Consider the following 57,671-nt stretch of genomic DNA (forward strand, 5'->3'; position numbering starts at 1 on the left):
AGACAAAATCCGCAAACTTTTCCGTAATTTAACGCATGCGTTATATCACCTTCTATATACTCATGCTCCTCTCACCCGTTTCCGTAATGGCGCAAACAGTTACCCCCGTGGAACTCGGCGCCCTCTCTACCGATAAAATCAAAGAAGCCTCCGGTATCGCCTCCAGCTCCACCCTCAAAGGTTGCTTCTGGACGCATAACGACAGTGGCAACAAACCCGAAGTATACCTGCTCAACAATAAAGCGGAACTGATCAGTACCGTGAAACTCGCTGATGCAGGCAACCGCGACTGGGAAGATATTGCAGAAGGAATTGGCCCCGTAAAAGGCAAACACTATGTGTATGTAGGCGATATTGGCGATAACTCCGGCATCCGCAACCATATCCGTATTTACCGGTTCCAGGAACCGGATAAACTGCCCGCCGCTCACCTGGAAATCACACCGGATGTGCTTACGCTGCAATATCCCAACAGTCCCCGCGACGCGGAATCACTCATGATAGATCCTATCAGCAAACAGATCTACATCCTCAGCAAAAGAGAAAAAGAAATAAGCCTGTATAAAACCAGCCAGCTGTTCTTTAAAGACGGCGATAAAGCCACACTCGAAAAACTGATAAAACTTCCCTACACCTGGGTTACCTCCGGCGATATTTCGAAAGACGGGCACCACATTGTTATTAAAACCCTTACCACCGTTTATTACTGGCATCGCAACACCAACGAAAGCGTGGAACAAGCCATGTCAAAACCCGCCAAAGAACTGCCTTACGTGACCGAAAAACAGGGAGAAGGCATCACCATCCTCCCCGATAACAGCGGCTATGTTACCATCAGCGAAGGAAAACATGCCCCTGTAAATTTCTACAAATGGAATTTCTGAGCCGCTAACATTTATTGCTGCCGTCGCATTTCAGTAACATCGCCTATACTTGTATAGTGCGTGCAGCCCTCACTATCTGCTGCTAACCCGTATTTTATATACCCTCAAAAACAGGTGATTCCCCGTCGGGAAATACCTGGAGTAAAACCATTTTTTACTATGCCACTGACAAACAGCTTCCACCATTTTTTTGCCCGGGGAATGCCATCCCGGTAAACCGTTACAGACAAGTATTACACACAACTCTCCTCAGAACCATTCATTCAATAACCTCATTCGCTCATGCAAAAGAAAGCTATCATCATTGGCGCCGGCCCCGCAGGGCTCACCGCTGCCTATGAACTACTACAGCGCACCGGTATCATCCCTATCGTACTGGAGAAAAGCACAGATATCGGCGGTATTTCCAAAACGGTCAACTATAAAGGTAACCGCATCGATATAGGAGGCCACCGCTTCTTCTCCAAATCAGACCGTGTTATGGACTGGTGGATGAACATGATGCCCCTGGATAAAGAAGCCGCAGAAATATTTTCCATCAGCTACCAGCAAAAAACAAAAGAAGTAAAGGTGAACCGCAACAACAACAATAATAATACCGATACCCTGGTAGCCACTGATCCGGATCTCGTCATGCTGGTAAGGAAACGCCTGTCGCGTATCTATTTTCTCCATAAATTCTTTACCTATCCTATCCAGCTATCGGTAGATACGCTCCGTAAACTCGGCTTCACCACCACCATCAGCATCATGATGTCGTACCTGTGGGCGCAGCTCTTTCCTCGGAAAAATGAAAAATCGCTGGAAGACTTTATGGTGAACCGTTTTGGTCTTACCCTTTATCATCTCTTCTTCAAAGATTATACAGAAAAAGTATGGGGCGTTTCCTGCAAAGCTATTTCTGCGGAATGGGGCGCGCAAAGGATCAAAGGCATCTCTATCGGCAAAGCGATTGCCCATGCGGTAAAATCCGCTGTGGAAGCCGGTAAGCCGAAAGACCTCAAACAAAAAAATGTGGAGACGAGCCTGATCGAACAATTCCTGTATCCCAAACATGGCCCTGGCCAGCTCTGGGAAGAAGTAGCTCACCAGGTGATCAACAAAGGCGGTACTGTATTGATGCAACACGATGTAAAAAAGATCCACACCTCCGGGAATCAAATCACTGCCATAGAAGCGCTTGACCGTACTACCGGGGAAACAGTGATGCTGGAAGGCGATTACTTTTTCTCTACCATGCCCATCAAGGAACTGGTAGCCGGACTGGAAACGAATGTGCCGGGAAATGTTCGTGAAATCGCCGCCGGACTACATTATCGCGACTTTATCACCATCGGCATCTTACTAAAAAACCTCAGCTTCGAAGATAAAAAAACCGACGGGCACAAACCGCTGGAGCTGAAAGACACCTGGATCTACATACAGGAAAAAGACGTAAAAGTAGGGCGACTGCAATTATTCAATAACTGGAGCCCTTACATGGTGAAAGACCCGGATACTACCTGGGTGGGAATGGAATATTTTTGTAATAAGGGAGATGATTTCTGGGACCTGAGTGATGAAGAGATCCGGGGAACAGCTATCCGGGAGCTCTGTAAAATAGGACTGGCGCAACAATCCGATGTACTGGATGCCACTGTGCTCAGGATGGAAAAAACATATCCCGCCTATTGGGGCACCTACGCCCGCTTCGAAGAACTGAAAAGTTATATAGACACCTTCGAAAACCTGTTCCTGGTGGGCCGAAACGGCATGCACAAATACAACAATTCCGATCACTCCATGCTCACCGCCATGGTGGCTGTAGACAATATTGCCAACGGTATTGTTACCAAATCAAATATCTGGTCTATCAACACAGAACAGGAATATCATGAAGAGAAAAAATAAAAAATCCGTAGTCTTTGTGCCGGGAAAATATTCCCCGGCACAAAGACTACGGACAAATTCACCCGTTACCGTTTCTCGTTATACACGCCAAACTCTGCAATCGCTGGCGTTTCGGAATAACCGTCTATCAGTATCCTTACTTTATTACCCCATACACGCGGAAAACGGTGAATACTCACACGACCCGCATGTTCGCCATCCGATGGCAATGGCTTCCACTCCCCGTTCTCATTATATTCCAGCCGGTATTGCTTAATACGCGCTTTATCTTCAGTAATCACTATCATGTTAAACCCTTGCTGCCGGTCAAATTCCACTTCAAACCAGGGCTGCTTCACTGCGCGGTTCGACTGCCACGTACTTCTGAAACTATCATCGTTTGCAAAATCCATGATGTTCATATCATTGCTCCAGCTGGAATTAGCCGGTTGGTGCTTGGCAATATTAGGTGAAATAATGGGAGATGCATACGTTGGTAATGCCGCTACAGGTCCTTCATTTTTCCATTGTTTCCCGATCTGCTTTAAGGTTTCCAAAGCGTTGTTGTCGATCAGCCCATCGCGGTTAGGCGCTACGTTCAGAATGAAATTGCACCATGCCTTGTTAAACGGAACAATGTTTTCATTCACCAGTCTATCCACACTCTTCACCGGCGTAGTGGGAAAATCCGCTTTCCAGAACCATGCCGTATTAATTGGCAAACAGGACAATGCCGGCAAGTGATTATTCTCCGTGGAAATATGCTGACCCGCACCCTGCTCATACGATTTTATATCTGTATAGAACAATGCTTCCGCCGGGTACTTCGCCGCATTCAGGTCCATCACCAGGCAGTTAGGTTGCAATCTTTTGATCAGGCCATAAATTTCCTCAAAAGGTACATCATCATATGAAATCCTTGACCAGGGGGCATCCCATCCATCAATGATCAGCGCGGTGATTTCGCCGTAGTTGGTAAGCAATTCGGTGAGCTGCGCCTTGATCATCTTTATGTCCTCTTTCGTAATCTGCCCGGGCCTGATCTTATGATGCGTATCCAGGATGGAGTAATACAACATCACCTTCAGTCCTTTCGCACGGAAAGCATTGGCATACTCTTTCACCACGTCTCTTTTCAACGGGCTGTTCATCACATTGTAAGGAGTGGTTTTGGTATCCCAGATGGCAAAACCGCTATGATGTTTTGTAGTTAAGCAACCATAAGACATGTTCGCCGATTTGGCCGCTGCCGCCCACTGGTTGCAATCCAGTTTCTTCGGGTTGAAGATAGCCGGCGATGCTTCCGGATCGGCCCAGTCGTCGTCCATAAAAGTGGGAATATTGAAATGGATGAACATACCGAAACGCAGATCCACAAACTGCTGCTGCAATGTATGCAGCGATGGGTTTTGCTGCGCGCCGGCACTTCCCGTTATTAATAACAGTACTGCCGCCAGCATGCTGATAACCTGATTCTTTTTCACAAGCTGATGAGTTAAAATATAAAGAATAAAAAATTTACTACTTCCATTCAGGCTGCTGCACCAATTTGCGGCCCTGGTCCAGTATGCCCTGTGGTATAGGCCATACATAAAATTTATCGGTACTGAAGTGACGGTCTTCCAGTTTTGTTTTAGGATACTTATTGGTTTTGCCGCCGGTAGCAGGAATGTCTGTTAACCCGGCAGAAGCATCCAGGGTGTAAATAGGCCCGTTCAGCACTTGCTGCCCGATCCTCCACCGCAGGATGTCGAAATAACGGTGCCCTTCACCTGCCAGCTCTATCCGGCGCTCATGACGGATAAAGGTGCGCAGCGTTTCCTTGTTCATACTCCAGCCGTTAAGCGCAAACGTAGCCGCTACACCGGGCATACCTGCACGGGCCCTGATTTCGTTCAGTGCATTTGTAATTTCTGCAGATGGACCGGTAGCCTCGTTGGCCGCTTCTGCATACGTAAGCAATACTTCCGCATAACGGAGGATCTTCCAGTCGTTGCCACCATTATCGCGGGCTTCCAGTTCTGTTTTATCAAACATCTTCTTAAAAGCATAACCGGTATACGTGGCTTTATCACCACCAATTTTATCCAGCGTGCTGTTAATAGGATCATACATCTTATCATTGGCTAATGTGCTGCCGGGGTAGTAAATAGTAGCATTTAAGCGCGGGTCGCGGTTTTTCCATGGTGCATGCACATCATACGCCGGATCCTTGGTATAAGGATAGTAACCGCTGGCGCTTTCATAATCATCTACCAGTGAAGGCAAAGGATTCAGGTACAATGTACCTCCTGAAACGGAGTTCACACCGGTAATATCACGCAACCCGTTGGCCCGCAATTCCTTTACATGAATGTAGCTGATAATGCTTTCAGAGGAGTAATCCCCTTCCTGCTGGAACAGGTTATAATAATTTGCGTAAAGAGAATACACTTTACTGTCTATCACTTTCTTTGCCTCCGCAGCGGCGCCTGTGTAATCGCCGGTATACAGCAGCACCCTGGCTTTCAGGCCCCAGGCGGCGCCCTGGGTGAAGCGTCCTTTATCATCGCCGGTGTAAGACGATGGCAGATCAGGAGCAGCTTCATCCAGCCATTTGATCACCTGGGTAATAACTGTTGCTTTCTTATCCTGCGGCACATCTGATTCTGCTGGTGTGGCAAATACTTTCATTACCAAAGGCACATCCCTGAAAAGCGTAGCCATCATAAAATAACGATAAGCCAGCATCACTTTTACTTCTGCCTTTAATCTTTTCTTTAACCCTTCATTCATATCGGGCACTTTATCCACATGATCCAGGAATTCGAGGCAATGCCTTACCTGGCCGTATTGCCATTCATCGCCTAAATTACCGGTAGTAGCTACAAAGGTGCTGTTACCTATCAGCTGGGCATTGCGGAGCGTGTTGCCCCAGGATGCTGTTTTGGAAAAAGCATTATCGCTCATGCCCTCATAGCAAACAAAAAAATCGGCGGAAGGAAGGAACTCGTAGATCCTGGAAGCAAACTTCACGGCATCCGATTCCGTGGTCCAGTAGGTAGCATCAGAATACTGATCCAGCGGCGCACGGTCCAGGAAGTTTTTTGAGCAGGCAGTTAAAATACTGCAGGCGCATAATATAGCGATGATATGTAGTCGTTTCATGTTGTTGTTTTTTGCGGTGAGCGTCATCAGAATTTCAGGTTCAGGCCAAAGGTGTAAGTCTTCATTTGAGGGAAGTTCACACCCGACTGCCAGTTGTCGATTTCCGGATCGAAGCTTTTCGGGAAACGTTTTGATTTCAGTGTCAGCGCATTCTCCATCATGAAATAAAAACGGAGCTGACCAATCTTTGTACGTTGCAAAATATGGTTGGGCACACTATATCCCAGCTGCAGGTTCTTCAAACGCACATATTTTGAGTCATACAGCCACCAGTCGGAAAAATCGTAGTTCACGCTCAGGTCCTGCCGCATCAGGGGATAGCGGGCGCCCCTGTTTTCCGGCGTCCAGGAATCCATCAGGTCGGTGGTAAAGGAACCGCCGTAGTTGAACGGGCTTACGGCATAACCGGTGAGATACGTTTTATTTTTCAGCACGCCCTGGAATAACATACTCAGATCAAACTGTTTCCAGGAGAAATTAGCGTTCACGCCAAACATCATATGCGGATCTGCATCACCCAGTATTACACGGTCTTCCGGGGTAATCTGTCCATCGCCGTTGGTATCCTGGTATTTAATGTCTCCTGCTTTGTTTTGCGGTTTATAAGTGGGTGATGATTTTACTTCTTCATCAGACTGGAACAGCCCAAGCGCTTTATAGCCATACCAGGTCCAGCGCGATTGCCCTACCATCACAGGGTTTTCCTGTAATACATCCGGTGTACCGCCCAGGTCGAGGATCTTGTTGCGTGAATCGAAGATATTCACCATTACGCCGTACTTCAGTTTATTATCGCGGTTCTGGTAGCCGGCAGATACTTCCCACCCCCAGTTGCTCATGCGGCCCAGGTTCATGACCGGCGCATCGCGGCCAAAGGTAGAGGGCACGCTGGGCGTTAGCAATATACCGGTGGTTTTCTCTTTAAACACATCTACGGTGAGTGTTAATTTCTCCTGGAAAAAACCGGCGTCCACACCAATATTCCCGGTCACTTTTTCTTCCCAGGTAAGATCAGGATTAGCGGTATTGTTGTAATAGGTAGTGGTTTGCGCTTTATCGTTGAAGTAAGAAGCGCCGGTACCAATCAAACTGGCCCAGGAATAAATACCGCGTGTATCCGTTCCCGTTGCATTCTGGTTACCCACTTTTCCGTAAGAAGCACGCAGCTTCAGGTTACTGATAGTACCGGAGCCTTTCAGGAAGTCTTCTTCCGAAATCCTCCATCCTGCGGAAACGGATGGGAAGAATCCCCAGCGGTTGTTTTTGAAACGGGAAGATCCGTCGTACCGCCCGTTCACTTCCAGCAGGTAGCGGTCTTTAAAGCTGTAGGATAACCTTCCGAACAGCGACTGGATGGCCCATTCATAAGCGCTGCCGCCGGTGCTCCACTGATCTTTTTTCACGCTGCCCCCGTTGATCACATGGATATCATTATTCAGGAAATCCTGCCGGCCCAGGGAATAGGCGTCATACTTCATGCTTTCCTGGCTGTATCCCAGCAATGCTTTAAAATCATGCTGCTTCACCTGCAAGCCATAATTCACCGTACCGATGAACGTTTGGTTAATAGCAGTATTATAATCATCGTTCAAAGAGTTGGGCGATTGTTGTGTAGTAACGAGGTTCTCCTCATCATCGTACAATTTGTAGGTAGCCCTGAAAATTTTGTGTTTAATATCACGGCTGTTATAGGAATACTGCCCTTTTACCGACAGGTTTTTTGTGATCCCGTAATCCAGTGTGAGGTTGGTGTTAAGATAATTATCCTTATAATTTTCAAACCCTCCGTGATTGATAATAGCTACCGGTTGAGAACCGCCACGGTAGCTTCTGTCGCGCCCCTGCGGGGTATAAGCCCATTCGGTAGGGTTCAGGATATACGCCCAATGCATAGCGGTGGTATAAATACCGGCGCCGGCAAAACTTTTAGGCGCATTCATATACACCGTATTGATCCCGAACTTCAGGTTATCCAGGATCTGGGTGTTCACATTCACCCGCGAGGTAAAGCGCTCATTCATCACGCCTTGTACCAGTCCTTCCTGTTTGAGGTAACCGAGAGATACAAAGTAATCCGTATTTTTTGTTCCCCCGGAGATGCCCACGTTGTGTTGCATCTGGAGGGCGTTCTTTTTGAAGATGGCACTGATCCAGTCGGTGCTGGGCAATTCCCCGCTGGCGTATTTCTGGATATCGGCGTCGGAAAAGCGTACGGTGGCATCGGGATTATCGTTCAGCTGGGACTCATTCCATTTGCGCATAAAGGATACTGCGTCTACCAGTTTTGGGAGATAGGTGGGCTGTTGTGTGCCGGCGTAGGCATCGTACGCCAGCGAGGGCTTGCTGTTCAGTTTGCCTTTACGGGTGGTTACGAGTATGACCCCGCCGGAGGCACGGGCGCCATAAATGGCAGTAGCGGAGGCATCTTTCAGGATACTGATGTTATCGATGTCCTGCGGGTTCACCGTTTCCAGCTGACCGGCCACGCCGTCTATCAGTACCAGCACCGGGTTGCTCGACAGGGTGCTGATACCGCGGATATTCAGTTTGTTGTTGTTGGTTCCGGGCATGCCGTCTGTTTGCTGTATAAAGAGGCCGGGTACCTGTCCTTGAAGGGCATTCACCACGTTGGGCACGGGCCTTTCCGCTACCGCAGCGCCTTTTACGGAGGCTACGGCGCTGGTAAGACTGGCCTTTTTCTGGGAGCCATACCCTACCACTATAATTTCACCGAGCTTTTTGGTGTCTTCCGTGAGTACGATACGCAGCTGGGTGTCTTTACCGCTGGCTATCTCCTGGGTATTATATCCCATAAAGGATACAATGAGCACCGCATTTTCAGGAATGCCTTTCAGCAGGTACTCCCCTTTTTCATCGGTAACAGTGGCCATAGAAGCATCTTTCACCCGTATGGACACGCCGGGTAAAGGCTCATCTTTTTCATTCACCACTTTTCCGCGGATATCTTTGTACATGAGGCCGGCATCTGCATCCAGCAGCATATTTGCCAGCATTTCATTGCTGCGGCGGATGATCACTTTATCATCTGCTATAAAATATTCCAGGGAAAATGGCGCCAGCAGCTCTTTCAGCACATTGCCCACTTTCTGGTGCTTTGCCCGGATAGTGACGATGCTGTTAAAGATTTCCCGGTTAACGGCATAACTGAAAGAAAGATTGGCGCTGGCGCCTATCTCATCCAGCGCATCATGCAATGCGCCGCCTTCCACTTTCAGCGTAATCCTTTTTTCAAGCAGCTGGGCTTCGGTATGCTTGGCCAGCAGTGTTAGTGTGGTACTACATACAACGACTACAATACACAATGACATTTTCATTAGCATGCCTATTACAGGTACACATTTTTTCATACTTTTACGTAGATTAAGGTTGAGTAAAAACTAGCTGCCATCGGTTACCAGGCCAGTGTGGCAAACTAGCGTTAGAACTTAACTTTCAGCCTCCCGCAAGGGAGGTTCTTTTTATGTAGGCGCCGCTTCCTTATGCATAGGCGGGTGGTTTATTTCATAACGTTTAGCATTCCTTATCCATCCTGATGATGTAGGTAGTACCGTTGCTTTCCAGAGTAGCGTTGAGCGACAGGCACAACTGCCGCAATGCTTTATCTAAAGTGCCGTTAGTATTGAATTCTCCAAAATAAAAGCAGTTGGAAATCTTTCCTTTGATCTCAATTTTTACATTGTAATAATATCCCAGTTCTGCCGCCACTTCCGGCAAAGCGGCCCTGTCGTATTTCAGGATGCCCTCACGCCTGCTGAGCAGGCTACCTGTAGCCACCTGGTCTTCTTTCGTGATAATACCCGTGGCCTTGCTGAATACCGCCCGCTCACTGGGCGATACATGCACCGCGCTATCGGCATTGCCTACCGCCACTTTACCGGTTAACACGGTAACCGATACATCCGGCTGTGCATCAAACGCCTGGATATTAAAAGAAGTGCCCAATACGCGGGTATCTACACGCCCGCTGTGAATAATGAAAGGCTGCGTGGCATTAGTGGTTACCTCAAAAAAGGCTTCCCCGCTCAGCGTAAGCTCGCGGTTTTCTATCCCGAAAGCATCTGTATATGCCAAGGTGGAAGCAGGACTGAGCCAAACGGTGGTGCCGTCAGGCAGCTCTATCTTTTTATGTTCCCCCGCTTTAGTAGCCACCAGCTGTTGCCGGGAATGAACGGGCGTTGGCGCAGCCGGGCGCTGGAAATACCACCAGCCGCTTACCGCCAGTACCAGCAACACCGCTGCCGCTGCGGCTATCTTTGGCCACCACGTGTGCTTTACCGGTACTGTTCCCGGTGCGGCAGTGCGGATACGGGACAGTAACTGCTGCTCCATTTCCGCCTCCAGCAGGGATTTGGCGCCCAGCTCCATTTCATCCCACTCCTGGGTGGTTTTAAAGCTGTGATAATAGTTCATGAGCTGCTTCACTTCTTCCTCACTGGCCAATCCGTCCATCCATTTATCTATTAATGAATAAAACTCCTGTCTGTTCATACCGGGTATTTTATCACTAGTGACAAAAAAGAAGGGTTCCCCCCAAGGCAGGAGCAAAAAAATTTTACTTATCCATCAGCAGGAGCAGCAGTAAGGCATAGCCGAGGGCGGAGCGCAGCTTCCGGAGGGCAATATTGATCTGGTTTTCAACGGTTTTCACCGAAACGTTCAATTGGGCAGCAATTTCTTTATAAGAGAGGTGTTGGTCCCGGCTCATCCGGAATATCACCCGGCATTTTTCCGGGAGGGTGTCTATCAGGGTATTCAGCAGGGATTGCAGTTCTTTTACGGCCAGCTCACTCTCCGGGGAGGCGGTTTCCATCCGTTCCAGCATATGGTCAAACAGTTCTTCCCGCACAGGGTTTTGCCTGATATAACGAAACACCTTGTAACGGATACTGGCAGCAAGATACGCCTTCAGGGAGCTATTCAGCCGGATACGATGGGATCTTTGCCACAGTTCTGTAAACAGTTCCTGCACCAGGTCTTTGCAGGCTTCCTTGTCTTTCAGCACCTGGTAGGCCGACAGGAACAGGGGTTCCCAATGCCGCTTGTACAACAGGCTTAAGGCCTGTTCATCACCCGACTGCAACAACAACAACAATGCTTCATCTGTTTGCCCCTCAATGGCCGGCATGGTTGATTATAATTTTTTTATAGTGAAGATGGAATACCAGGGGATAAATATAGGCGTTAAATTATTATAGTAGGGGTAAAAAAGATGAGTGGTATCTATCACAAAAGACGCCTGTTGCATTTTCGGGATTAAAGCATCCTAAAGCAACAAGGCCGGCCTACCGGCCAGCCATGCTGTATAAATGGGGTTTTAATATTAATTTACGCCTGCTTTTCGAGCAACAACCGGATCATATCCTCCAGCATCAGCTCCGCATCATGATTCTGGATCATAAAATTTTTGAAGATGATCTTTCCATCCTGGTCAATCAGGTAATTGGTAGGCGCACCTCTCACCGGCAAGTTCTTTCTCTCGGTTTCCACATCTTTCAACGCTGTGAAACTGTATTTGCTGGATTTCACAAATGGCACTACGTATTCATCCTGGTCACGGACAATGTTTATAGCAACATAGGAAACAGCCTGACCTTTGAAATGCTGAAGCACTTTTTCAAAGTGAGGAAACTCTCCCCTGCAGGGACCGCAGCCGGGAAACCAGAAAGTGAGCAACACTACTTTCCCTTTGTAGTCCTGCATGGTGGTTTTACCGTTTGCCAGGTAAGATTCCAGGGAAAAGGACGCCTCTTTGGCATCTGCATTTAACCGTTGTTTCAGATCACTGTAAACAGCGCTTTCTGTTTTACCGGCTTCCTTACCATATGCCAGCAGCGGCGCTTTCAACGATCTGGCCGGTGTGGCTACATAAAACTTCATCAGGGTGTCATATGCCTGTTGCGGATGCCCACCGGAAGCGGCTACTTTAGCTTTGAGCAGCGCCAGTGTTTGTGGCATGCTGCCCCATCTCTTTGGCTTTATTTCATTCAGTACTGCAGCGGCTTCGCCGGCTTTGTTCTCCGCCAGTAATTTTTCAGCAGTTACAAACTGGCCGGCGAGCTTTGCACTTTTTTCAAACCCTTCCTTGCTTTCTGCTTCCAGGCCGGGCGTGGCAGCCAGTTCTGAAGCCAGTTTCAACGCCTCCGAAGGGCTTTCGGATAACAGCAAATCAAAATATTCCTCCATACCGGAACCAGACCAGCTGAATTTTGATACCGGGAAATCCCTGCGCATCTGTTCATACAGCGCTTTCTTTTTCTGCAGGTCCGGTTCACGGAAGGCCATCCAGTACAGTGCCTGTGCGCCCCGCTGGCTTTCAGGGAATTTTTTGATCAGCTCATTGCACATCTGCTGGTATTTCTGCGGGTTATCTTTCTCAAAAGCGCTGGCGTAATAGAAAAAATAATCCGGGTTGCCTGGTTCTGCGGCCGATGCCTTACCCATAAATTCCCGGGCTTTATCAAATTCCCCCCAGCGCTCTGCATCAATAGATAACTCCTGCCAGGCATCCGCCAGTTTAGGATCCAGTTCTACTGCTTTCAACAGGAAAGGCCGGGCTGCAGGGCTTTCTTTGTTGGTATAAAATTTACCGTAGCCATACTGTACGGCTGCTACTTTTGGGAATTTCTTTGTCCATTGCTGGTATTGCTTCACCACCCCGGCGCTGTCTTTCCACATGGTTTGGATATAGGCATCATGTGCAGCAACGTTTTCAGGGTGTTTATTGATCACGTTAACCAGGCTGTCGCCTTTTTGTTTAGCCTGGGCGCCTGCCATTAATGGTTGCCACAGCAATGCCACTGCTGCAATGGTATATGTGCTTAAATGATTGAAAGTGATTTTCATAATGCTGGTGTTTGACGGTATATAATTTTGTGTAGATGATTACCAACCTGGATTTTGTTCAGGTACTTTACCTGCAGGATATTTCTGCAGCTGCTCCTGTGGGATGGGGAAATAATACATCTTGTCTTCAAAGAAGCGTTGTTCCAGTGGCACAGCGGTATACGTTCTGGCGCCGTTTACAATGCCTATCTGCATGGATTTGATGGCCGTTCCTATCATCGTTTTACCGGTGCCCCACCTGCGGATATCATTGAACCGTTGGCCCTCAAATGCCAGTTCCACGGTACGTTCACGCACATAATCATCCCAGGTGAGCTGGCCGGTTATTTCCGGCATATTCACCCGTTTGCGGAGAAGGTTTACATAAGTGCGCGCTTCAGCGGGATTATTCAGTTTCAGCTGACATTCTGCATAGTTAAGATACACTTCCCCCAGCCGCATCATGATGCAGTTCTGGTAGTTGGTATTATTACCGCCGAAGATATAGTTGGGGTTCATGAATTTACGCAGCAGGTAACCGGTGATGGCCGTGCTGGAAGTGCCTGGGTTCATAGCGGAGCCCAGTTTCAGGTCCATGACAGTATTCATCCAGGTAGTGCCGTCGTAAATAATGCTGGCATGCAGGCGCGGATCACGGTTGGCATACGGATGCGCAGGATCGTATAAAGCCGACTGGTTCCAGGGTTTACCATCTGTCATCAGGTACTGGTCCACCATGTTCTGCGTGGGACAATCCCTCACGCTGCCAAAACCGGTGAAGTAGGTAGAGTTGTTGTAATCGTCGAGTGAATGTACCTGCCCGCTCAGATCTCCCGCGTATTCTTTATTAAAAATCACTTCGTTGTTATCATCATTCTCCGGGAAAAACATAGCGCCATAATCCGGGAACAAAGAAAATCCGCCTTTATCTATTACCTCTTTGGCAGCAGCAGCGGCGCCGCTGTAATCCTTATAATTGAGCAGCAGTCTTGCCTTCATAGCCAATGCGGCAAAACGGGTAGCGCGGCCTGTGGAAGCCGCAGGATAGCTTCCCGGCAAAATGGCGGCTGCATCATCCAGGTCTTTCACCATAAAATTTACACAGGCTTCATCGGTACCACGACCTATCGATAACTCATCATCCAGCGAAAGTACTTTATCTACAATAGGGAAACGCCCGAAGGTAAAATAGAGGTCCATATAGTGTAATGCCCGGAGAAACAGCATCTCACCTTTGATCTGCTGCTTTGTTGCTGCGCTGAGCGGCATATCATCCATATGCGATAACACCGTATTACAGTTGCGTACTGCAATATAAGTGTCGTTCCAGATATTGGTGTTGATATTGGAAGAAGGAGAATACTGCCCGGAGTTCACCAGGTTGGCCTCCAGGAAGGACTTCGCACATTTGGCTTCATCCGTAATATCGCAGATCATCCAGTTACCGGCATCATCATAAATTGAATGTATCTTACTGTACGATTCCAATACCACCCGGCCGATCAGGGCACTGTCTTTCCATACGTTGCTGTCGCTGTAAAGGTTCAGAGGACCTTTATTCAACGCTTCCTTATTACAGGCAACTGTTCCCACTGTTACAGCAAGGGTTATATAGCTGATTAATCTTTTCATTTGAGAGCATTAGATGTTCAATAAATTCATTTTCACAGATCAGAATTGCAGCGTGGCGCCGGCTGCGAACGACTTCATCAGCGGGTCGCGTACCTGTCCTGCACTTTCGGGATCAAATGATTTAAAATGAGTGAAAGTGAAGAGATTATTTGCGCTAACACTGATACGTAAACTTTTTGCGCCAATGCGCTGAAGTACAGTACCGGGCAAGCTATAAGCCAGCTCAATGTTCTTCACACGCAGGTAGGCAGTATTACGGGACCAGTAATCAGAGCGTTCTTCATTATTCTGGTTATTATACCATAACCGCGGATAGGAAGCATTGGTATGATCCGGCGTCCAGCGGCCCAGTTTATCAGTTGTAGCCGGCAGGTTGTTATACGCATACCCCTGTACATTGCCTGCTCCCTGCATCAATACATTCAGCTCCAGGCTGCTGTACTTAACGCCCCAACGGATACCATACTGGATCTTCGGGAAAAAGGCGGATCCGAAAGCTACCTGGTCCCGGGCGGTAATAGCGCCATCGCCGTCCACATCCTTGTACCGGATATCTCCGGGAGCGGTGCCGGGGTAAAGTGGTTTGGGCCCTTTGGTAATTTCTTCTTCACTCTGGTATAAACCTTCGGAAATATATCCTGCTGTCTGGGTACCTACCCTGTTATAAAAATAACCGATGGATTTCCCCGTGATCTTTTGCCATTCAGGGATACTTTGTGATTCAGGATAATAAACGATCTTGTTTTTACTGAAAGCAAAATTGGGGGAGATAAAATAAGAGAACTTCCCGAAATGCTGCGTATGACTCAAAGTAATTTCCAGTCCTTTGGTATCCACAATACCGCTATTGATGTCCGGCAGGCCTATCCCAATTATGGTAGGTACCTGCTGTGCAGGCGGCGCCAGGATATCTTTTGTTCTTTTCTGGAAATAATCTGCCTCCAGCGTAAACAGGTCCTGTTTATAATGCGCTTCCACTCCTATGTTGGTGATCACTGCGCGCTCCCAGGTAAATACCGGGTTGGGCAACACGTTGGGCGATAACGTCTGGTAATACTGCGGCACAGTTCCTCCCAGTGAATATCCCGGCGTGGCTCCCAGGGCATAGGTAGTGAGGAACTGGTAGGGATCTACACGATCATTCCCCAGCTGCCCCCAGGAGGCCCTCAGCTTCAGGAAATCAAGGTTATTGGATACATTATCCATAAAATGTTCTTCTGATAAAATCCAGCCCGCGGAGAGCGATGGAAAAAATCCATAGCGGTGATCAGGAGGGAAAATATCAGACCCATCATACCGGAAGTTAAACTGGAACAGGTAGCGCGAAGCATAGTTATAGGAAAACCGCCCCACCAAACCTCGCCTGGCATTCTGTGTGCCGTTACCGCCGTTGGTTACACGCGTAGGATCACCCAGGTCCAGCTGCGATAAGCTGGAAGATACAAAGCCGGAGCGCTGCGTATTGAAATTATCGCCGGTGTTATTGGTTTGTGTAAAGAGCAGTAAACCGGACAGGTCGTGCTTACCGAGTGAACGGTCGTACTGCGCACCGGCTTCCAGTGTAAGGCTCTGTGTTTGCGCAAAGATTTCACGCAGGTAAGGCTCTGTTGGATAGGGCGTTGCCTTTTTGAAATTCCCTGCTGCATCAATACTATAAATATCGTAAGGTGTGGCAAAGCGTTTTCCAAAGGAATAAAGCTTATCAAAAGAGCCGTTGCCTTTCAGCGACAATCCTTTTATAAATGGAACATCGTATTGTATGTTGACTACCGAATTAAAAATATTCGTATTGGTGAGATAATAACCGGATGCGCCTATTGATTGCTGGTAGGCATTTCCCCGCTGCTCCGGTACCATGGCATACAATCCGTTGGTAAAGCGATTAACACGGATAGGCGGTGTGGAGTACATATTTGCAATAACATACTCGGAACCATACACCGCTTCCGCATCCTGTTTGCTGAAAGAGCCGCTCAGGTTCATCGTCACTTTCAGGTCGCGTGTTACCTTTGCCTCCAGGTTGCTGCGCAGGTTATAGCGGCTGTAACCTTCTACCGGTACCAATCCGCTGTTCTTTGAGTACCCCCCGGAAATAAAGTAGCGGATATTTTCGCTTCCGCCTGCGGCAGACAGGTTGTAATTACTTTGCCATAAGGAAGTAGCCAGCACTTCGTCGATCCAGTTCACGTTTGGATAGTGGTCGGGATCAGAGCCATCCTTATATTTCTGCACCGCTTCATCGCTGAAGCCCATCCCCACGCCGGGCTGGTATAATCCTTCATTTTTAAGTGCTTCATTGTAGGTGGTGGCATACTCAAAAGCATTCATCTGTTTGTAGTATTGTGTAGGACGCTGGTTCACCACGTTAGCTGCAAAGGTGATACTTGGCTTTCCGATATTTCCTTTCTTAGTGGTTACAAGTATCACCCCGTTGGCTGCACGGGCGCCATAAACAGAGATCGCCGAGGCATCTTTCAACACCGATATTACATCAATATCATTGGCGTTCAGATCATCCAGCCGCCTGTCGGGGATACCATCGATCACTACCAGCGGCGCAGAATTATTGAAGGTGCTCAGTCCACGTACAAAAAGCGTAGATCCCGCTCCCGGCGCTCCACCGGATTTTACCGCGTACAATCCCGGCAACCGGCCGGCCAGCATATCCGACACGGCAATACTGGAATGGTTTTCCGTAAGCTCCTTTGATCTTACAGAAGACATGGACTCTGTTTTGTTCCGCTCCGTAGTGGTACCATAGCCAACGATCACCGAGGCATTTAATTCTGTAAGTACCGGTTTCAGGGCAATAGTGAGTTCCACCGGGGTGGCTCCTACTTTAATATTTTTTTCATAAGATCCATAGCCTACGAAAGTTACCACGATGGTATAATTACCGGCGGCTAGATTCTTAAAGCTAAAGGAGCCGTCTTCTTTGGTAACGGTTCCCCTGTTAAATGGCCGGAGGCTTACTGTAGCTCCCAATATAGGTTTTCCCTCATGGTCCACCACTACACCGGTGATGGTCCCGGATGCAACTGCGATGTCTATCAGCGGTGTTACCGTAACTGTTTTCCTGCCGATGATCACCAGCTTATTGTCTTCATCAATACGCCAGGAAAACGGCTGTCCCTGCATACTTTGCTCCAGCGCCTGCCGGAGCGATGCTCTCTTCAGCTGCACGCTAACGGGTGCAGATTCCCGCAGCAGCCGGGCATCATAAAAAAAGTGATAAGCGCTCTGTTTTTTAATACCTGACAGTACTTTTTCAAGTGAAGCCTCTTTCAATGACAATGTAATCTCCTGAGACACCCCCTTTGCGCTTACATGCAGGCATAGCACAACAATCAGGAAAAAATTCAATCTCATAATGAGCATCGTTTTTTTAAGGAGGGAACGGGCAAAGAAATGCCTATAGCAATTGTTTAATTGCATACATTTGTAATGTTTGGGTGAATTGATTAAACTTTCTTTAGTCGGATAGTTGTCGGTAAACCCGGATTAAAAACAGAAGTGTTGCAAGCACTTCTGTTTTCTTTTTTATGACGTATTTCTTTTCATTGATGGTTGGTTGGTTTTTGGTTGATAATAAATCGCGGTTGGTTGATTAATTAGTCGACAATCTTAATTGTTCTTCCTGTTATTACATAATGAATATCACTGAATTTAAGTATCTCTAAAGCTTTCTCCAGGCTTACGCTACGGGGTATTTCCCCCATAAATGCCTGTGCTGTATTTTTGGTTTCAAATATTACATTCACATCATACCACCTGGCCAGTTGCCGCATTACTGTAACGATGTTGGCATTGTTAAAAGAGAAATACCCGTTTTTCCAGGCCATCACGGTTTCTGTATCTACATTCTTCAACAGCTGCCAGTGGCTATTTTCCTGTTGCTGTATTTGTTCTCCCGGTTGCAGCACACCGGTATATCCTGCACCGGATACCTTTACCCTGCCAGTGAGCAATGTGGTAGCTGTCATTGCTTCATCCGGGTAGGCATTGATGTTAAAATGGGTGCCCAGCACCAGTACTTCCTGCCCTTTCGATTTCACCCGGAAAGGCTGCCCCGGCCTGGCCGCCACCTCGAAGTAGGCTTCCCCGGTAAGCTCTACCACCCGTTCTGCACCATTGAATTCCACCGGGTATTTTAAAGAACTCGCAGCATTGAGCCACACTGTTGAACCATCCTGCAATACAATCCTGAACTGCCCGCCCCGTGGTGTGATCATTGTATTGTATTCCACCGTATTGCCGGCAGCTGCTGTTCCGCGCTGGTAGGCCAATACCCCGTTATCCGTTTTTACCACCTGTGCATTCCCCTGCTGACCTACTACACCATTCTGCGCATCGGAAAGCACAATGGTTTTTCCATTCGATAGCTGCAGCACTGCCTTGTTGGTACCAGGCGCTATACCGGCAGCCACTTCCGGAACAGCAGGCGTTGTGGGGCTTTTGTGCTGCAACAGGAACCAGGCGCCCGATGCCGCCACTATGAACATTACTGCTGCGGCGTATTGCCACCATTTCCGGTACACCACCTTCACTGGCGTATTGCCAGGCTTATCTGCCAGCAATATATGCTGCAGCACAGGCTCCCAGGTTACAGGATTCACCGCCTCATCACCGGAAATCTCTTCCTGCCATGCAGCAGCCGCGCTGTTAAACAGCTCACGGTTAGCTTCATCCCGGAAAAAAGCGGTCAGTTCCTTCTCCTCAGCTACAGTTAATCCTTCCTCCCCACTTTTTTTCAATAAAAAAGTAATTCTCGCTTCCATAGTGGTTTTCAAAACGTAATAAAATAATTACAGGTGCACGCCGGCAAGCAGCGTAATATTATAAAGAATGAAAAAAAGACCGGTGGTACTCATCGGCCTTTCACTTTTTTTTAAAAATAACGGGAAATAAAAATTAAGTGCTTTGTTCTCAGCGTGTTAATGAGAAGAAAAATAAGAGAGGAATTATCTTACCGGCGGCTGTAAGATGCCCGCGGATAAAGCTCAGCGCTGCACTAAGCGTATTTTTCACATAGCTGGGAGAACATTGCAGGCGGTCGGCAATTTCCTGTATTTTCAGTCCTTCCTCCCTGCTCAGCTGGTAGATCTTTTTACGCTGCGGCGGTAACTGGGCTACCGCCTCCCTGATCAGTTGCAGTGTTTCCTGCAACTGTAGCCGGTCTTCCGCGTGGTTGCCAGCAACGGCGCCTTCCTCTTCGCTGATACCAGTTACCTTGCGGAGCGCCGCCTGCTTATGGAACCAGGTGAAGCATTCATTGCTGGCTACCCGTATAATCCACGCCTGCGGTTCAAGAAGCCCGGGGAGCTTATCCCGGCTCAACCAGATCCGGATAAATGTTTCCTGCACAATCTCCTGGGTCCCTTCCGGCGATTTAACCATCCTTTGTATAAAAGAAGTAAGCCAGGGGAGAGCCCCATAAAAGAGTTCACGAAAAGCCACTTCGTCTCCTTCCGATATACTGATCAGTAATTCTTTTGCTATATGAAACTTGGCGCCGCGCAATATCTCCTGAGTTAGACCGGGAGCAATTTAATCATTCTCTTTTTCATTTTTTAATAAAGGAGAGATGAAAAAAGATATACTCCCATCATTTCTCCCTGCTTTTTACTAACTGCGATAACTCCTCCACCTGCTTATTGAGCCGGATGATGTACAACATCTGCTCTTCTATTTCCTGCAACAACAATTTGTTCATCTCCCCCGGATCCACTCCATTCTATTTCATTTCTCTTTCCGTTGGAAAACCTGCAGATGCACATTTTTCCCGATATAGCCAGCTACAGGCAATTGATACTCCGGGTGAAATACAAAATCGGCCCGGCTTTCCTGCAATACTTTACCCTTCTTACGTCTATGGTGCCTCTTTCCCCGAGGACGCCGCAAATAGGCTTAACAATTTCTTAAAACGTGCCTGCCGCCCGATATGGTAACTTTGAATACACCGGATCGCTTATACATGAAATGGATAACAGGGATGCCATCTTACAATTATACCAGGCACATTATCATATGCTGTTTGCCGCAGGCTGTTATCTTACGGATGACAAGGAGCTGATACGCGATTGCATCCACCAGCTATTTCTTCATTGCTGGCAGAAAAAGGACGATCTTCAGAAGATACTGCATCTGAAAAACTACCTTACCGTTTCATTGCGCAACCGGCTGCTGACTGCCTTAAAGCAGCAAAATAAAACAGTGCCCTACGAGCCCGGCGAAATGGATGGTGTGGAATATTCCTACGAAGAAATACTGATACGCAATGCAGATGAAACAGCTATGCAGGAAAACCTGCAACGCGCCCTGCATAATCTCCCGCCCCGGTACAGGCAGGTAATAGAGATGCGTTTTTTCCGGCAATACAGCTATGAAGATATTGCCCGGATCACCGGCCAGCCTGTAAAAACGGCTTACAACTATGTACATGAAGCCCTCACAGCACTGCGGAAGCAATTGAAGGGCAAACCTATATTCCCATATTAAGGAATCGTTAACTCGGTTTTTCTATCATGGAAATTCTGCCTTCCCCTGTGTCCTACTAACGGAACAATAAACACTGGATCGTTGAAAGAACAATATTACGAACTGCCGGAAGATTTCTTATCTGACACTTCATTCTGCAATTATTGCAAAGGCGCACCTGAAAAGGATGTGCGCTACTGGACCAACTGGCTTGAAACCCATCCCGCAATGGCGCACATATTCCGGGAAGCGGAACAGCTGTATAAGATGATAGGCGTTTATGATGAAGGCTATCAGCAGGCTTTCGCACGGTTCAGCAACGAGATCCATACTACTATGCAGCCCAGGCGCCGCTGGCTGAATGTACGCAACGCAGTGGCAGCAGCCGTTGTACTGGCGCTGGTAGCTGTATCGCTTTATTATACCATGCGCCCTGCAGGCACCACTACCATGGCGCAAACAAGCGGGCCTTTATATGATACAATAGATGCCGGCATTGGCCAGGTGCGCAGCATCCGGCTGGCCGACAGCACAATGGTGGTGCTTAACAGCCAGTCACGTTTGCTGATCCCGGCAGATTATAATAAACATGAAAGAAAAGTTGTGCTGGCAGAAGGCGAAGCTTTCTTTGATGTAACCCATCATGCCAATCATCCTTTCACTGTAAAAAGTAAAGGGGTGGAAACGAGGGTGCTCGGTACTTCCTTTAACGTACAGGCTTATACGGCAACAGCAGGTATGCGCATCACGCTGCTAACGGGATCAGTATCCGTGCATACCGGCATTGCGCCGCAGCCCATCCTGCTAAAACCCGATGAACAGCTCACTATTACAGCTGATCGCACCTATGCGGTACAAAGGGTATCAGCCGCCCGGTACAGCAAATGGATCAACGGTGAACTGAATTTTTACGAGGAGTCATTACAGGATATCACCGCAATACTCTCTTCCCGTTACAATGTCGCTTTTGTGTTTACAGACAACCGCTGCCGCAAAGAATTGTTCACCGCCTCTTTTGATAAAGAAGTGCCGCTCAGAAAAGTACTGGAACTACTAAGCATCAGCCGTAATATTCACTTCGCACAAAAAGGGGATACAGTGCTCATTAATATGCGATAACAAAACATTCATATTCATTTCCCGACCTGGTATTACCGCAGCAAAGCTGCGGCAGGTCGTTTATTGTCTCATAAAAAACAACTATGCATCACAGAATTTTACACTTTTGCTTTGGCTGGCTCCTGCTATCCCTGCTGCCTTCATTTGCCGCGAAAGCTATGGTGGAACAACAGGAAACACTGGAGGCCGTATTAAACCGTATTGCAGACCATACGGGCTTTCATTTTATTTATGATCCCGCCATTGTAAAACAGAAGATCGTAACCATCCCTATCACCGTTGCCGGTCGTGCAGGCATTCATTCCTGCCTCGACCGGCTTTCTGCCAACACCGCCATGCAGTTTACGATAGACGGCAACAATATCATCGTATCGCCCAGGCCACAGGTAATACCAGGCAGGATCACGGGCCGTGTAGTGGATTTTGAAAACGGTGATCCTTTGATCGGCGCTACGGTGAGAGTGGCCAATACTTCCTTCGCTACTGTTACAGATGAAAAAGGATTTTACACGATCGACAAAATTCCGCCCGGCAAATACAACCTGCTGTTCAGTTATGTTGGATACGAAACGGGAAGCCTGAACGGCGTAAAGGTGGAAGCCAGAACTACGTTACAGGCAAGTTTTAAGCTACAGCCCAAACGCGGACTGAAAGAGGTAGTGGTAACAGGCATTCCGCACCGCAAAGTGATCAATACCACGGATGCACAATTGATAGATGAAGTACGCACGGCCCGCAGCGTGATATCGGGCATCTCCAACGAGCAGATCTCCCGCAGCATGGACCGCGATGCGGCCGAAGTGGTGCGCCGGATAGCCGGTGTGAATATCACAAACGACCGGTTCATTGTAGTACGTGGGCTCAACCGCCGGTATAATGTTACCTTTCTGAACGATAACATCGCTCCTGCGACAGAACTGGACAGCAAAGCCTTTTCCTACGACCAGATCGCCAGCAGCATGATAGATCGTATCCTTATTTATAAATCCCCCGCACCGGATCTACCGGGGGATTTTGCAGGAGGCGTCGTAAAAATATACACCAAGAAAAGTCAGCTCACACGCCAGTTCGACCTGCAACTCTCTGCGCAATACCGCCCCGGCTCCAGCTTCAGCGATATGCCCACCTATGCAGGCGGCCGTTATGATGCGCTGGGCTTCGATGACGGAACACGCGCATTGCCGGCCGGGTTACCAGACCTTGTAAAGTTCAATACCGGCAACCCGAAAGATAACGCCCCGTACTGGAAGGCATTTCCCAATAATTTTAAATCGTTCAAAGTAAAAACCGATCTCGATAAACGGATACTGGCCAATTACTATGATGCCTGGAAAGTAGGCCGCAAACATATCAATAACCTCACTTCCCTCGCTTATACCAACACCACGCAAAACAATACCATCCCGGTTTACGATATCCGCAACGCCAATTCCACAGAAGGCGTTATCCGGAGCGGCACGCAATCCGCACGCATTACCCTCATCCAGCAAAATACCCTGCCCATCGGCGACAGTGCGCACCTGGAATTGAAACAGTTCGTCAACCAGCTGGGCAACAAACAAATGATGTCCTTCATCCTGCAGAGAGGAAGCGACTACCCGGGCCAGAGTAAAGACAACCAGCTCATCTTCCAAAGCACCTTCCTCTATACCGGGCAGTTGAGCGGCTACTGGAACCTGAAGAACAAAGGGAACACCCACCTATTCGCTAACGCGGGCTACACCCTTGTGCGCAGGAACGATCCTGACACACGCGAGATATGGTACCGCCGCGCCACCGAAGACAGCACTTTCCCCGAGCACGTTGCCGGCGATCCCTGGCTGGTAGGCAGCGCAGCCCAAACCTTCGGCATACGTCGTATCTATACCCATGTCAACGAAAATACAGCCCAGGCCAATGCAGAAGCAGAGCATTGGTTGCTGCCCTGGTGGTCTGCAAAAGCGGGATTCTTTTTCGAGCAGAAAGAAAGACGTGTCAACCTTCGCCAGTTTGGGCTAAACGAGGGCACTGCCTATAATGGTGATTTTGAAAACGGCCATATCGGCTACCAGCTCACGGAAGACATGCTGGATCATTACCTGCACCCGGATAATTTCCGCGCAGACAATACGGGGCATACCTGGTACGAGGAAACCAGTCCCTATGACAGCTATTTTGCCGACAACCGCAACCTGTCTTACTTCCTTGCCACAGACGTCCATATTCCCAATACCAACGTTTCCGTTTTCGGCGGCGTGCGGGTGGAAGACAACCGTCTTCGCATCATCGGCGCGCTGCTGGCGGGCCAGGCCAATTATCCATTGCTGGTAACAAATGCGCGCACGCATGTGCTGCCGTCCGTGAACCTCAACTGGAAGCCCACCGAACGGATCATCTTACGCGGCGGATACGGCAAAACCCTTAACCGGCCTGAATTCCGTGAAGTAGCGCCCTTCCCCTACTTCGATATAGAAAACTACCTGATGTACGTAGGCAACCCAAAGCTGCAGCCGGTTGATATCGAGAACTATGATATCAGGCTGGAATGGTATCCTGAAAGCATGCTGAAAAACGAAATGTTCAACTTCGGCTTCTTTTATAAAAAACTGCATTCGCCCATTGAGCAGATCCTGGTCAGGGACGTCTATTACGCCTCGTTCATCAACGAGATCGGCTTTATCAATTCAGGCCCTACCAAAGTGTATGGCCTGGAAGCGGAAATACGCAAAAGCCTGAGCTTCATCCGCGGCTCGTTTTTCCGCAACCTTTCCTTTATCGTGAACGGGGCCTGGATCTACAGCCGGGTGGATATGCCGGCGCAGACCTCAGACGGCAACCAGACCGGCCGGGAACGCCCGCTGCAGGGGCAGGCGCCTTATATCCTCAACTCGTCGCTCAATTATGAAGATCCTGCCATTGGCACCAAGATATCGCTCGGTTATAACATCACCGGCCCTATGATCGTGCTGCTGGGCAACAATACTCACCGGCCCGACCAGCAGCATGCCAGCATTCCCGATATAATGCAGCGCGGCCAGCACCTGCTGGACTTTACCTGGAGCCAGCGCCTGAACAAACATGTGCATTTCAAAGCCGGCGTGCAGAACCTGCTGGACCAGAAACGCGAATTGTTCATGGACTACAACCGCAACTATAAATACGACGGCGTGGTGAAAGAGCGCGACAACTGGACGAAAGACAGGCCTTACCAGACTTTCAGCCCGCGGCCTTATTACACCCTCGGCCTGAACTTCATTTACTAACCCGGATCAACCAGCGCATATGAAACAGATAAAATATTATTTATTGTTATTGCTCCCGATATGCTTCGCATGTAAAAAAACATACGACAAGGAGCTGAATATACGGAAGCAAGAATCAGGCATCGTGAAGGCGGAAACCACTTTTCCGGGTATTGCCATGCGTGGCGAGCCGCTGACGCTGTATGTCAAACTCGGGGAGCCCAACGCCGACCTGAAAATATTTATTGGCAACATCGAAGCTACCGTACTGGCACACGGGCAAACGCAACTGGAAGTACCGATATCCAAATACACGGAGGATTTTGAGACCATTGTGGCGGATACTTTCCGGATGTTTGTGCCTGATTCCGCCCAGATCGGGGAAACCAGCATTTACATCACCGTGAACGGCGTGAAAAGCGCGCCTTTCAAATTTACGGTAAAGAAGCCGGACATCCTGGTTCCCGGCGCGGTAACCGTAACTCCTTTGCTGATGACCGGCCGCACAGATCAGGAACCGGTGGACGGGCCTGTGGGCACGGCTACCATAGGTGCTGTGTACGACATGGGCATGGATAAGGAAGGCGCCATTTATTTTATAGACAACGGGGCTTTTGACTTCAACCCTCAGCAAGGTATATACGAAAGGCGGAACATGACCATCCGGAAGTTTGCCAATGGAGAAATCAAGACCCTCGGCGGCGGCGGCAACAACGAATACGCAACACAACTGAGCGACCTGCGGTTGAACAGCATAGATGCGTTGAAGATAGCGGAAGACGGTACGATCTATCTTGCCGTAACCAATATGCCGCTTGTCCGCTTAACTCTACCCGGCTCTAATGAACCCTTTGAATACGAACTCCGTTTTCACCGCATACTGAAGATCAATCCCCGTACCGGCGAAGTTAAAAAGCTGGCAGGCCGTAACGACAAATATTGCCTCGACAACGGGGCGATATTTGAATCGATGGTAGACGGGCCTGCAGACAAAGCCATGATCGGTAAGGTGAGGGGCATCGAACTGGATAAAGCTGGCAATCTCTACTTCCTGGATGGCGGTCAGCATAACGGTGGAGTTGTGCTCCGGAAAATATCTTCCGATGGGATGGTAACAACAGAAGCCGGCGCAGCAGATGACCTGGCGGATTATGTGTTCTACGACAACAATGGCACCAACCCCGACACCTTAAAGGCCGGTTCCTCTGTGAACAATAGTGCCAATACGGTGGATGGTTTCGGCGCAAAAGCCAAAATATACGACCCCAGGGGGATCGTAGTAGGAGGAAATGGCAAGATATATATCGCGCAAAATTTCGGCAGCGTTGAAATGAAAGAATGCATCCGGGAGTTCAACCCGGTTACCAAAGAGGTGACCACCATCATCGGCAAAGCCACGAACGCTCCGGACAACTTCCAGTACTCCGGTACTTTCAAGGAGGTAGACATGCGCGCCATCACTTCTTTTGACGCTGACTTTGACGGCAACATCCTCATCGGGTACGACGAACAGATCTACATTGAAGAACCCCGCTGCATTTACAAAATCGATGTGAACAAGGAAATGGTGGTCAAATTAGCCGGAGGCAGATACGAATACGGTCAGTCTGACGCAACGAAACCGCAACCGGGGCAGAAGGCGGTTATAGGAACAGTAAGCCGCATCCTGTTCGACCAGTTCGGTAAACTGTATGTCGGCTACACAAGGTATAATTTCTTTGACCAGATACATTTCAATACCATCACCATCACCAGATAACAAACGATCATGCGAAATCTTCTTTTAAAATTATTATTACCGGCGGCTGTATGCTGGATGATGGCGTGCAACAAAGCCACGGAAGCGCCGGTGTCTCCGGACGTTGCCCACGTGATGATCTATAACGGTAGCACGGGCTTTATCAGCAAGGCCAGCCGGGTATTTGTAGACACGGCTTTTATCACCGCCAGGAGTTACAACGACATCAACGGCGGAGGCATGGGCATGTTCAACTCCGCCGCCTACAACTGGCTGGCGCCCGGGAAACATCGTATAGGCTTTACCGATACCAGTGGACAGGTAAAGATCGTGGAAAAATACGCCATACTGGCAAAGGATACCTGGTATACTTTTTACCTGGCAGATAGTTTAGGCTATTACCAGGTACTGATGTCTGAAGAAAACATCGCAGATCGCCCGGCAAACAAAGCCCGCATCCGGTTCGTGCATCTTTCGCCGGACAGCGGCCCGCTGGATTTTTTCATTGATATGGAAAAAGTACCGGGGCTGGACAGCATGGTGTATAAAACCATCACGCCTTTCATAGAAGTGGACCCGGCCGAAAATCCCTCCTTCCGCGTGAAGCAGACAGGCGCGCCGGAAGATGCGCCGCACCTGGTAAGGAAGACCTTCGCTACCTATGCCGGCCGCTCCTACACGTTTATTTTCCGCGGCTACATACAGCAACAGGGCGAAGATCTCAACACCACCATCAACATGTCTGCAATTATGAATTTTTAAACCAGCTAAAAATGCGTATAGTCTATACCGTTATAATACTAGGAATAATGGCATCCTGCCGGCGGGATAAAGAGGAGATTCCTGCACTGCCATCACCGGAGATCACCGCAATAAGCCGCGAAACGGTGCAGTCGGGCGATACGCTTGAGCTTTCCGGCAAAAATCTTCAGCTGCCCAACTATTCCACAGAAGTTTTCATCAGCGATCGCCCGGCGCGCATTCTCAGCCAGTCCGATACTAAACTACAGTTGCTGGTTCCTGAAAAAATATTCACCGGCAACATCGTAGTGCATATCGGCCCTCAAACCACGCTGTGGCCGGAAGTAAAAGTAATTGGCTCTCCCAAAATAAAGACAGCCAATCCCCGCTATGCCTATGCCGGTGATACAATCCTGCTCACCGGCGAAAATCTCGGTAATGATGCTACTGTGCTGAAAGTGTGGCTCGACGGCGTGCCCGTTACCATTACTGCTGTGAAGCCGGATAGCGCGCATATCATCGTTCCTGCAGGCACAGGCCTGCATGCAGTAGTGAGCTGGCAAACCTACAATGGCCCAAAATACAGGCAGAACGACATAACTGTAGCAGTAAGGCCCGCCAACATCACTGCCAACAATATTCTCGAATACCTGCAAAAAGATCCCGGAATGGACCTTACCGGTGCAGTAATGGATTACATGTCACTCACACCTGCAAACAAAAGCCTGAACGATACGCTACGCCAATACCTCACCGGTCAGATCCCCTGCATCATGTTTCTGCCTAATAATATCACGATGAATGCAATAGGCGTTTATCAACACAGCGACGCGCCTAATGCAGGCTTTAATTTCAATGCCCTGCTGAATGCGGTACTGAAACAAACCACCGAACCGGAGCCAGACAAGCTCTATCCTTCGGAATATACCAACTATGTGTACGAATATTTTGATGGCTTCCCCGACTGGCATGCGTTTATCGTGATCAGGGAAGTAAACGGTGAGAAATATGTGCTTTCCACGCTCAATACAGGCGCAGACCAGCCCATATCAGAATACGGCCAGCAACGGCGTATCATCAGGAAACATCAATGTGGCAACAGCATCATATATGAGATAGATGGCCCCATGACGTATCCAATTGGCAACTGGTAATAATAACACCCGCTATAACTAAAACCAGAGAAGCCGTCTTAAAACAAGAGACGGCTTCTGTATTTATCTTACTGCCATTCAATTTCACGCAGCACACCTCCGGTACCAACATCACTATCATATCTGCATAAACATTTTCTTTATAGCTTCGTGATGCCGCGGGTCGCTTACTTTCAATATTTCATTTACCAGATCGGTAGAAAGCGGGCGTTCATTGGGATACCCGTGCAGGCGCAGGAAATTCCGCAATGCTTCATTTACCTTATCCTCCCCGATCAGTTCACTAAGTCCTACCATCACAACAGCGCCTTTTGAATAGCTGATATGCGTATTCTCATCAGTAACCCTATACAGTGGCTGATTTTCTGAAAATCCCTTCTCCGAATCATAGATCTGCTGATGCACTTTTACCCGCTCCAGCATTTTCTCTTTTCCATGCATCTTCTTATACACCATCATCTCGGTATACATGGCTAATGTTTCTGTGAGCATGGCGGCGCCTTCCCGCTCATCCGGCGACACCTGGTTACTTCCCCACCAAAGATGCGACAACTCATGCCCGGCCAGCTCATTGATAACATCCTGTTGTTTATCTGCTTTGATATTGGCATGAAATAACATGTTCTCCGTCATAAAAATAACGGCAGGATAGGCAGTAGCCGCAAAGCCTTTGGTAAAGGAAGATATTTCCGCAAAAGTAACAGACCTGAAAGGGTAAGGGCCAAAATTATCCCTGCAATAATCCAGGCTAAGCTTTGCATTATTCACCAGGTGACCCACATTCTCCGCATGTTGGGGATTATAAAAAACGTTAATGCTGATCCCTTTATACACGGTACTTTCCAGGCTATATGCAGCCGATGATAAAGCAAACCGGAATGGGATGGGCACAGGTGTTTCATACCGGAAGTAATTCCGGTTCCTCTCCTTCCATTGTCCTGCCAGTTCTCCTGTAGCTATTACAGTCTGATCCCCGTCTGTGGAGACTAACATATTTAAACGAATAAAATCATTCGTTGAAGTCCTGGGATCACTTAACTTCTTAATTTTCGTTGCTTCTCCCAATCCATATTGCTTTCTCTGAAAACTATCTGCTATTTCATTATCCGCCTGGTAGCCCAATTGCGGGTAATACCTGCTGATGCGCATAAAGGAGCCATTCTCTATAATAGCGTTCATGGATGGCACACCGTTCACCGCCCACCATTGATAACTCATTTCAAAATGAATGCAGGCGCTATCTCCCGGCAGCAAGGGGTATTTTAAAACCAGTGTTGAAACGGGCATATTTATCCTGATATTTTCCTTTGAAGAAGAATACCCGGCTTTAATGATCCTGAAATCCCTGTTAAAGCCAACCAGGATATTACTGATTATTTTTCCCGTAAGATTTTTTATAAGATAACTGCCTTCAATGGTGTAGGCATGTTGCCGGGGATACAGATCTATCCTCGTATTTACATCTGTAACAGTAGGCTGTGGAAGATGCTGGTACTTCCGGTAACGGGTCTCATATTGTGCGGCATCGCTCAGCAATGCCTGTTGGGTTTTTGGTGAGATATATCCCTGCAGGAACATTTTCCCGGAAATAAACCCGGTCAACGCCAGCACCAGCATACATAAAAGAATAACAGGTGATGGTTTCCTGTTTTTTATGACATAATAAACAAACCATAGCACTGCTGTTGCACTCAGGCCGAACAACAGCCGCCAGGCGAATGCCCCCGGGAAAGTTCCATAACCGTTGAAATCGCTGTATACGCCTGTATAACCGGAAAAAAAACGGAGCAGTGGTTGCGTAATAAACATCTTTGATAAAGGACCGGCCATGAACAATGCCGCACATATAGATATACCCAGGGCAATGTTCCTATTGCCTGCAACCACATCGATAAGCAACAGGAAGCCTGCGAAAAGCATCAGTGGAAATGTATTAAATATAAAAACGCCCAGGTAAGCATTGATATCTACCCGGAAATAATGGTAACCGCACTGGAATAATAATCCCAGTACGATAAGCAAAACAGTAAGGTACAGGAGCAAAATGCTGATGCCACACCAATGCCCGGCCACTTTTGTTGTTGAATAAAAAGCAGTGTCTTCAATCATTGAAAACCCTGCCGCACGACTTCTCCAAAAAATATCATTTACAAAATAGACGGTTAACAATAAGCCCGGGAAATAAAAATTTTCAGATATGGTAGTAGCCATCAGTCCTGAGCTGGCGTAATGCTGCGGTAAACGGATACCTTTGTCGATCTCCGCATACATTTCCATACCCACATAAAAAAGCAGCAGGATACCCGCCGCGGGTAAAGCAATACTTTTAAAAATATAAATCAGGTCGATCCGTGCAAAAGACAGGACAGACCTGCATCTTGCAGGAAAATTAAATTCCGGTGCTATCCGGCGAAGCGGGTGGCTATAGCGATAAAACGGGCCATCTGTTCTCTCTGTTCTCCGGCGCTTCACCGCTCCCGTTGAAAATACCGCGCTTCTATATCCCAGCATGATAAACAATACAGAAAGCCCTGTTACGGTTAACCTGTTGAGCAGGAAGTAGCCCGACAGGGGCACTATCACCGTATTCCGTTGAAGCACTGTAAAGCCGCTGCTACTGAGGAAATAAGCAGATAACCCGAATGGATCCGCGAGTGCAGACACCTGCTGCACTGCCATCGACTGCGGCAAACTACCGGCCATAAAAGGGGAATTGGAAAATACCAGCAATACCATGTACAATACATACAGCATCAGGCTTCCCATGGCTACCAGTAACTTTTTCCGGCTAAGCCAGGCAAGCAGGTAAAGCACGCTGCAGGTGAACAGGCTGTTAATGGCTCCGAAAACGAGCAGGGGGTACAGGTAATAAACGATACTGAACCTGGATTGCATTTCTGGACCTGTTCTCAGGTATTGCCCGGCTGCGAAGCCTGCAGCCATCAACAAAAACCCCGTGAATGTTAGTACAAAGAAGGAAAGGAAACGCCCGCTCACAAAAGCTTTCCGGGAAAGGGGCGTTACAAAAAGGATCCTGTCGAACCCCGTATCCCATTCCTTGAATAATAACTGGTTTGATAAAACAGTGGCGATAAAAATAACAGCAAGACTTAACAGGCCCAACATAAATCCGATGGTATAGGGAGCGTTGAGATAAATACCTGTGCCCGGCGACAGGTTGAACCGGCTTCCGGCAAAAACACCCGCACCTAACAGGAAGATCATAGCTGCATATGCGAACAGGCCTCTTGTATAGCTTGTAAGATCAAACAGGAAAATAGCTCTCATAGGTGCTGATCATTGGTGTAAGACGTGAAAATAAACATGCTCCAATGTGGGTTGTAATTCGCGGAAACCCTGCGGGCATTCGTTTGCATATACAACAATATGCATTTCCTTTTCAATAAGCTGGTGGCTGATCACCTGGTAGCTGGCCTGGTACGCTTCCCGTTCTGATCCGGGGATCTGCTTTGTCCATATTTTCCCTTCCAGTGCCGCAAGCATTTCAGCAGGTTTACCACATGCCTGTAAACGGCCTTTTTTTATGATTGCCATTTGCTGGCACAGGTTGCGCACATCTTCCACCAGGTGAGTAGAAAGGATCACGATCACCTCTTCACTTGTTTCGCTCAGCAGGGTATTAAAGCGGTTCCGCTCTTCAGGATCAAGACCAGCGGTAGGCTCATCCACGATGATGATCCTGGGATCGCCCAGCAGGGCCTGGGCCACCCCGAAGCGTTGCTTCATGCCCCCGGAAAAAGTATGCACTTCCTTGTTCCTGAAAGCAACCAGATTTACTTTTTCCAGCAGGCTAAGGATCTGTACTTTCCTTTCTGCCGCATTACTGATACCTTTCAGTATAGCCAGGTGCTCCAGGAGCCTGTAGGCAGAAATTTTGGGATAAACCCCGAAATCCTGCGGAAGGAAACCAAGTTGTTTTTTTATAAACCCCGGGTGCCGCACAATGTCGGTATCATTAAAATAGATGCTTCCTTCACTGGGTTGTTGTAATCCCACAATAGTTTTCATCAGTGAAGATTTGCCGGCTCCATTAGGGCCCAGAAGCCCGAACATGCCGTTGCCTATTTCCAGGGAAACCTTTTCCAGCGCCTGCACGCCGTTCGGATATTTCAGCGAAACCTGTTCAATTGATATCTTATTCATTATTTACTTTTCAGTTCAGACAATAATATCCCCTGCAACAACAGGCGTTGCTTTGGGCTGATATAATATTGATATGCTGTTGTTCCGGTTCTCTGGTATTATGAATAGCTCAGGGCTTTAAATGTAGATGTCTGTTTTAAGAATAGATTTCCTGTCAATACAAAATCCACCCGCGATCTTTACCCGGTTCATAGCCAAATATAGCATTAATTTTATCGCAATAATATAATTAATTATCGTAAAACGATAATTAATTTTTAGATCCCTGAGTAGTGGCGAACAGTTTTCGTGTCAGCATATATGATAATATGTGAAGCAGATTTGTTTTTCAATATTATTGATAACAGTATTACCCGTTGCGAACACGGATTATGGAAATGATTGATGATATAATATCAGCAGGGAACAAAGTGGCATAAAAAAAGCCGCTACAGTAGCGGCTTCCAGGCATCATTAAGCAGTACTGGCTCCTGCTCTCCACTGTCTGCAAAATTATTTTTTCCTCCTGACAGATAAGGCGGCGATACCCACTGCTACTGCGTCTTCCAGGCCTCCCACAGCTGCATCTTTTATTTTCAGTTTCCTGCCGGTAGCCTTACGCAGGTAGAAGAAAGCATATGCGGCGGCTATTGCAGCCACACCGCCAATCACTGCGCCCTTCCAGGCTTTTTCTCCCCTGGCCTGGTATAAAGTGGCGCCCGCCAATGCACCAGACAATGCCCTGCCTGTAATACCGGTAGCGGCTATACGATTTCCAATACCGGGGGCTTTATCTACCACCAGCTCACCGGCGGCCATTGTTTGTAAATACCGTGAAGTTCCAGGTTGCTGCATAAAGCGTAAAGGCGATCTACGCAGTTTCTCCGAGGGTTGTTGATTAACAAAATAACTGGCAAAAGCAGGGCCCATAGCGCTGCGCATCCCGGTAACCATGCCCAGGCCAATAGCCCGGCAGATAGTAGGTATCATAGCTTTTTTCATACTGTTGCCGTCACAATCATTATGCCATGCATACCACTTTGCTTCTGTCCGCTATAACGCTACCATTACTTCTGCGGCGCTGCCGATAAACGCTGGTGGTCTTTCTCCAGCTGCGCTTTCAGTTGCTCATAATTCACCTCCTGCACTGCCTTATTGCTATTAATGGCCAATACCGCTGCCGTAGCGGCGCTTTGCCCCAGGATCATAAACACCGGCTCCATCCGGATAGATCCGTAGGCAATATGTGAGGCGGAGAGGCATACCGGTACCAGTAGGTTACTGCACTCCTGCTGTTGCGGAAGTATAGATCCATACGACACCTGGTAAGGCGATTTTATATCCACGCCTATGTCGCCTTCATTCTGCACATAGCCGTCTTTTTTCACATATCGTTGCGCATTATGTGCATCCAGTGTGTAAGAGCCCATACCAATGGATTGCGGCACGGGCACTTCTCCCAGCACCGCCTGCTGCGTCATCACATGCACGCCTTTCATCCGTCTCGCTTCACGCACATACAGCTGGTGCGGCCAGTTATGGTTATCACGGAACTCATCGGCCGACAAGCCCCAGGTTTGCATACGGCGCTGGATAGCAACAGGCACACGGGCGTCATGCGCCAGGAAATACAATAAGCCCTGCTGGTACACTTCATGCTCATGAATAATTTCCTTCCTGCGCTCATAAGATGCCTCGGGATAATCGTAGTTCATGCCGATGTTATCAAAACTAAAAGGGCCATGATTGTTCACATCTGTTTTATGATTGGGGATAGGATCAAACTTGTTGAACACTTCATTCCAGCCACTGTCCAGCACACGGACAAGCAGCTCATACTGCGTGGAATCATATCCTTCCGGTTTGGGTAAGGCAATACGGTTGGCAGGGTTATCAGTAAGGCACATACGAAAACAATAAGCCTGAATCTTTTTATCGGCTGCGCCTTTCTCACCAGGATCTTCACCGGAAACACGCGGCAGTAAACCGCTGTTGGGATCGCCGGGAATGCGGTAAGGACTGATGTTCTGTTTGAAATAATGGCCATGATGCAAAACGCCGGTTTGTACACCGTTCCAGCTTTCGCCATAAGTAGCCACCGCTTCGCGGCCTGTGGTATAGCTTACACCGGCAGCCGCCATCAGGTCGCCTTCATAGGTAGCATCAATAAATACTTTGCCGCTATAGGTATGACCGCTGAGTGTAGTAATGGATGCTATCTTTCCATCTTTCTTTTTCACACCGCGTTCACGGTCCAGCCATTCATCCCGGTAAACTTTAATACTATTCTCCCTGATATAATCTTCAAATACCTGCTCTGCCACATGCGGTTCAAAGATCCACATGGTACGCTCTGAGCCGTCCATTGCCGGCGTTCCCTGTCCTTTGTTGCCGTATTCGGCCTGCTGTTGCCAGTTCCAGGCGGCTGGCTGCTGGTAGTGCATCCATATACGGTGATAAAAATCACGGGCCAGTCCGCCTATTACCGATTTGTTGCCGGTATCAGTAAATCCAAGTCCGCCTGAAGAGAGGCCACCCATATGCTTATCCGGAGACACTACGATCACCGTTTTGCCCATTTTATGCGCCTGCACCGCAGCTGTTATTGCAGCAGAAGTGCCGCCGTAAATAATTACATCTGCCTTGTAACCCGGCGCTGTTGCGCGGGAAAACAAACAAGCCATCACCAATGTTGTTGCTAACAGTACTGTTTTTCTCATGCTGTCAATAATTTTTTAAGATATGCCGGATAACTTTTTCCTTCTGTGCCGCCATCACCCAAAGTGATACTGTCGCCAAAACAAACCACCCTGTTATGAGGCAGCTGCCTTTGTATAATATATTCATATAACGCCACTGCCATGGTGCGGTACCCTGCCGGGGTGGGATGCACGCCGTCCTGCTTGTTACTGTTGGCCATATTCCGGATCAGGCTTTCCATCCCTTCTCCTACATCTCCCACCTGTTGAAAAATGTAACCCATGTCCAGTAAGTCCTGTTTATTGTCCGCTGCAATTTTCCGGATCACGTTATTCACCTCCTCCTTCCGTTTGGCGTGTCCTTCCGGCTCGTAAAAGGCGCGTGGATGGCGGGTATATAAATAGGGCTCATACACCGGCAGGATAGTCATCATCAATACCCTGCTGTTGGCAGCTATCAGCTGCGCCACTATATTCCGCAGGTTCGCTTCATACTGTGGCAAAGCAATATGCTTCATCGAATTCATATCATTGGTGCCGATCTTAAGGATGGTCAGGTCCGGCTGATGCGCCAGGCAATCTTTATCAATACGCTTCAGCAGATCAGCGGTATTATTGCCGCCGATCCCCGCGTTGAAAATAATGGTGTCGTTAGTTTGATAAACCTTCCCCGGGAAATACTTTTCCGGAAGTGAAAACGTGGCGGTGAGCAGTCCGGCCTGCAAAAAATTCCTGCGATGCATTTACTTCTGTTTGAAGAGGAATAAAATACAGTTAATAAACTATATTTCTAAGCATTATCTTCTAAACGGTAAAAAAACAGCTATTACACCCTTCCCTATACAAAATGTGAAATTATCAAGGCTTCAAAAATAAAACATCTGATGTTTAAATAAACATCATACCTTTGTCAGGTAAATGGAAATTTATGGAGCCCACATCCAAATTATCGGACCGCGTTATCAATGCCATCCAGAAAGATATCTCCCGGGGGAAGTATAAGCCCGGCCAGAAAATACCAGCAGAGCCCGAGCTGATGGTACAATACGCCGTTGGCCGTTCTACCATCCGGGAAGCCATTAAAACGCTGGCTATGACGGGCATACTCCGCGTGCAACAGGGAGCAGGCACTTTTGTAAATGAAGCCGTGCAGGCGGAATCGCTGGACCAGCGCCTGAGGAGAGCCGACTTCGAGGAAATTAACCAGGTAAGGCGCATGCTGGACTATGAAATTGTGAAGCTGGCAGCACAAAACCATACCAAGGAAGACCTGCACCAGCTGAAATCATTGCTGGAGCAGCGCAAAAAAGCCATCCTGGAACAACAATACCAGCAATGCCTGGAAGCGGATATCGCTTTTCATACCGCTGTGGCAAAAGCCTCGGGGAATAATGTGCTGGCAGACCTTTTCCGCAGCTTTACAACGGTGATCCGCGATTTTTTCACTAAACGTGATACGCAAAGCATCAGCCATTTTGCGATCAGTCACCATCTGCATGAGCAATTATATAAAGCCATCAAAAGTGGTAATGCCAAATTATCCCGGCAGGTAATGGAAGATATCCTGGACAATAACTACTAAAATATTAATAAATGAACATCCTGATCTTTAGCTTGATACTGCTGGCAGGCGCTTATGTAGCGGGGTTATTGGGCTCCCTTACCGGTCTTGGTGGCGGTGTGATACTGATCCCTTTGCTAACGCTCGTATTTCATGTAGACATCCGTTATGCCATTGGCGTGGCCCTGCTGGCCTCCATTGCCAACTCTTCCGGCGCCGCCACTGCCTACATAAAAGAAGGCATCACCAACATCAGGCTGGGCATGTTCCTGGAAATTGCTACTACGGCGGGCGCCGTGGGAGGCGCGCTGCTGGCCATATTCACCCCGGTAAATACCATCGCCATCCTGCTCGGCATAGTGTTGATATTTTCCGCTGCCATGACCATCCGGAAAAAGCATGAACATGCGGAACAAACAGGCAGTAAATTATCTTACCTCTTAAAACTGAACAGCAGCTATCCAACGCCCAACGGGGAGGTGAGCTATCAACTGAAAAATGTGGCCGGCGGATTTGGGATCATGCTTATTGCAGGCGTACTATCCGGCCTTCTGGGCATCGGCTCCGGCTCATTAAAAGTGCTGGCTATGGACAGCACCATGCGCATCCCTTTCAAAGTAAGTACTACTACCAGCAATTTTATGATCGGCGTTACTGCCGCAGCCAGTGCAGTGGTATACCTGCAGAGAGGTTACATTGATCCTGGCATGGCTTTCCCGGTGGTATTGGGTGTATTGGGCGGCGCATTCACAGGCGCGCGTTTACTTACGTTTATAAATGCACGCACGCTCAGGATCATCTTTTCTGTAGCCATCACCTTTGTAGCGCTTGAAATGATCTACAACGGATTTAATCACCAGTTTTAATGACTGCATCATGAATGTATTCAGGAAAATACTCGGCGACCGCGATATTGAATTACTCATCGGCAAACAGCTTAGGACCGGCGTAGTTACTGCCAGCTGCATCGCGCTGCTGGGAGGTATCTTTTACCTGGCGCAGCAAGGCGCGGCCAGTGTACCGGATTATTCACAGTTTAAAGGGGAAGGCGCAGAATACACCTCTTTCCGGGGTATCTTCCACGGCGTGGCTACCGGCAGCCCTACAGAATTTATCCAGCTGGGCGTGCTGGTATTACTGGCCACGCCTATCCTCCGTATCCTTTTCTCACTGCTGGCATTTGCGCTGGAAAAAGACAGGTTGTATGTGTGTATCACCATGCTGGTGCTGGGGATTATTTTGTTCAGTATGTTCGGCGGATTGAAAATATAACGCTATTCTTCCCGCAGGCGCTCATCGGTATAGGTGATGGTGGTTTTGCCGTGGGGAACAGGTTTGCCTTGTTCATCTACGCTCACAAACACCATTTTATCTACCGTAAGAATAGTTTTTTGTGTGATCTTATTCCTCACCTGGCAGGTAAGCGTAAGGGAGGTTCTGCCAAAGTGGGTGGCTTTAATGCCCAGTTCTACAATATCGCCCTGGCGGGCAGAATTGATAAAATTGATTTCAGACATATACTTGGTCACGCAGCGGTTGGTTCCTAACTGGATGATGGAATAAATAGCTGCTTCTTCATCGATCCAGCGCAGCAAACTACCGCCAAATAAAGTACCATGCGCGTTCAGATCCTCCGGCTTTACCCATTTCCGTGTATAAAAATTCATGCCTCAACAATTTTGAGGGCAAAGCTATTTCATTCTCCGATACGATGCACAACTTTTCCTGACACCATGGTAAGCTGCACCTGGATATCATCGTCAAAAATAACAATATCCGCATCCTTTCCTGCTGCCAGGGTACCTTTCCGATTATCCACCCCCATAATGCGGGCAGGGGTATAGCTCATCATCCGCGCAGCTTCCGCCACCGGCACGCCTGCCAGGTTCACCATATTCCGCACAAGGCGGTCGGCAGTAGCTACGCTGCCTGCAAATGCACTGCCATCAGGCAGTTTGGCCACTCCATCTTCCACTATTACATCCAGGCCACTGTTCAGCGGTCCCAGTACGCTTTTACCGGGAGGCATGCCTGCCGCCCGCATGGCATCGGTGATAAGCGCTATGCGCTCCGGCCCTTTGATTTTGTAGATCAGCTTCAGCAGCGGCGCCGGCAGATGCGCCCCGTCTGCAATCACTTCTGCATCTATTTCATCTATCAGGTATACGCTTTCAACAACGCCGGCATACCTGTACAGGTTACGGCGTGTTACGCCCGACATGGCCGAGTAAAAATGTGTTGCCAGCGTATAGCCACATTCCACTGCTTTCACTACGTCTTCATAAACAGCATCGGTATGGGCAATAGCCGGTAAAACGCCTTTGCTCCGCAGGTAATTACCCATTTCCAGCGCCCCGGGTAATTCCGGCGCTACGCTCCAGCGCACAATATGTTCGCTGTAATCCAGCACTTCCCTGTACTCTGCAGGATCGGGGTTCCGGATATAACGCGGATCCTGTGCGCCGCGCTGGCTCATGGCAAAATAGGGGCCTTCAAGATGGATGCCCAGGAAAGATGCGCCGTTATGCGGCTGTGCTACCGCCTGCCGGTAGATGTCGAGCGTATGCAGCAAACCGGATTTTTCAGCCGTTAAAGTAGTAGGCACCATTGCCGTAGTGCCATATCGTGCATGCGTTTCCGTTATACGGTGAAAAGCGTTTACGGTGCCATCCATAAAATCGTGGCCACCGCCTCCGTGTATGTGCAGGTCAATAAAACCGGGGGCAATGTAATTCCCCCCGGCGTCTATGATCCTGTCTGCATAATCCGGGAGAGTTCCTTCTCCCACGGATGCAATACGCCCGTCTTTTATCAGTACGCTGCCGGATGCAATTACCCGGAAGGGAGTGATCAGGCGGCCGTTAATAATCTTAATAGTTTCCTGCATGGATTAAACTGTTTTCGGTGCCGGCTGCAGCTTTGCGGCAGATGCTTCATCCAGGTAAAACACACAATCAGCATGTGTCTGCAAAATACTGGCGGGAAACAAATTGCTCACAGGCTGCTCCAGGCTGTTCTTCACCGCCTGTGCCTTACGCTCGCCGGGCACGGAACAAATGATGTGTTCCGACAGCATGATCTGGTGCACCGACATACTGATGGCTTGTAACGGCACTTCTGAAACGGCACTGAACCAACCTTCATTCATCTGTTGCTGCCGGCAGGCGGTGTCGAGATTTACTACAAGATACGGTTTAGTAGTGTTAAAATCTGCCGGTGGGTCATTAAAAGCCAGGTGCCCGTTCTCTCCTATTCCAACTAAAGCAACATCAATGGGATGGGCCTGTATAAGAGTGCTGATCCGGTTGCATTCAGCTTCAGGATCGCCTTCCCCGCTGATCAGGCATACTGATTTCAGCGGCGCTACCTTGTCCAGGAAACGTTCTTTCAGGTACTTCCGGAAACTGGCCGGATGGGTGACCGGTAAGCCAATATATTCATCGAGGTGGAACATGCTTACTTTTCCCCAATCGATATCGCTGTCGATCAGTTGGCGGATCGTTTCAAACTGGCTGGTTCCGGTAGCCAGTATAATGTTGGCGCTGCCTTTTTCTGCGATGGCGGCCTTAATCAATGCTACAGCAGCATTACCGGCTGCAGTACCTAATGTTTGCGGGTCTTTGGATTGGATTACTTTCATTGCGCTTTTATTTTTCGGGAGATGATTTCTTTTTGCTCTTTACACCGGTTGTACCGCCCTGCTGCAGGGAAATATCCGTTGGCTTGTTATGTTTCCAGGCGCCATTGGTAAAGTCGGGGATATCGATGGAAGCGGAACGGTTGGCTACCGACCATTCGCTCAGCGGTCCTATGGCACTCCATGCGGCGGCATCATATACATCAATGTCTACCGGCAAGCCATTGCGTAAACAATCGATCAGGCGCCAGTCCATCAAAAAGTCCATACCACCATGGCCACCTATCTGTTTAGCCATCTCACCTAACTTTTTAATAATGGCAGGCGTGTATTTTTCTTCCAGTTGTTTAAATTCTTCAGGGCTTAACCACCCCTCGTGGCTCACCGCAATTCTTGGCTCCAGCGGGTATTTCTGGGCGGTGGCTTTTGTGCCGCTTACCAGGTGCAAACGGGAATACACCCGCGGGGAACTTACATCGTGCTGCAACATAATGGTGCGGCCCTTGCGTGTACGGATGGTGGTAGTATTCATATTACCACGGAAATGCGCATTTACGTAGGGCTTATAGAAATCGTCCGTAGCGGCCTGTTCTACTGTTTTGTTATGCAGTAAAAAATCATTGCTCTGCATAGATACCAGGTATTCCATGCTATCGCCGCGGTTCACATCCAGCACCTGGCATACAGGCCCCAGGCCATGCGTGGGATACAGGTTACCATTGCGGCGTGCATTTTGTTTAAACCGCCACATATCATAACGCTTGCTTTTGTCGAAAAGGCTGTCAAAAATATCGTGGATATAAGCGCCTTCACAATGCACCAGTTCCCCGAAGAAGCCCTGCCGGGCCATATTCAGGGTAAGCAGTTCAAAGAAATCGTAGCAGCAGTTTTCAAGCAGTACGCAATGCTTTCTTGTTTTCTCAGAAGTTTCCACCAGCTGCCAGCATTCATCAATGGTAATGGCAGCGGGAATTTCCGTAGCTACGTGCTTACCATGCAGCATGGCATATACGGCAATAGGCGTGTGCAGGTCCCATGGCGTGGCAATGTATACCAGGTCAATATCATCCCGCTCGCACAACTGCTTCCATGCATCTGCTGAACCTGTATATTCATGCGGCTGGTAACCGGAATTTTTGATCCGGTTTTTAGTAGCGGCAATCATTTCCGGCCTGATATCGCACAATGCTTTTACTTCTATGCCCTGTAAATAGGTAATGCGCTCTACGGCAGCGGAACCGCGGTTACCAAGACCAATGTAGCCTATCCTTACCGTATCAATTTTAGGTGCGGCATAACCGCTCATATTAAACTGCTGTGGGTGTTTCCTGCCGGCCTGTTTCCGGATCTGGTCAAGCGCTTTACCCTGTTTTTCCTGGGCCGCAGCATAACCGGGAATCAATGTACTGCCCCCGACTCCGACGCCTGCCAGTCCGAGCAGCTTTAAAAAATCTCTGCGTTTATTATTCATAAAGGTGTATTTTCTTCGTTACTGAAAAATGGTTTGACCTGGTTGTTTACAGCGTTTTCTTAACAGGGAAAATTCTTCCTGCTGTGCCGTTAAAGCTGCACCGCTCACCGGTCGCCCCGACATGGTAACCGGCCTTTTGAACACAATATCTTTTCCACTCAGCGCTGCGGCCAGTGAAATATCTCCCCATACCAGCAAACCAGGAACATGTATGGCCATGGTGAAATAGTCGATACCAGCGCGCTCGTCAAAGCGGTAACTCAGCGGGCTGCCCTCCAGTACCACTTCATTTACTTTGCCTCCCAGTGCAGCAAAAAACAGGGAGGCCACGCCAGCTTCCCTGGTACCGTTAAGCACAATACTGCCTTCACTATTTTTCATTTTCAAATAGTCTGTAATGACTTCCAGATCGCTTACCCACCTGCCCTGCACTGTGGCGCCCAGCCATAAGGCGGAACGCGCCAGTGTGTGGTAAGGCGGCAAGCTCCCATCTGTGGCCGTAGCCGCAGCAGAACTTTGTTCCCCGCAACCCCAGAGATCCGCCAGCACAATGCCCTTACCTGCGGTCGTTAATTCAGTGATCAGTGCAGCCGGCACACTGTCCTTTCCACCGGGATGCGTTACTACTGCATATTCTTTGTTATTGCCGCGGGGGGTCCGCAACAGCAAAGGGATCAGTGAGCCATCTGTTGTTTCCAGGGCGATACGTTCCCATCCATCCTGCGATGAGTAGTTATGCGCCTGTTTCAATACCCTGTTTTCGTTTATACGTAAGAGTTGGCGAAGCGCTTTGCGTTTTGCTCCGTCATCTATTTTTTCGTTTAGCAAAGTTTCATGGAGTATTTGTCCCTGCCGGCTGCACCAGGTTGCAGTGGTGGTTACGCTGCTGTCGCGCCTACCATTGGGAAAAGTGAGCAGCTTTGAAGGAGGCAGTAAACTGAAAGCAGGCTCCTTTTTTGGCGCACCGGTACCAACATGCTTCAACTGCAGATCCATCCAGCCTATCATGGTTTCCCTTATTTCCGGCCAGTAACCATGTACGGTATTAAACAGCTGGTAACTGAGCTTATCGCCGGCATGCAGTGCTTCATAAATGGGCGCAGCCTGCTTATAACTACGCAGCATTTCCGAAGGATAAAACGACCTGCTGGCATCATTCAACGCATTGCAGATCTTCAGTGCGCGGGGCGCTATCATGGCCAGTATCCCCGATTCCTCCGTGTAGGTAAGTCCATCCGGTACCAGTTCACACACGCAGTTGCTGTTCATGATATAAGATTCAAAAGTACCTACGCTCACCACCGGCACGGCGGCTTTAATACGCTCATCCATGGCGGAGAGCCACATGGTCTGATTACCACCGCCGCTGGCCCCGGTAGCGCCTATACGCTCTTTGTCCACTTCCGGTAAACTACACAGCAGGTCTATTCCCCGCATATTATCAGTGAGCTGCATGCCCAGCAGCGTGTTGCCGGTATTCATCAGGGAAGCGCCCAGGTTAGCGCCATGATATTCTGTTACGCCTTCTTCTGTAGTTCTTTCCCCGGCGCCCCAGGCATCAATATTCAGGCACACATAACCGTTCATTGCCAGGCTATGCGCAGTGGCCTGCACCATTTCTCCCATGCGGGCATCTTTCCAGTGGCCATGCATGTTAATCACTGCCGGGAACGGGCCTTTGCCATCGGGTACATATAAGTTGGCCGTAGCAAATACTCCCGGCCTTGTCTGGAACAGGATATTACGTATATGATATCCCGTTAGTTGTGTACGCCCTGTTTCTTTTACCTGCAGGGCTAATGTGTGGTGCTCAACAGCGCCGGTCGACTGCAGAATGGCGGCCTTCAGTTGCCGGCGCCGTTGCGCCCATTCCTGCTCTGCGGCGGGCAATACCTGCGCCTGGAACGCCGTAGCCGCCTGCCGTTCCAGCTGTTGCTGGATAATATCAGTTCTTTCCCCGGAAAAAACCTTCGGCAACGGCCCCTGCGGAGCATAGAATAGTGAGAACAACACCATGAAAAATAATACTAACGTCTTCAAGTATAATTACGTTTAATGATCAGATCAATCTACATCCCACCACAAACGGGTAGCGGCATTGTCCGGGCCGCCCAGTAACCGGATCCCCTTCTTTAACTCCTCCCCGTTATTGATCGCTTCCGAAGAAGGATAAGGCAGGCGTTTAATAAAAGTGCCGGCCGGCAAATCAGGGTTATCCGATTTCACCACGGGGTACATCACAGGGTAGCCGCTGCGGCGGTATTCAGCCCATGCTTCCAGTCCGTCGGGGTAAATAGCCAGCCATTTCTGCGTGCCCACCTGCTGGCGCTGTATATTCTGCGCTGTACCAAATTTAACCGGTATATTGGCTACGGCGGCAGAATTTTCCACATCACCCGGGGGTACCGGTACCGCGGTAGAATTTGTATAAGCGCTGATAACGGCCGCATCTTTCACGCCCCAGTTTTCCATGCTTACGGCAATACCCTTTTCATACAGGTCTTTGGCAGTGCCACCCATATTCCAGCCATTTAAAGCGCCTTCCGCCCGCAGGAAATAGGCCTCAGCGGCCATCATTACATGCTTGCGCGCTTCCAGTGCGGGTAACCAGGAAAGGTTCACCGGGTTATACGTGGCCCAGTAAGTGCCCGCATTGGAAGTTTGCGGGGCCTGGTTCAGCGGGTTGTTCAGGGATACTGCCGGCGACCCGTTGCGCACTCCCCTGAAGGTACCGCCATTTACTGCAGGCTGGTAAAAAATACCCATCCTCGGATCGTTATAGCCTTTCATATAGGATGCCATAGTGGCGCTCATACTGAACTCATTATAAGAAGCCACTCTTGCCAGCCCGTTGCCATCACCGCCGTTCAGCGATTTCAGCATCATGGCGGTATGGGAAGCTTCCGTCATTACGCCGCTAACTACAGCAGCTTCAGCCTCCTGTTTGGCACGTTCGGGCTGCACCTTTGAAATCCGCAATGCCAGCCGCAAACGCAGTGTATTGGCAAAACGGATCCACTGTTGCACATCCCCCGCATATATCAGGTCGTTGGCGCCGAAAATATTGGTGGCGCCGGTAGCTTTAAGATTTTTCACAGCATGATCCAGTCTTTTGAAGAAGTCGTCATAAATTTTATCCTGGGCATCATAAGGGATCACATCCTGGGCTTTACCTGCATCAAAATAAGCAACAGGGCCGAAATAATCTGTCAGGTGATGAAAAGCATATACCCACATGATTTCAGCCAATGCATATTCCCCCGAAGTTTCTTCTGTGTTTTCAAAAATAGTGCGCAGCTGTGGTACGGTTTGCACATAGGCAATAATGCCCGGGCGGGGCAGCCAGCCATCATTGATCACATAACGGTCGGTTTGAAAACTGTTGGTGTTCAGCGCAAAATACTGTGCATATAAATCAGCGTACAGGTTCTGTACGGTCTGATAATATCCCTGGTTAATACCTGCTGATGATTCTGCCTTTGCAAACATAAAAGGCAGCTCACTTTTACCTACTCCTGTTAGTCCGCTGGGATCCACGTTCATGGAATCGAAATTCTTTGTACAGCTGCCCATCATCACCGTCAGCGCCAGCGGAAGTATATATTTTAATTGCTTGTTCATGGCTGTGTTTTTTTGTTAACTAAAAAGATACGTTCAGGTTCAGACCGAAGCTGCGCACTGCAGGCGGCAAACCAGCCTCAATGCCCTGGTAGTTGCTGGTGCCCAGCGCGGACTCAGGGTCTATTGGTAACTTACGTTTGCCCATGCCCGGTATATCGAGCACCGACTTACCCCGGTACAGGAAAAACAGGTTACGTGCGGTTAACGAAAGCCTTGCGCGTTTCACCAGCTTCTGGTCGAAATCAAAATCATATCCAAACGACAATTCCCTCAAACGGAAATTGGTAGCACTGAAAGCAAAGAATTGTCCCCATGCATCGCGGCCTCCCTGCGATACTTTTGTCCAGAAATCTTCTGCATCAATTGCTTTGGTATTGGCGCTGCCATCTGCCAGTACACCAGGCAATACCAGTCCTCCGCCTCTGTATTGCGTAGTGTAATCTGCTACGCCATAGGAAGCCAGCAGCGCATCTGTACCGGATATAACGATACCGCCTACACGACCATCAATGAGGAACGACATGCTGAACTTTTTATACTGCAGCTGGTTGTTCCAGCCCAGGGTGAAGCGGGGATTAAAATTGCCGAGATACTGATTCTGCGCTACTACCGGTAACCCGTCTGTACCAATAAGGTACTGTCCCGTTTTCGGGTCCTTCTGCCATGCGTAACCATACATATCTCCATACTTACCGCCTACCTTTGCCTGCAACGTAGCAAAGTTGGTAGCAGGAGAAAGATTGATCTGGTCTACTCCTTCGGCCAGGTATAATACCTTGTTACTGTTCGTGGCAAAGTTCACACCGGTGTTCCAGGTAAAATCTTTCCGCTGAACGGGTGTACCGCTCAGCATAATTTCAAGCCCTTTATTCTCGATATTGCCGGCATTGATATATTGATCATCAAAACCGCTGGCCTGTGGCAATCCAACATTCAGCAGCTGGTTGATGGTATTGTTCTTGTACACCGTTGCATCCAGCCCCAGCCTGCCATCAAAGAATTTCCATTCCAGTCCTGCTTCCCACGATTTTGTTTGCTCCGGCTTCAGATTGTAAATGGATTTGGTATTGTCTCTCGATACAAAGCCGCCACCTGCTCCAACGCTGTAATAATACGCCTGCAACAGCATGTACGGGTCGGCATCATTACCCACCTGCGTATATGCGGCGCGTACCTTACCAAACGTAATCCAGGAAGGCATCTTCCATATATCAGATATTACAGCAGATAAACCTACGGAAGGATAGAAATAGCTGTATGGCCTCGGCAGGGTCGACGACCAGTCGTTCCTCGCACTTACATCCAGGTATAAGTATTGCCTGAAATCCAGCTGGGCGCTGCCGTATACCGATTGGATCTCTTTCTGCACGGTGGTATTGGTAGTAGCCGGTGCGGTGGCAAACATGAGATTAAAATGATTGGGAATACTTAGTCCATTGGCCAGCGCCTGTGAATTGTATCCTTTACTGGTGAGGATACTTCCTCCCACGTTATAGCTTACATGGAAATCACCGGATAACTTGTTGCTCCCGGTTAGCAGCACGTCCATATTCCGTTCCCAGTGGTTCACATATGCTTCCAGGTAACGGCCGCCGGGTTGCACCGGGAAAGCTACGGTGCCATTGTAATAGGAGGCGGTGATTTTATCGTCGTAACGGTCGAGGCTATACCGGCCCTGTAAACTGAGCCAGTCGGTAAGCCGGTATTTGGCCGATCCCATCAGCATGATACGGTTGCGTGATTCATCCACCATGTTGCGGTACACGTCCCAGTAAGGGTTCTGGAAGGTAGTGGAGTTGGTCCAGTAAATAGGATAAGGCTGACCGGTGGCATCTATCCCTTCAAAGTGCTTCAGCGAATCTTTGCTGAGGTCGCGGGGCATCAGGTAGGCTTCATTGGCAACGCCCTGGTCGCCCAGGCGTGGCTTGTTTTTAATATCCTGGCTGATGTAAGTCAGTTTTACATCCGTTGTTAAACGGGGCAATATTTCTGCGGCAACGCGGAGATTCAGCGTATTTCTTTCCATTCTGTTCTTCGGGATAATACCACTGATGGCATTATTGGTGTAAGATGCGTAGCCACGTAGTTTGTCGCTGCCGCCGGAAATATCGATAGAATTATTCACTGTTGTTCCCGTGTTGAAAAAGCTTCTCACATTATCAGAATAAGTTTGCGCAGGCGCACCCCAGCTGGCCGGGGCACGGTTGCCTGCCTGTCCTTTGCTGCCGCTGCCATAGGTGTTCTGGAACTTCATCAGCATATTGGGCTGATCCAGCGATATACCGCCGTTATAATTTACCGCCAGCTTACCGCTTTTACCGCTTTTGGTGGTGATGATGATAGCGCCATTGGCCGCACGGCTGCCGTATAAAGCGGCAGCTGCAGGACCTTTCAGCACGTTCACCGATTCCACATCCTGTGGGTTTATACTGGCCGCGCCATCGCTGCCGGAGTAGCCGCTGCTGATGCTTTTAGGCTGTGTGCCAATGGTGTTGGCGGAACCGCCCCCGTTTTTTTCGGTCGACATAGTATTATCAATCGGCACGCCATCTACCACGATCAGTGCATTGTTATTACCGCTGATAGAGCGGTTACCGCGCAATACCACCCTTACGGCTCCGCCGGGGCCTGAAGCCGCCGGTGTTACCACTGCGCCGGCCACTTTACCGCTCAGGGTATTCATGATATTGCCGCCGGGATCTTTCACCGTATTGATGGTGGCATTGTCCAGTTGTTGTGTGGCATAACCCAGGGAACGGGTTTTACGCTCTATACCCAAGGCGGTTACCACCACTTCATTTAAGCCCGTGGCGCTTTGTTGCAACGCCACATCAATAGTTGTTTGTGCAGATACAGGAATTTCCTGCTTGTTGTACCCTACATAAGTAAATACCAGCGTAGCGCCGGCAGCCGCGGAAATGGCATATTTTCCTTCGGCATCAGTGCTCACGCCGCGGGCTGTTCCCTTTACCCCTACGCTTACGCCGGGAAGCGGCGATCTGGAAGCAGCGTCGCGTACTACGCCCTTCAGTGATAATTGATCTTGTGCGGATAGCTGCCATGACAAGGCAATTAACATAATCAGGAAATACAGGTGTGGCTTCTGGCTCATCCAGCTTCTCATACACTTTGAATTTTTTAATGGATTCCGGTTGGTAATTGTACACCCAAAATACACCTGATGATTCCTTTCTGCAGAAAATTCACCGAGAACGTTACCGGTGGATTTATTATATTTAAGTATTCCAACCACAGACCTGTAAGAAGAATGCGCCGACACTATGCAACCATAAAAGACATCGCTCATGCGTTAAATATCTCTGTATCCACCGTTTCAAGGGCATTACGGGATACGTATGACGTAAGTGCAGATACCCGTAAACTGGTGCTGGACATGGCTATGAAGCTGAACTATAAACCAAACTTCAACGCCACCGGCCTGGTCAAGAACAGCACGCACAACCTGGCAGTGATACTGCCGGGAATCACCAATTACTATTTCTCCACCGTGTTTACCGGTATCCAGGAAATAGCATATAGTCATAATTATAATATCATTTTATATGTGACGAATGATGATGCAGACCGGGAACTCAATATTATCCGCAACCTTTCCTTCAGCAGCCTGGATGGCCTGCTGGTATCTGTTTCCTCGCAGGCAGGCTCCTGTGATCACTTTCAGGAGATCATCGACGATGGTATCCCCGTTGTGTTCTTCGACCGCGTGGCAGCGGATATCCGCACCTCCAAAGTGATGCAGGACGATTATAACGGCGCCTTTGAAGCCACCACGCACCTCATTGCCAACGGGTATAAAAAAATTGCGCATATGGCCGGCCCTGAAGGGCTCACGTTTACCAACAGCCGCCTCAATGGCTATCTTGATGCGTTGCGCAAACATGGAATGCCCATCCGCAAAAAATGGATCATCCACTCAGGGTTTACACAGGAATGCGGCGAAAACGACATGGAAAAACTATGGAAGCTGAATGATAAACCCGACGCGGTGTTTGCCGTAAACGACCGTAAGGCGGTAGGCGCCATCCTTACCTTAAAAAAGAAAAATATCGCGGTTGGGAAAGAAGTGGGCGTGATCGGTTTTACGAACGATCCTATGTCTGCTATCATCTCCCCTTCCCTTTCTACTATTGCTGAACCAGCCTTTGAAATAGGAAAGAAAAGCTGCCAGCTGCTGCTGAACCATATTAAGAAGAAAAATTTTATACCGGAAGAAGTTATCCTGCCAGGAAAACTGATTGTACGGGAAAGCAGTGTACGTTCGTAAACGTATACCCTTTCCCGTTATTTTTTTTTGGAAGATGATCAGCTTATGATTTCTTTTCGGGCATCTCTGCTTCATTACGCAGTTTTACCGGTTTCTCTGAGCGGGATCTTACCTTCAGGTTCAGCACCTCGATAAATACAGAGAAGGCCATCGCGAAATAAATATAGCCTTTGGGGATATGCTGGTCGAAGCTTTCGGCTAACAGCGAAACGCCTATCAGCAGCAGGAACGACAGCGCCAGCATTTTCACGGTAGGATGGCTGTTTACAAAACGGCTGATAGATTCTGATGCCAGCAACATCACACCCACCGCCAGCACCACAGCAATGATCATGATCTCCACATGATCTGCCATACCTACGGCCGTGATCACAGAATCCAGTGAAAACACGATATCCAGCAGGAGGATCTGTACAATTACCTGCCCGAATTTCATCCGTTTGGCATTTGTCGTAGCATGTTCGCCACCCTCCAGTTTTTCATGGATCTCTGCAGTACTTTTATAAATAAGGAATAAACCTCCCAGTAATAAGATCAGGTCGCGGCCGGAAATAGCCAGCTTCTCCAGCCACTCTGCGTTGTGCACACCTATCCATTCCCCTATGTTGAAAAGCGTTTTCGTGAGCGACATGATCCAGCTGATAGACAACAGCAGTAAAATGCGCACAAACATAGCCAGCCCAAGCCCGAGGCGACGGGCCTTCTTTTGTTGGTTTTCCGGCAGTTTCCCGGCCAGGATAGAAATAAACACGATGTTGTCGATCCCTAACACAATTTCCAGGGTAGTTAGCGTTAACAGGCTTATCAGCGAGTCAACGGTAAGCAGATGTTCCATAATTGACAGTTCTATAGGTTATGTATGTGCAAACCCGAATATACCCCCTTTTTCAATAGTGATGAAATTGAAATCACCTGCCGGCCTGTACCTGTTCGCGGTATGCGGATGGACTGATAGAATGATATCTCCTGAAAAATTTATTCAAATGACTCTGGTCATTAAATCCCAGTTCATGACTGATTTCCTTTAAAGAAAAAACACTGTACTGTAACCTGTTTTCCAGCAGCTGCAATTTGTACTGGTTCACATAATCCCGCAGCGTGCTCCCGGTTTGCTCTTTGAAAAAAGCCCCCAGGTAATGCCTGGAAAACCCGAAAAGCTCCGCCAGCTGCTCCACCTGTATATCGCCGGCCTGGTGAATATGCTCATGGATATAGTTCAGGATATGCGTTACCCTCGCGCCGTTTTTAGGGCCCTGCTCCGGCAGCTCATGCTCCGTTACCTGCCTGATCATGGTAAACAATGCCTGCACCAAAAAGAAAACAGTATCGCTGCTCTCCTTCCACTCCGCCGCTACCAACCGGATCAGCGGCTCCATGCGGTGAATATTTTCCGTGATCATTTTTTTCTGCCTGGCCTGCAGCAGCAACTGGTCCAGCTCCTGGTTCCAGCTTTGCTGCAACCGTATATTACCACTGCCGTGCAGGTATACATTGGTGAATTTGATGAAGGTAAATGTAGTAGGCTCCTTGATGTCAAAATGATGCGCATCGCAGGGCGCCAGTAAAAACAAACAGGGACCTTTATACGGGATATTCATCCCCGAAATACAATGCGTACCGCTGCCCTTATGAATGAAGATCAGCTCAAAATGATTGTGATTATGCACAGGATGTTCCCACTCACTGCTGGTAAAGTGCGATACTTTCAGGTATTCGTGTTGTATATATCTCTTCATTCTTTAAAATATACCAATGAACCCCGCAGATATACAAGTAACAGCAAACAACGGGGACTGATCTTTGTGCTGTTAAAAATACAACACAGTGATGGAACAGCATAATAATAAGAAAGTAGCCCTGGTAGCAGGCGCACAGGGCGTAATAGGACGCAACCTTATCGACTACCTGCTCACGCAAAACAACTGGGAGATCATCGGGTTATCCAGGAGAGGCGGTACAAACAGTGTAAAGGTAAAACACATTGCAGTAGACCTCCTGAGCCGGGAAAACAGTGAGCAGCAGCTCGGCGGGCTTACCACGGTAACGCATATATTTTACGCCGCCTACCAGGACCGTGGCAGCTGGGCGGAACTGGTGGCGCCCAATATGACCATGCTCCGCAATGTGGTGGAAGTAGTAGCGCCCGTTGCCGCCAACCTGCAACACATCAGTCTTATGCAGGGATATAAAGTATATGGCGCTCATCTGGGCCCATTTAAAACACCCGCGCGGGAAACAGACGCCGGCCGCTTTATGCCGCCGGAATTCAATATGGAGCAACAGCGTTTCCTGGAAGCGTATCAACAGGGTAAGCCCTGGTCCTGGTCCGCCATCAGGCCATCGGTAGTAGGCGGCTTTGCATTGGGCAACCCCATGAACCTGGCGATGGTGATTGCCGTATATGCTGCTATTTCAAAGGAGCTGGGACTACCACTCCGCTTTCCAGGGAAACCCGGCGCTTATGATAAGCTCATGGAAATGACCGATGCCGGTTTGCTGGCTAAGGCAACGGTATGGGCGGCGGAAAGCCCCGCCGGCGCCAATGAAGCCTTTAATATCAACAACGGCGACCTATTTCGCTGGTCGGATCTCTGGCCACGCATAGCGGCGTATTTCGGTATGGAAACAGACGCGCCCCTGCCTATGCAGCTGGACATTGTAATGGCAGATAAAGAACCGCTGTGGAATGCCATGATGGAAAAATACGGGCTGCAATACAGTTATGCGGAGGTATCATCGTGGAAATTCGGCGACTTTGTTTTTTCGTGGGACTATGATTTTTTTGCCGATGGCAGTAAAGCCCGCCGTGCAGGTTTCAGGGAGTTTGTAGATACGGAAACAATGTTCCTGGAAATCTTTGAAAATTTTAAGAAGATGAAAGTAATACCCTGATCATGCTTTCTCCAACGTAAAATTCACGGCGGCCGTAAGGCGCTTCATAGCAATAGCCAGCTGGTTTTCCACCGTTTTAACCGAGAGGTTTAAAATGGTGGCTACCTCTTTATAACGAAGGTCGTATTGCTTTACAAGGATGTATACCATTTTGCATTTGGGAGGAAGCTGTTCAATGGTATACTCCATTTTCCGGATCATTTCCGCAGAAATCATCAGCTGCTCGGGATCGCTTTCAAAGGCGATTTCCAGTTTATCTTCTTCCGCAAAAACTACCTTCCTGGAACTGGCCTGTTTCCTCATATAATCAATCGCTTTATTCTTCGCTACCACAAACAGGTATACCTGCGGATTTTTTATGTCCGTCAGTGATTGCCTTTTTTGCCAGCAATGCATAAAAACATCGTTCGTAATTTCTTCTGCTACCTCTTTGGTACGGGTAAGCGAAAAGGAAAAACGCAACAGTTTGATGAAGAAATGATGATAGAAAGCTTTAAAGGCCGCCTGGTCATTGTTCACCGTGATGTTCCTGAATAATTCATTGATTGTACACTGATCCATCCCTTTTTAAGCCACTGATATTGGTTGCAATAATATATAACGCAGATTACGCTAAAGTTAACAAAATAAATTATCCCGCCATTTATTTTTAGCGTTGGTATTTTTTTTACATGAAATGATAGTATCTGCACTGGTTGCTGCAAGCAAAAAATTCTTTTCACTGCTTTGGGGGTTTTTTATTTTCTTTTCGTCCTTCTGGTATAACACGGGCAAAAAATAAATGATTGAGCGTAACCGGGTAAATATATTAATGGCCAGGAAAATATCCGGAGAGGCCACCACAGAGGAATTGAAAGAGCTGGAAATGCTGTTGATGCAGTTTCCGGAACTGCAATATGCTTTTACTATTATCGGTGATATCAGTTCCGTGAACAGTGCCAACGGGTTTTCTCCGGCGGAAGAAGAACAACTGGCCAGTGAAGGCATGGATCGTATGAACCTGTTCCTGCAACAGGAACAGGAGCTTCCTCCCGCCAAACGGCTGATTCCCTGGCGGATGATCAGCAGTATTGCCGCCGGTGTTGCCATCCTTATCACCGCCTACACCCTGTGGCCGGCCATGCCGCGCAAACAGGCTTTCCGCAATGAAGTAGTTACCAAAACAGGTTCCAAAACAAGCGTGGTATTGCCGGATGGCACCAGCGTAATACTCAACGCCTGCAGCCGCCTGCAATATGATGCCACCCGCTTTTTGAATGGGGAACGGGAGGTGAGTCTTACCGGCGAAGCCTATTTCGATGTAAAACATGACCCCGCGCATCCGTTCATCATCCGGTCAGGCGAAATAAATATCCGCGTACTGGGCACTATATTCAATGTGAAAGCCTATACAGAAGACGCCACCGTGGAAACAACGTTGCTCAGCGGAAAAGTGGAGGTGGATTTCCCGGGTAACGATCATACCGGGGAGAGGAAAACCGTACAGCTGCAACCTGAACAAAAATTAATCATCGGCACAAAAGAAAATATACAAACACCTGTAAACAGAAAAACCAACTTCAGCATTACGCCGGTAAAAACAATGACCATTACCGGCAACGATTCCGCAGCAGCCAAACCGGCCACCGCCTGGGTAAACGACCGCTTCGACTTTGACAATGTAACATTTGAAGAATTGTCGCACGACCTGGAGCGCTGGTTCAACGTAACCCTGCGTTTTAAAAACGATAAATACAAACAGGAAGTATTCACAGGCGCATTCCGGAAACAAAGTATTGAAGATGTATTGCAGGCATTACAACTGATGTCGGGCTTTCATTATGAAGTGAACACGAAAGAAAATATCATTTACATATGGTAAAACATAACATCCAAACATCATCTGTGGTTGGCTAATCCACTATTTTTTTTATGGCAGACAGCAAATAAAAAAAGGGAAATGCAGCAACATTCCCCTTTCTGAAATGCTGGCTAAACAATGTAAACCGATTTCCTTACGATCTGGTAACGGCTGATTATTTAACCTAACGAAACAAATTTATGAAAAAAAGCTATTGGTGGCCTTCCCATATTCCCCAGCGGAATATGAGGAAACTATTATTGCGTATGAAACTAACCTCCGTATTGCTTTGCGCCGGGTTCCTGCAACTAAGCGCACATGGGTTTTCCCAGGAACGGATCAGTGTTAATTATCACAATATTAACATTGGTAAGCTGCTGAATGTCATAGGACAGAAAAGTGATTACACTTTCCTGTACAAAAACGCCAGCATCCCCGACAGGAAGATCTCCATCTCCATGAAAGACGCTCCCGTAGCAGAGGTGCTTGACAAAGCGCTGGCCGGCACCTCGCTGGGATATAAGATCATGAAAGATAACCTGGTAGTGATCCTGGAAGCAGGCGAAACCGTACAGGATGTTCACATAAAAGGAAGGGTGACCGATGAAGCAGGCAACCCGCTGATAGGCGTTACAGTGCTCGTAAAAGGTACCACACAGGGCGCTAAAACAGATAACGATGGCCGCTTTACCCTGGCAGTGCCCGAAACCGCCACCATCGAGTTCTCCTATGTGGGCTATGAAGCCCAGCAGATGAAGGCACGCGAAGGCGCTGTTTTTAACATCGCCCTGAAAGCCAATTCCAGCGGCCTGAATGAAGTGGTGGTAGTAGGTTACGGCAAACAGAAAAGAGCTAACCTGAGCGGCGCCGTAGACGCTATTTCCGGTAAAGAACTGGAAAGCCGCCCCATTGCCAACATCGGTAACGGCCTGCAGGGATTATTGCCAAACCTGAATATCACCAACAATAATGGCCGCGTATCTTCCGCACCCAAATTCAACCTGCGCGGTATAACCTCCATCAACGGTGGCGACCCATTCATCCTGGTAGATAATATCCCCTTTACCAGCGACGAAGTATCCCGCCTCAACCCAGCCGATGTGGAAAGCGTAACCACCCTGAAAGACGCCGCTGCCGCCGCTATTTATGGCGCACGCGCCGCCTTCGGCGTTGTGCTTATCACCACCAAATCAGGCAAAGACGGCCGCCTCCTCATGACTGCCAACGCCAACTATGCCGTGCGCACATTAGGACTGGTACCCAAAATCATTACAGACCCGCTTACCACCATGCAGTACAAACATGATGCGGCAACTCCCCTGTATGATCTGTACCCCGCCGCCGACAGGGCCTATGCAGAAAAACTGGCCCAGGATCCCTCTTTGCCAAAAGTGATCGTAAGCCCTACGGATAAAACAAAATACGCCTATTACGGATCCACCGACTGGCTCCATGAAGTGTACCAGAAAACAGCGCCCGCCTATAATGCCAATTTCAGCATCTCCCGCGGCGATGAAAAACTGAACTACTACTTCTCCGGGGATTATTACAAACAGGATGGTATGCTCCGCTATAACCCGGACCAGTACACACGCTACAACATGCGTGCAAAGGCCACCTATACCATCAACGACCGCGTGAAAATTGGTAGCAACACCATGTACACCAATACCACTTATTCACAGCCGGCCAGTACCACCGATTATTTATTCTTTCATAATGCCAACCGCACCCCTTCTTTATCGGTACCCCGCAACCCGGACGGGACCTGGACTTCAGACGGTGCAGCATTACTCGGCAACCTGCAAAGCGGTGGCCGCTCGGCAGATACCTGGAGCGAATTCATGACCACGCTCAACGCCGAAGTAAACCTCGTTAAAAATGTATGGACCTTAAAGGGAGATGCCACCTTCCGCCGTGGAAATGATGTAGGCAACGCTTATACCGTACCCGTTCCCTACAGCACCGGGCCGGATCAGCCTACCCAGTATACCAACGGCAACCAGTCGTCTGCCACCAACAATACCTATGAGGTGAAGTATAATGTATATAACGTTTATACCGACTTCCATAAAACATTCAATAAAAAACACGCAGTAGGCGCACTCGCCGGGTTCAACCAGGAATATCATTACACCAATATGTTCAATGTAAGCCGGCAGGGGCTCATCAGCACACAATACCCCACACCACAGCTGGCTACCGGCAATATCACGGAAAAGCAAACCATTGAAGACTGGGCAGTAAGAGGCATCTTCTATCGCCTGAATTATACCTTCGATGATAAATACATCGTGGAAGTTAACGGCCGTAACGACGGCTCCTCACGCTTCCGCGCCGATAACCGCTGGGGCTTCTTCCCCTCTGCCTCCGCAGCATGGGTGATCTCCAAAGAAAAATTCTTCAGCAGCGTCAGAGGCGTGGACCTGCTGAAACTCCGCGGCTCCTACGGTTCCCTGGGCGATCAGCAATGGAAAGCCTATGGCTACATGCCCCTCATGACCGCCGGTAACATCAGCTCTGTGCTGAACGGGCAACTGCCCATCGGCGTATTCGCACCTACACCCGTGACTTCCACCTATACCTGGCAATCGGTGAAAACCGTGAACGGCGGTATCGACTTCAGCATGCTCAAAGAAAGATTATTCTTCAGCTACGACCGCTACACCCGCTACACCAACGGCATGTTCGCCAAAA

General features: G+C 48.6%; 40 protein-coding genes (1 of these 40 running past the window's edge). 15 read left to right on the forward strand and 25 right to left on the reverse strand.

Annotated features, from left to right (window positions below; translation table 11 throughout):
• Positions 1-35: 35 nt before the first annotated feature.
• Both VIM72_RS20515 and VIM72_RS20520 read left to right on the forward strand, forming a co-directional pair.
• On the forward strand, positions 36-884 hold the full coding sequence (locus VIM72_RS20515; protein WP_332004694.1) for a hypothetical protein: 849 nt from the start codon (positions 36-38) through the stop codon (positions 882-884).
• Positions 885-1,166: 282 nt separating this feature from the next.
• A complete protein-coding gene (locus VIM72_RS20520; RefSeq protein ID WP_332004695.1) occupies positions 1,167-2,774 on the forward strand; it encodes an NAD(P)/FAD-dependent oxidoreductase in 1,608 nt (535 codons plus the stop codon).
• 65 nt (positions 2,775-2,839) lie between these two features.
• Here the strand turns inward: VIM72_RS20520 and VIM72_RS20525 are convergent, their stop codons facing one another.
• From VIM72_RS20525 to VIM72_RS20570, 10 genes are all read right to left on the reverse strand, one after another.
• On the reverse strand, positions 2,840-4,237 hold the full coding sequence (locus VIM72_RS20525; protein WP_332004696.1) for an alpha-L-fucosidase: 1,398 nt from the start codon (positions 4,235-4,237) through the stop codon (positions 2,840-2,842).
• A 37-nt stretch (positions 4,238-4,274) separates the two neighbouring features.
• Positions 4,275-5,900: a RagB/SusD family nutrient uptake outer membrane protein gene (locus tag VIM72_RS20530; protein WP_332004697.1), complete on the reverse strand. Its 1,626-nt coding sequence runs from the start codon at positions 5,898-5,900 to the stop codon at positions 4,275-4,277.
• Positions 5,901-5,926: 26 nt separating this feature from the next.
• Positions 5,927-9,268 carry a TonB-dependent receptor gene (locus VIM72_RS20535; protein WP_332004698.1) on the reverse strand — a complete coding sequence of 1,114 codons (3,342 nt, stop codon included), beginning with the start codon at positions 9,266-9,268 and terminating at the stop codon, positions 5,927-5,929.
• 163 nt (positions 9,269-9,431) lie between these two features.
• Positions 9,432-10,409 carry a FecR family protein gene (locus VIM72_RS20540; protein ID WP_332004699.1) on the reverse strand — a complete coding sequence of 326 codons (978 nt, stop codon included), beginning with the start codon at positions 10,407-10,409 and terminating at the stop codon, positions 9,432-9,434.
• Between the two features lie 64 nt (positions 10,410-10,473).
• Entirely contained in the window at positions 10,474-11,046 is a 573-nt protein-coding gene (locus VIM72_RS20545; protein ID WP_332004700.1) for an RNA polymerase sigma-70 factor, read from the reverse strand.
• Positions 11,047-11,246: 200 nt separating this feature from the next.
• Entirely contained in the window at positions 11,247-12,764 is a 1,518-nt protein-coding gene (locus tag VIM72_RS20550) for a redoxin domain-containing protein (RefSeq protein WP_332004701.1), read from the reverse strand.
• 39 nt (positions 12,765-12,803) lie between these two features.
• Positions 12,804-14,375 (reverse strand): RagB/SusD family nutrient uptake outer membrane protein, encoded by a 1,572-nt coding sequence (locus tag VIM72_RS20555; protein ID WP_332004702.1) that lies wholly within the window; start codon positions 14,373-14,375, stop codon positions 12,804-12,806.
• Between the two features lie 39 nt (positions 14,376-14,414).
• Complete coding sequence (locus VIM72_RS20560; protein WP_332004703.1) at positions 14,415-17,744, reverse strand: TonB-dependent receptor; 3,330 nt, start codon at positions 17,742-17,744, stop codon at positions 14,415-14,417.
• A gap of 242 nt (positions 17,745-17,986) precedes the next feature.
• Positions 17,987-19,153, reverse strand: a complete 1,167-nt coding sequence (locus tag VIM72_RS20565) for a FecR family protein (RefSeq protein WP_332004704.1) — start codon at positions 19,151-19,153, stop codon at positions 17,987-17,989.
• Positions 19,154-19,301: 148 nt separating this feature from the next.
• Positions 19,302-19,895, reverse strand: a complete 594-nt coding sequence (locus VIM72_RS20570; RefSeq protein WP_332004705.1) for an RNA polymerase sigma factor — start codon at positions 19,893-19,895, stop codon at positions 19,302-19,304.
• 405 nt (positions 19,896-20,300) lie between these two features.
• Here VIM72_RS20570 and VIM72_RS20575 point away from each other — a divergent pair, with 405 nt between their 5' ends.
• The 6 genes from VIM72_RS20575 to VIM72_RS20600 all read left to right on the forward strand — a co-directional run bounded on the left by VIM72_RS20575 (position 20,301) and on the right by VIM72_RS20600 (position 28,825).
• Positions 20,301-20,873: a sigma-70 family RNA polymerase sigma factor gene (locus tag VIM72_RS20575; RefSeq protein WP_332004706.1), complete on the forward strand. Its 573-nt coding sequence runs from the start codon at positions 20,301-20,303 to the stop codon at positions 20,871-20,873.
• Positions 20,874-20,954: 81 nt separating this feature from the next.
• Complete coding sequence (locus tag VIM72_RS20580) at positions 20,955-21,971, forward strand: FecR family protein (RefSeq protein WP_332004707.1); 1,017 nt, start codon at positions 20,955-20,957, stop codon at positions 21,969-21,971.
• 83 nt (positions 21,972-22,054) lie between these two features.
• Positions 22,055-25,213 (forward strand): TonB-dependent receptor, encoded by a 3,159-nt coding sequence (locus VIM72_RS20585; protein ID WP_332004708.1) that lies wholly within the window; start codon positions 22,055-22,057, stop codon positions 25,211-25,213.
• A 19-nt stretch (positions 25,214-25,232) separates the two neighbouring features.
• Positions 25,233-26,951 carry a hypothetical protein gene (locus VIM72_RS20590; RefSeq protein ID WP_332004709.1) on the forward strand — a complete coding sequence of 573 codons (1,719 nt, stop codon included), beginning with the start codon at positions 25,233-25,235 and terminating at the stop codon, positions 26,949-26,951.
• A gap of 9 nt (positions 26,952-26,960) precedes the next feature.
• A complete protein-coding gene (locus tag VIM72_RS20595) occupies positions 26,961-27,692 on the forward strand; it encodes a DUF4397 domain-containing protein (protein WP_332004710.1) in 732 nt (243 codons plus the stop codon).
• Positions 27,693-27,703: 11 nt separating this feature from the next.
• Entirely contained in the window at positions 27,704-28,825 is a 1,122-nt protein-coding gene (locus VIM72_RS20600; protein ID WP_332004711.1) for an IPT/TIG domain-containing protein, read from the forward strand.
• A 117-nt stretch (positions 28,826-28,942) separates the two neighbouring features.
• On the opposite strand, the gene VIM72_RS20605 is transcribed toward VIM72_RS20600, so the two are convergent.
• The 5 genes from VIM72_RS20605 to VIM72_RS20625 all read right to left on the reverse strand — a co-directional run bounded on the left by VIM72_RS20605 (position 28,943) and on the right by VIM72_RS20625 (position 36,410).
• Positions 28,943-32,113, reverse strand: a complete 3,171-nt coding sequence (locus VIM72_RS20605) for an ABC transporter permease/M1 family aminopeptidase (RefSeq protein ID WP_332004712.1) — start codon at positions 32,111-32,113, stop codon at positions 28,943-28,945.
• Positions 32,114-32,122: 9 nt separating this feature from the next.
• The gene (locus VIM72_RS20610) at positions 32,123-32,989 is read right to left on the reverse strand and encodes an ABC transporter ATP-binding protein (protein WP_332004713.1); all 867 of its coding nucleotides are present in this window, start codon (positions 32,987-32,989) and stop codon (positions 32,123-32,125) included.
• Between the two features lie 492 nt (positions 32,990-33,481).
• Positions 33,482-33,970: a DUF4126 family protein gene (locus tag VIM72_RS20615; protein WP_332004714.1), complete on the reverse strand. Its 489-nt coding sequence runs from the start codon at positions 33,968-33,970 to the stop codon at positions 33,482-33,484.
• A gap of 65 nt (positions 33,971-34,035) precedes the next feature.
• Entirely contained in the window at positions 34,036-35,688 is a 1,653-nt protein-coding gene (locus tag VIM72_RS20620) for an FAD-dependent oxidoreductase (RefSeq protein ID WP_332004715.1), read from the reverse strand.
• Positions 35,685-36,410: an SGNH/GDSL hydrolase family protein gene (locus VIM72_RS20625; RefSeq protein ID WP_332004716.1), complete on the reverse strand. Its 726-nt coding sequence runs from the start codon at positions 36,408-36,410 to the stop codon at positions 35,685-35,687. The genes VIM72_RS20620 and VIM72_RS20625 overlap by 4 nt, the downstream gene beginning before the upstream one ends.
• 185 nt (positions 36,411-36,595) lie before the next feature.
• Between VIM72_RS20625 and VIM72_RS20630 the strand changes: the two genes are divergently transcribed.
• From VIM72_RS20630 to VIM72_RS20640, 3 genes are read left to right on the forward strand one after another with little or no spacing between them, the layout of a single operon-like run.
• A complete protein-coding gene (locus VIM72_RS20630) occupies positions 36,596-37,249 on the forward strand; it encodes a FadR/GntR family transcriptional regulator (RefSeq protein ID WP_332004717.1) in 654 nt (217 codons plus the stop codon).
• A gap of 11 nt (positions 37,250-37,260) precedes the next feature.
• On the forward strand, positions 37,261-38,094 hold the full coding sequence (locus tag VIM72_RS20635) for a sulfite exporter TauE/SafE family protein (RefSeq protein ID WP_332004718.1): 834 nt from the start codon (positions 37,261-37,263) through the stop codon (positions 38,092-38,094).
• Positions 38,095-38,104: 10 nt separating this feature from the next.
• Positions 38,105-38,500 carry a DUF1634 domain-containing protein gene (locus VIM72_RS20640; RefSeq protein WP_332004719.1) on the forward strand — a complete coding sequence of 132 codons (396 nt, stop codon included), beginning with the start codon at positions 38,105-38,107 and terminating at the stop codon, positions 38,498-38,500.
• Between the two features lie 2 nt (positions 38,501-38,502).
• Here VIM72_RS20640 and VIM72_RS20645 read toward each other — a convergent pair whose 3' ends face one another.
• The 7 genes from VIM72_RS20645 to VIM72_RS20675 are packed head-to-tail and all read right to left on the reverse strand — an operon-like array spanning position 38,503 to position 49,081.
• Complete coding sequence (locus VIM72_RS20645; RefSeq protein ID WP_332004720.1) at positions 38,503-38,895, reverse strand: acyl-CoA thioesterase; 393 nt, start codon at positions 38,893-38,895, stop codon at positions 38,503-38,505.
• 29 nt (positions 38,896-38,924) lie between these two features.
• Entirely contained in the window at positions 38,925-40,115 is a 1,191-nt protein-coding gene (gene nagA, locus VIM72_RS20650) for an N-acetylglucosamine-6-phosphate deacetylase (protein WP_332004721.1), read from the reverse strand.
• A gap of 3 nt (positions 40,116-40,118) precedes the next feature.
• Positions 40,119-40,868 (reverse strand): glucosamine-6-phosphate deaminase, encoded by a 750-nt coding sequence (locus VIM72_RS20655; RefSeq protein WP_332004722.1) that lies wholly within the window; start codon positions 40,866-40,868, stop codon positions 40,119-40,121.
• 7 nt (positions 40,869-40,875) lie between these two features.
• The gene (locus VIM72_RS20660) at positions 40,876-42,336 is read right to left on the reverse strand and encodes a Gfo/Idh/MocA family protein (protein WP_332004723.1); all 1,461 of its coding nucleotides are present in this window, start codon (positions 42,334-42,336) and stop codon (positions 40,876-40,878) included.
• 18 nt (positions 42,337-42,354) lie between these two features.
• Positions 42,355-44,376, reverse strand: coding sequence for an alpha/beta hydrolase family protein (locus VIM72_RS20665; RefSeq protein WP_332004724.1), 2,022 nt, complete (start codon positions 44,374-44,376; stop codon positions 42,355-42,357).
• A 24-nt stretch (positions 44,377-44,400) separates the two neighbouring features.
• Positions 44,401-45,957, reverse strand: a complete 1,557-nt coding sequence (locus tag VIM72_RS20670) for a SusD/RagB family nutrient-binding outer membrane lipoprotein (protein ID WP_332004725.1) — start codon at positions 45,955-45,957, stop codon at positions 44,401-44,403.
• A 19-nt stretch (positions 45,958-45,976) separates the two neighbouring features.
• The gene (locus VIM72_RS20675) at positions 45,977-49,081 is read right to left on the reverse strand and encodes a SusC/RagA family TonB-linked outer membrane protein (protein WP_332004726.1); all 3,105 of its coding nucleotides are present in this window, start codon (positions 49,079-49,081) and stop codon (positions 45,977-45,979) included.
• A 144-nt stretch (positions 49,082-49,225) separates the two neighbouring features.
• On the opposite strand from VIM72_RS20675, the gene VIM72_RS20680 reads away from it, so the two are divergent.
• The gene (locus VIM72_RS20680) at positions 49,226-50,242 is read left to right on the forward strand and encodes a LacI family DNA-binding transcriptional regulator (RefSeq protein WP_332004727.1); all 1,017 of its coding nucleotides are present in this window, start codon (positions 49,226-49,228) and stop codon (positions 50,240-50,242) included.
• 43 nt (positions 50,243-50,285) lie between these two features.
• Here VIM72_RS20680 and VIM72_RS20685 read toward each other — a convergent pair whose 3' ends face one another.
• Complete coding sequence (locus VIM72_RS20685) at positions 50,286-51,077, reverse strand: TerC family protein (RefSeq protein WP_332004728.1); 792 nt, start codon at positions 51,075-51,077, stop codon at positions 50,286-50,288.
• Positions 51,078-51,150: 73 nt separating this feature from the next.
• Complete coding sequence (locus VIM72_RS20690) at positions 51,151-51,978, reverse strand: AraC family transcriptional regulator (RefSeq protein WP_332004729.1); 828 nt, start codon at positions 51,976-51,978, stop codon at positions 51,151-51,153.
• 91 nt (positions 51,979-52,069) lie between these two features.
• Here VIM72_RS20690 and VIM72_RS20695 point away from each other — a divergent pair, with 91 nt between their 5' ends.
• Entirely contained in the window at positions 52,070-53,134 is a 1,065-nt protein-coding gene (locus tag VIM72_RS20695) for an SDR family oxidoreductase (protein WP_332004730.1), read from the forward strand.
• Here the strand turns inward: VIM72_RS20695 and VIM72_RS20700 are convergent, their stop codons facing one another.
• Positions 53,135-53,695: an RNA polymerase sigma-70 factor gene (locus VIM72_RS20700; RefSeq protein WP_332004731.1), complete on the reverse strand. Its 561-nt coding sequence runs from the start codon at positions 53,693-53,695 to the stop codon at positions 53,135-53,137.
• A gap of 250 nt (positions 53,696-53,945) precedes the next feature.
• Here VIM72_RS20700 and VIM72_RS20705 point away from each other — a divergent pair, with 250 nt between their 5' ends.
• A complete protein-coding gene (locus VIM72_RS20705) occupies positions 53,946-54,995 on the forward strand; it encodes a FecR family protein (RefSeq protein WP_332004732.1) in 1,050 nt (349 codons plus the stop codon).
• Between the two features lie 179 nt (positions 54,996-55,174).
• Positions 55,175-57,671: the 5' portion of a SusC/RagA family TonB-linked outer membrane protein gene (locus tag VIM72_RS20710; RefSeq protein WP_332004733.1), read on the forward strand. Its footprint extends 962 nt past the window's final position; the window shows 2,497 of its 3,459 coding nt (coding positions 1-2,497); its start codon is at positions 55,175-55,177; the stop codon falls past the right edge of the window.

The organism is Chitinophaga sp., from assembly GCF_036569185.1.
In the GTDB taxonomy this organism is placed as follows: Bacteria; Bacteroidota; Bacteroidia; order Chitinophagales; family Chitinophagaceae; genus Chitinophaga.

What these genes read in the sequence shown, in the direction of transcription:
- VIM72_RS20615 (WP_332004714.1), bottom strand. Translation starts at nt 33,970, where the DNA reads ATGAAAAAAGCTATGATACCTACTATCTGCCGGGCTATTGGCCTGGGC.
- VIM72_RS20685 (WP_332004728.1), bottom strand. Translation starts at nt 51,077, where the DNA reads ATGGAACATCTGCTTACCGTTGACTCGCTGATAAGCCTGTTAACGCTA.
- VIM72_RS20700 (WP_332004731.1), bottom strand. Translation starts at nt 53,695, where the DNA reads ATGGATCAGTGTACAATCAATGAATTATTCAGGAACATCACGGTGAAC.
- VIM72_RS20595 (WP_332004710.1), top strand. Translation starts at nt 26,961, where the DNA reads ATGCGAAATCTTCTTTTAAAATTATTATTACCGGCGGCTGTATGCTGG.
- VIM72_RS20590 (WP_332004709.1), top strand. Translation starts at nt 25,233, where the DNA reads ATGAAACAGATAAAATATTATTTATTGTTATTGCTCCCGATATGCTTC.
- VIM72_RS20670 (WP_332004725.1), bottom strand. Translation starts at nt 45,957, where the DNA reads ATGAACAAGCAATTAAAATATATACTTCCGCTGGCGCTGACGGTGATG.
- VIM72_RS20560 (WP_332004703.1), bottom strand. Translation starts at nt 17,744, where the DNA reads ATGAGATTGAATTTTTTCCTGATTGTTGTGCTATGCCTGCATGTAAGC.
- VIM72_RS20680 (WP_332004727.1), top strand. Translation starts at nt 49,226, where the DNA reads ATGCGCCGACACTATGCAACCATAAAAGACATCGCTCATGCGTTAAAT.
- VIM72_RS20635 (WP_332004718.1), top strand. Translation starts at nt 37,261, where the DNA reads ATGAACATCCTGATCTTTAGCTTGATACTGCTGGCAGGCGCTTATGTA.
- VIM72_RS20620 (WP_332004715.1), bottom strand. Translation starts at nt 35,688, where the DNA reads ATGAGAAAAACAGTACTGTTAGCAACAACATTGGTGATGGCTTGTTTG.
- VIM72_RS20540 (WP_332004699.1), bottom strand. Translation starts at nt 10,409, where the DNA reads ATGAACAGACAGGAGTTTTATTCATTAATAGATAAATGGATGGACGGA.
- VIM72_RS20565 (WP_332004704.1), bottom strand. Translation starts at nt 19,153, where the DNA reads ATGGAAGCGAGAATTACTTTTTTATTGAAAAAAAGTGGGGAGGAAGGA.
- VIM72_RS20535 (WP_332004698.1), bottom strand. Translation starts at nt 9,268, where the DNA reads ATGAAAAAATGTGTACCTGTAATAGGCATGCTAATGAAAATGTCATTG.
- VIM72_RS20645 (WP_332004720.1), bottom strand. Translation starts at nt 38,895, where the DNA reads ATGAATTTTTATACACGGAAATGGGTAAAGCCGGAGGATCTGAACGCG.
- nagA (WP_332004721.1), bottom strand. Translation starts at nt 40,115, where the DNA reads ATGCAGGAAACTATTAAGATTATTAACGGCCGCCTGATCACTCCCTTC.
- VIM72_RS20655 (WP_332004722.1), bottom strand. Translation starts at nt 40,868, where the DNA reads ATGAAAGTAATCCAATCCAAAGACCCGCAAACATTAGGTACTGCAGCC.
- VIM72_RS20605 (WP_332004712.1), bottom strand. Translation starts at nt 32,113, where the DNA reads ATGAGAGCTATTTTCCTGTTTGATCTTACAAGCTATACAAGAGGCCTG.
- VIM72_RS20555 (WP_332004702.1), bottom strand. Translation starts at nt 14,375, where the DNA reads ATGAAAAGATTAATCAGCTATATAACCCTTGCTGTAACAGTGGGAACA.
- VIM72_RS20695 (WP_332004730.1), top strand. Translation starts at nt 52,070, where the DNA reads ATGGAACAGCATAATAATAAGAAAGTAGCCCTGGTAGCAGGCGCACAG.
- VIM72_RS20610 (WP_332004713.1), bottom strand. Translation starts at nt 32,989, where the DNA reads ATGAATAAGATATCAATTGAACAGGTTTCGCTGAAATATCCGAACGGC.
- VIM72_RS20705 (WP_332004732.1), top strand. Translation starts at nt 53,946, where the DNA reads ATGGCCAGGAAAATATCCGGAGAGGCCACCACAGAGGAATTGAAAGAG.
- VIM72_RS20625 (WP_332004716.1), bottom strand. Translation starts at nt 36,410, where the DNA reads ATGCATCGCAGGAATTTTTTGCAGGCCGGACTGCTCACCGCCACGTTT.
- VIM72_RS20690 (WP_332004729.1), bottom strand. Translation starts at nt 51,978, where the DNA reads ATGAAGAGATATATACAACACGAATACCTGAAAGTATCGCACTTTACC.
- VIM72_RS20660 (WP_332004723.1), bottom strand. Translation starts at nt 42,336, where the DNA reads ATGAATAATAAACGCAGAGATTTTTTAAAGCTGCTCGGACTGGCAGGC.
- VIM72_RS20515 (WP_332004694.1), top strand. Translation starts at nt 36, where the DNA reads ATGCGTTATATCACCTTCTATATACTCATGCTCCTCTCACCCGTTTCC.
- VIM72_RS20550 (WP_332004701.1), bottom strand. Translation starts at nt 12,764, where the DNA reads ATGAAAATCACTTTCAATCATTTAAGCACATATACCATTGCAGCAGTG.
- VIM72_RS20675 (WP_332004726.1), bottom strand. Translation starts at nt 49,081, where the DNA reads ATGAGAAGCTGGATGAGCCAGAAGCCACACCTGTATTTCCTGATTATG.
- VIM72_RS20530 (WP_332004697.1), bottom strand. Translation starts at nt 5,900, where the DNA reads ATGAAACGACTACATATCATCGCTATATTATGCGCCTGCAGTATTTTA.
- VIM72_RS20640 (WP_332004719.1), top strand. Translation starts at nt 38,105, where the DNA reads ATGAATGTATTCAGGAAAATACTCGGCGACCGCGATATTGAATTACTC.
- VIM72_RS20520 (WP_332004695.1), top strand. Translation starts at nt 1,167, where the DNA reads ATGCAAAAGAAAGCTATCATCATTGGCGCCGGCCCCGCAGGGCTCACC.
- VIM72_RS20600 (WP_332004711.1), top strand. Translation starts at nt 27,704, where the DNA reads ATGCGTATAGTCTATACCGTTATAATACTAGGAATAATGGCATCCTGC.
- VIM72_RS20585 (WP_332004708.1), top strand. Translation starts at nt 22,055, where the DNA reads ATGCATCACAGAATTTTACACTTTTGCTTTGGCTGGCTCCTGCTATCC.
- VIM72_RS20545 (WP_332004700.1), bottom strand. Translation starts at nt 11,046, where the DNA reads ATGCCGGCCATTGAGGGGCAAACAGATGAAGCATTGTTGTTGTTGTTG.
- VIM72_RS20630 (WP_332004717.1), top strand. Translation starts at nt 36,596, where the DNA reads ATGGAGCCCACATCCAAATTATCGGACCGCGTTATCAATGCCATCCAG.